The following is a 55941-nucleotide window of genomic DNA, read 5'->3' on the forward strand; positions in this document are numbered from 1 at the left end:
TCACCACCGGCGGCATCGAGGTCAAGTTCGGCGACGACGAAGCCCCGATGACGGCCTTCATCCGCAAGTCGGACCTGTCGCGCGACCGCGCCGACCAACGTCCGGAGCGCTTCGCCGTGGGTGACCGCGTCGACGCTCAAGTGGTCCAGATCGACAAGGCCGCCCGCCGCGTGTCGCTGTCGATCAAGTCGCTGGAAATGGCCGAAGAAAAGGAAGCCATCGAGCAGTTCGGCTCGTCGGACTCCGGCGCTTCGCTGGGCGACATCCTCGGCGCGGCCCTTCGCGAGAAGGCCGGCAAGGAATAAGCCTCACAGCCGCATAGCGGTTTGAAGCTGGCGGCGGATCGGGAAACCGGTCCGCCGCTTTCTTTTTGGGGCCGGAGATCGGGAAGCCGGTCCGCCGTTTCCTTTTCCGGTTAGGCCGGTATCGTGCGCGCCCTCAGTTCCCCGTGGAGGCGCGCCGCCTTGTATCGTACGACCTTGGTGGCGATCGCCGCCGCCGCCTGGTTCTCGCCCGCGCTGGCCGCCGACCGGCCGAGCTTCGGCCCGCCGGCCGCCTGGGTGGCGGTGGCGGAGATCCCCCAGACCCCGCCCGAGGACGGCGGCGCGGCGGTGCAGGTGGTGCTGGACGACAACCAGACGCGGTTCTCGTCGGACGGGGATTCCTACTACAACCGCCGCATCTACCGGGTGACCCGGTCCGAGGGGCTGACCGGCTTCCAGTCGCGCAACGTGACCTGGGACCCGGCGGTCGAGCAGGTGGCCTGGCACACCCTGCGCATCGTCCGCGACGGCAAGACCATCGACCTCCTGAAGGGCGGCAAGGACCTGCTGGTCCTGCGCCGCGAGACCAACCTGGAGCGGGCGATGCTGGACGGGCGGCTGACCGCCAGCCGCCAGATCGAGGGCCTGCAAGTCGGCGACCTGGTCGACATGGCCTGGACGATCACCCGCCGCGACCCGATCGTCGAGGGCCATTCCTACGACTATGAGCGGATGCAGTTCCCCGGCGCGGCCGGGCGCTATCGCGTGCGGGTCTCCTGGCCGCAGGACAAGGCGGTGCGCTGGCAGGGCACCGAAGGTTTCGGCGAGCCGAAGGTCGCGAGCCAAGGCGGCTGGACGGTGCTGGAGCGCGACCAGGCGCTGGCCACGGCGCCCAAGCCGCCGCTGGGCGCGCCGCTGAGGTTCCAGCGGCTGGGCGACCTGGAAGTGTCGAGCTACGCGGCCTGGGGCGAGGTCTCGCGCATCATGCATCCCCACTTCGCCAAGGCCGCGACCCTGGGGCCGGGCTCCGACGTGAAGGCGCAGGCCGCGGCCATCGCCGCCGCGCACAAGGAGCCCAAAGACCGGGCCTTCGCGGCCCTGCAGCTGGTCGAGGACCAGACCCGCTACCTGTTCCTGGGCATGGGCGAGGGCGGCTATGTGCCGGCTACGGCCGACGAGACCTGGCAGCGGCGGTTCGGCGACTGCAAGGGCAAGACCGTGCTGCTGCTGGCGCTGCTCAAGGAGCTGGGGATCGAGGCCGAGCCGGCGCTGGTGTCGCTGGGCGGCGGCGACGGGATGGACGAGCGCTTGCCCTCGCTGTCGGCGTTCAACCACGTCCTGGTGCGCGCCGTCATCGGCGGCAAAACCTACTGGCTGGACGGCACGCGGACCGGCGACCGCGGCGGGATCGACACCCTGCCTGCGCCCGGCTGGCGCTGGGCGCTGCCGCTGCGCGCCGACGGCGCCGAGTTGGAGCGGGTGGTCGAGCCGCCGCCCAGCCGGCCGCAGATCGTCGCGGAGATCCACCTCGACGCCTCAAAGGGACTGTCGGAGGCCGCCCCGGCGCGGGTCGAACTGCGCATGCACGGCGACGCCGCCGCCGGCTTCCGCCAGGTCGCCGCGCGCGCCCCCAAGGCCGACCTGGAGCGCACCTTCCGCCAGGCTTTCTCCGCCAGCTACAGCTGGATCGCGCTGGACAGCGTCCGCTGGGACAGCCAGCCGGGCGACAACAGCTTCACGCTGGTGATGACCGGCACGGCCGAGGTCGACTGGCGCGAGAACCCCGACCTGGGCGTGCGCGAGTTCAGGCTGCCGGGAACCGGCGGCGGCGTGACCGCCTATCCGCGGCGCGAGCCGGGCCCCAACCGCGACGCCCCCTATGCGGTGGCCTATCCGACCTTCCGCGAGTCTGTGACCGAGGTGGTGCTGCCGGGCGGCGGGCGCGGCTTTACGATCCGCGGCCCGAACGGCGAGCAGACGATCGGCGGCTACGAAGTGCGGCAATCCTCGCTGATCGAGGGCGAGGTGGCCCGGTTCTCGACCCAGGTGCGCGCGATGGCGCCCGAGATTCCGGCGGCCGATATCGAGGCGGCGAATCGCGGCCTGCGGGCGCTGGCCGCGCAGGAATACTTCGTGCGGGCGCCCAAATGACGTCGCGTGACACTTACCTGACGTCACCTGACGGTTGAAAAACCGGCGAACGGGGCTGTGGGAGGGGGCGTCAACCTTCTTTGCGCCTTGAACATCCAATCGGACTCGACCATGGTCCCGCTCGCTTCCAGCGATTTCTTGCGAGGCGCGCCGTCTGGCGAAGTTGTTGCTCCTAGTTGAAAGCCTATGAGCCGTCTCCCCACGGCTCGGGGACCCGGAAATAGGCATGATCAAGTCGGAACTTATCGCCCGCTTGTCGGAGGAAAACCCGCACCTGACCCAACGCGACGTCGAGCGCGTGGTCGGGGTTATCCTCGAGCGGATGATCCAAGCTTTGGAAACTGACGGCCGCGTCGAGCTGCGCGGCTTCGGGGCGCTTTCGGTGCGGTCGCGCGACGCGCGGGCCGGCCGCAATCCGCGCACCGGCGAGTCCGTGGACGTGCGCGCCAAGCATGTTCCGTTCTTCAAGAGCGGCAAGGAACTGCGCGAGCGGCTCAACGCCGACTAGTCAACCGGCAGAGGTTTGCGGTTGACCTAAAGGAAGGGCTCAGTCGATCCTGACCCTTGGTTTGAGCGATCAACGGTGATCCATGGGCATCTTCTCTGAATTCCGCGAGTTCATCGCGCGTGGCAATGTCATCGACCTTGCGGTCGGCGTGATCATCGGCGCGTCGTTCAACAAGATCGTCGACAGCCTGGTCAATCAGGTGGTGATGCCGCCGATCGGCCTGCTCACCGGCGGCATGGACTTCTCGAAGCTGGAATGGGTGCTGCGGGCGGACGACCCGGCGACCAAGGCCAGCGAGCTGGTCGCCATCCAGTACGGCGCCTTCGTCAACACCCTCATCCAGTTCCTGATCGTCGCCTGGGTGATCTTCCTGCTGGTCAAGGGCGTGAACGCCCTGCGCCGTCAACAGGAGGAGGCGCCCGCCGCGCCCAGCCCCAGCGAGGCCCTGCTGACCGAAATCCGCGACCTTCTGAAGACCAAATCCTGATCCGGCTTGGCTTGGCGCGCCAGCGGGGCTAACTGCGGCCCATGACCGTGCGCGCCAAGATCTGCGGACTTTCGACGCCCGAGACCGTGCGTGCGGCCGCCGACGGCGGAGCCAGCCACATCGGCTTCAACTTTTTCCCCAAGAGCCCGCGCTATGTCGAGCTGGAGGCCGCCGCGATCCTGGCCCAGCCGGCGCGGGCGCGGGGCGTGAAGATCGTCGCCGTCACCGTCGATCCGGACGATGCGATGCTCGACCGGCTGATGGCGACCCTGAAGCCCGACCTCATCCAGCTGCACGGCAAGGAGACGCCGGCGCGCGCCCATCAGGCGGCCGAGCGCACGGGCGTCGGGATCATCAAGGCGCTGCCGGTGTCGGACGGCTCCGACGTCGCGGCGGCGGGCGGCTTCGAGCCGGTGGTCGAACATCTGATGTTCGACGCCAAGCCGCCGAAGGACTCCGAACTGCCGGGCGGAACCGGCGCGCGGTTCGACTGGACGATCATGGCCGGGCGGCGCTTCCAGCGGCCCTGGCTGCTGGCCGGGGGCCTCGATCCGTGGAACGTCGCCGAGGCGATCCGGCTGTCGGGCGCGCCGCTTGTGGACGTTTCTTCTGGCGTGGAACGCGGTCCCGGACTAAAGGACCCGGCCTTGATCAAGGCGTTTCTCGACGCCGTCCGCCGCGCTTGAAGTTGCAGATTCCTGTGAACGCCCCAGCGAAACCCAACGACTACACCGCCTATCCGGACGCATCCGGCCGCTTCGGCGACTATGGCGGGCGCTACGTTCCCGAGACGTTGATGCCGCTGGTCCATGAGCTGGACGCGGCGTACACGGCGGCGAAGAACGATCCGGCCTTCCAGGCCGAACTGCGCAGCTTCCTGACCCACTATGTCGGCCGTCCCAGCCCGCTCTACTACGCCGAGCGGCTGACGCAGCACTATGGCGGGCCGAAGATCTATCTGAAGCGCGAAGAGCTGAACCACACCGGCTCGCACAAGATCAACAACTGCATGGGGCAGATCCTGCTGGCCATGCGGATGGGCAAGACCCGGATCATCGCCGAGACCGGCGCCGGCCAGCACGGCGTGGCCACGGCCACCGTCTGCGCCCGCTTCGGCCTGCCCTGCGTGGTCTATATGGGCGCGGTCGACGTCGAGCGGCAGAAGCCGAACGTCTTCCGGATGAACCTGCTGGGCGCCCAGGTCGAGGCGGTCACCGCCGGCTCGGCGACCCTCAAGGACGCGATGAACGAGGCCCTGCGCGACTGGGTCACCAACGTCCACGACACCTATTACCTGATCGGCACGGCGGCGGGCATGCACCCCTATCCGGCCATGGTCCGCGACTTCCAGGCCGTGATCGGCCAGGAGGTGAAGCAGCAGATCCTGGAGTTGGAAGGCCGGCTGCCCGACGCGGTGGTCGCCTGCGTCGGCGGCGGCTCGAACGCCATCGGCCTGTTCCACCCGTTCCTCAACGACGAGGGCGTGCAGCTGTTCGGCGTCGAGGCGGCGGGCGAGGGCATGGGCACGGGCCGTCACGCCGCGGCGATCAACGGCGGCCGTCCGGGCGTCCTGCACGGCAACATGACCTATCTGCTGCAGGACGACGAAGGCCAGATCACCGAGGCGCACTCGATCTCGGCCGGCCTCGACTATCCGGGCATCGGGCCCGAGCACTCGTGGCTGCACGACGTCGGCCGGGCCAAGTACCTGACCTGCACCGACCAGGAGGCGCTGGACGCCTTCAAGCTGCTGGCCGAGCTGGAAGGCATCCTGCCGGCGATCGAATCCTCGCACGCCCTGGCCCGACTGCCGGAGATCTGCGCCGAGGTCGGCAAGGACGGGATTGTGGTGCTGAACCTCTCCGGGCGCGGCGACAAGGACGTGCAGACCGTCGCCGACCACCTGGGCCGCACGATTTGACCGCGTCGATGTCCAGGCTGAGATACGCCCTGCAGATCGTCGTCGCCGTAGCGCTGTTGCTGGCGGCTGGCTGGGCGACGGGCGTGATCAAGGTCGACGTCCGCGATTCGACCCCCACGGTGCACAGGGCGTCCCCATGAGCAAATCCCGTATCGAGGCCCGCTTCGCCCAGCTGAAGGCGGAGAACCGGGCGGCGTTCGTCGCCTATGTGATGGCCGGCGACCCCGACTACGCGACCGGCCTGGAGATCCTGCAGGGCCTGCCCGCCGCCGGCGCCGACCTGATCGAGGTCGGCTTTCCGTTCTCCGATCCGATGGCCGAGGGCCCGCCGATCCAGCGCGCCGCTCAGCGGGCGCTGGCGAACGGCCAGACACTGAAGAAGACCCTGGCGATGATCGCCGAGTTCCGGAAGTCCGACCAGGCGACGCCGATCATCATGATGGGCTACGCCAATCCGCTGGTGCACCACGGCTATGCGGCGTTCGCCCGCGACGCCGCGGCGGCCGGGGTCGACGGCGTGATCTGCGTCGACATCCCGCCGGAAGAGGCCGATCCGCTGGCCGACGCCCTGGACGCCAGCGATCTGTCGCTGATCCGGCTGGCGACGCCGACCAGCGACGAGAAGCGGCTGCCGGTGGTGATCCGCCGCACGTCCGGCTTCGTCTACTACGTGTCGGTCGCCGGTGTGACCGGCGTAAAGGAGGCCGACGCCGCGGCCGTGGCGCCGAACGTCGAGCGCATCCGCGCCGCCTCGGGGCTGCCGGTGGCGGTGGGCTTCGGAATCAAGACGCCCGAGCGGGCCGCCGAGATCGCCCGCGTGGCGGACGCGGCGGTGGTCGGTTCGGCCCTCGTCGAAGAGGTCGCAACAGGCTTGGCAATGAACGAATCTGTGACCGCCAGGGTTCTTTCCAAAGTGGAATCCTTGGCTAAGGCTGTGCGCTCCGCGCGAGTCGAAAGCCTCACGGTGTAGAACCCCATGGCGATGGCTGAACAGCGAAACGACAAACCGGGCAAAGGCCCTCAGGCGCCCCGCGAACGCCGCGGCTGGCTCTCCCGGATCGCGCCCGGCGTGCGCAATCTCGTCGCCAAGCGCGAGACTCCGGAGAACCTCTGGGTCAAGTGCCCGGACACCGGCGAGATGATCTACCGCTCGGACCTGGAGGCGGCCCTGTGGGTCACTCCGTCCGGCCACCACATGCGGATCGGCGCCGAGCAGCGCCTGCGCTACACCTTCGACGACGGCCAGTACGAAAAGCTGGAAGCGCCGAAGGGCGTGGTCGACGACCCGCTGAAGTTCCCCGACACCAAGCCCTACATGGACAAGCTCAAGGCCGCCCGTAAGGCGAGCGGCGCGCAGGACGCGATGAGCTCGGGCTATGGGACCATCGAGGGCGTGCCCTGCGTCGTCTCGGTGCAGGACTTCAGCTTCATGGGCGGCTCGCTCAGCGTCGGCGTCGGCGAGGCCTTCATCAAGGCCGCGCAGGAAGCCGTGAAGCGCGGCGTGCCCTATGTGATCTTCACCGCCGCCGGCGGCGCGCGCATGCAGGAGGGCACGCTCGCCCTGATGCAGATGGCCCGCACCACCCTGGCGCTGAACGAGGTCAAGGCCGCCGGCCTGCCCTACATCGTGGTGCTGACCGACCCGACCACGGGCGGGGTGTCGGCGTCCTATGCGATGCTGGGCGACATCCATCTGGCCGAACCGAACGCCATGGTCGCCTTCGCCGGCCGTCGGGTGATCGAGCAGACCATCCGCGAGACCCTGCCGCCCGGTTTCCAGCGCGCCGAGTTCCTGGTCGAGCGCGGCCAGATCGACCGCGTGGTGACCCGCGCCGAGATGCGGCCGGTGCTGGGTTCGATCCTCAAGACCCTGATGATGGGGCGCGAGCGTTCGAACGCCGCCTAGGCCTTCCGTTCCAATCTGACTGGAAACCGCGCGCGGCCTTCGCTGTGGCTCGCGAATGGGCTAGTGAGCGCGCGGTCTCCACCCTTAGTCCTGGCAGGCGCACCGCTCATGTATGATCCCATCCGTGCTTCGGACGAGGCGATCCTGCGGCTGCGGGCGCATCACCCGTCGCTGATCGACCTGACGACGGGGCGGGTCGAGCGGCTGCTGGCGGCGCTGGGCCATCCCGAGCGCAAGCTGCCGCCGGTGATCCATGTGGCCGGCACCAACGGCAAGGGCTCGACGGTCTCGTACCTGCGGGCGATCGCCGAGGCGGCGGGCATGAAGGTCCATGTCATCACCTCGCCGCACCTGGTGCGGTTCGCCGAGCGCATCCGCGTGGCCGGCGAACTGATCAGCGATGCGCGGATGAACGAGCTGATCGACAAGCTGGAGGCGGCCAACGCCGGTGAGCCGATCAGCTTCTTCGAGATCACCACGGTGCTGGCCATCCAGGCCTTCGCCGAGACCCCCGCCGACCTGTGCATCGTCGAGGTCGGCCTGGGCGGCCGGTTCGACGCCACCAACATCTTCGACGCCCCCGCCGTCAGCGTCATCACCCCGGTCGACTACGACCACCTTGAGATGCTGGGGCCCGAGCTCCCCAAGATCGCCTGGGAGAAGGCCGGCATCATCAAGCAGGGCCGCCCGGTGGTGGTCGCCCGGCAGATGGAGGAAGGCGAGGCGGTGATCCTGGAGGAGGCCGAAAAGCTCGCCGCGCCGGTCACGCTGATGGGCCGCGACTTCGACGCCTGGGAGGAGCGCGGGCGGTTGCTGGTGCAGATGGAAGACCAGCTCTACGACCTGCCGCCGCCCAGCCTGTTCGGCGGCTATCAGTTCGCCAACGCCGGGCTGGCGGTCGCCGCGGCCCTGGCGCTGGGCGACCCGCGCATCGACGAGGCGGCCCTGGCCAAGGGCGTCTCCAGCGCCGTTTGGCCGGGCCGCTTCCAGCGGCTGACCGAGGGCCCGATGGCGCGGCTGGCGGCCGAGCGCGGCAGCGACCTGTGGCTGGACGGCGGGCACAATCCGCATGCGGGCCGCGCCCTGGCCGAGGCGGCCGGGCGGCTGGTCGCGCGCGATCCGCGGCCCTTGGTGCTGGTGGCGGCGATGTTCGCCCGCAAGGACGCGCTGGGCTTCTTCCAGCCGTTCCAGGACCTCAAGCCGACAGTGTTCGCGACCACCTTCGACTCGCCCAACGCCGCCCCGGCCGACGAACTGGCCGAGGCCGCCGCTCAGGCGGGGCTTGCCGTGCAAGAGGCCGCCGATGTCACCGAGGGCGTTCGCCGCGCCCTGGCCATGCCCGGTCCGGCCCCGCACATCCTGATCTGCGGCGGGCTGCATTTCGCCGGCGAGGTGCTGGCCATGAGCCCGGAAACCTGGCCGACATGATCCCCTGGGTTCACCTCGCCACCGCTGTGGTGCCCGACGACGGCGGTGAGCTGCGGCTCATGCAGCGCGGGACCGAGTTCTCGATCATGGCCGGCGCCATCGAGCTGATGAGCAGCCGGCTCAGCGGCTCGGAGAAAGCGCTGGCCACCCTGGCCTGCGAGCGCCTGAAGGACCGTCCCAAGCCCCACATCCTGATCGGCGGCTACGGCATGGGCTTCACCCTGCGCGCGGCGCTGGAGAGCCTCGGGCCGTCGGCGCAGGTCACGGTCGGCGAACTGGTCCCGGAGATCGTCGATTGGGCGCGCGGGCCGATGGCCCACCTTTCGGGCGAGTGCCTGAAGGATCCGCGGCTCACGATCGCCGTTGGCGACGTCGGCGACCTGATCGGGTCGGGCCGCGAGAGCTACGACGCCATCCTGCTGGACGTCGACAACGGGCCCGAGGGCCTCAGCCGGGCCGGCAACGACAGGCTCTATAACGACAGCGGTCTGGCGGCGGCGCGGCGCGCCCTGCGGCCGGGTGGGATCCTGGCCGTCTGGTCGTCGGCTCGGGACGAGCGCTTCACCAAGCGCCTGCGCAAGGCCGGCTACGATGTGGAAGAGGTCGGGGTGCGCGCCACCGGCGGCAAGCGCGGCGCGCGGCACGTCATCTGGATGGCGACCGCGCCTGCGAAAGGCTGACGCAGCCGGGAGGCCCGGCTGCGTCGCAGAAGCTTAGATGCCGGCTTCGTTAAGCCACTCGACGATCTTCTGCTTGGGCATGGCGCCGACTTTCATCGAAGTCATCTGGCCGCCCTTGAACAGCATCATCGTCGGGATGCCGCGCACGCCGTAGCGCGACGGGGTCGTCGGGCTGTCCTCGATGTTCAGCTTGGCCACGGTGACCTGCTCGCCGAGTTCGGCGGCGATCTGTTCCAGGGCCGGAGCGATCTGCTTACAGGGGCCGCACCACTCGGCCCAAAAGTCCACCAGCACAGGCTTGGAAGCCTGCAGGACGTCCTTGTCGAAGGATTCGTCGGTGACCGTCACGGTGCTCATGAAAAGCTCCTTTTAGCCCGGCCGGAAGAACGTTTGGCCGCGGCTCTCGATCCGCCGATGTAGGCGGGCATGGCTCCGGTATCAACCTTCACGATGGAGCTCGGCAAGGGTCTGACGCCACAGGTTTTCTGGAACCGCCATCAGCTTCGGGCCGTCGGTCCAGACCAGGGCCGCCTCGATGCGCCGGCCCTCGAAGATGTCCTCCAGCACCGCGGCGTAGATCGCCATCTGCCGCAGATAGGCGCGGTCGGCGTCCTCGATGCGGTCGGGGGAGGGACGGTTGGTCTTGAAATCCGCCACTAGGACACGGTCTTGCAGCACCACCAGCCGGTCGATGCGGCCGGAAATGGCCAGGCCCGGCGGCAGGCCGCGGGCGGTCCCGGCGACCGAAACCTCGGCCCGGCTGCCGGGCCCGAACACCTCGGAGAAGCGGGCGTCGGTGAGCACGCCCAGGGCTGCGGCGGTCATCTCCGCGCGCTGCTCGCCGGTCAGATCACGTTCGCGCGAGAGGATGCGGACGGCGGCCGATTCGCGTTCTGCGGGCGGAAGGTCGGGCAGGATCTGCAGCAGGCGGTGAATCAGGTCGCCGCGCCGGAACCGGCCCAGGCCCTCTGTGCGGATGAGCGGCGAGGTGGCGGGCGTGGCCACGTCCTCGCCGAGCTGCGAGGGCGAGGCGTAGCGGGCGAAGGCCTCGGCCGGGGGGGCGACCTGGGCCCAGGCGGGCAGGGACGCCGCGGTCTTGGCCTGCGCCTGGGCCGCGCCCAGGGCGACCGGATCGGGGCCGAAGCGCACGAACTCGCGGCCGCCGCCGACGATGGACCGCTTCTCGCCGCCGACATGAGCGTGGTCGAAGGCGGCGACCACCGCGCCCCACCAGCCCTTGATGTTCTCTTCCTTGGCGGTGGCGGAGACCCGGCCGCACAGCACCAGCCGGTCGCGGGCGCGTGTCAGGGCGACATAGAGCAGGCGCGCAGCCTCGTCCTCGTCCTTTTTGACCCGCCACTCGCGCGCCTCCAGCGAGGCGGCGCAGTCGGTCCCCTTCGACGTGCTCCAGAGGAAGCCGCCGGCGGGCGTCGGCATCAGCGGCGAGCCGCGGGCGGTGCGGCCCAGCGTCGTCTCCGGCAGGAAGACGATCGGCGCCTCCAGGCCCTTGGCGCCGTGCGCGGTCATCACCCGGACCTCGTCGCGGCCGGCCTCCATCTCGCGTTTGACGGTGATGTCGAGGCTGGCGAGCGCGGCGGCCAGGCTTTCGAGATCCTCGAGCCCGCGGCTCTCGGCGGCCAGCACCTGGGCCAGGAACTCATCTAGCGCGTCTTCGGCTTCGGCCCCCAGCCGCTCCATCAGGCGGCGGCGCATCGAGCGGCCGCCCTCGTCGCGCAGGGCCAGCAGGCGCGAATAGAACTCGAAGGGCCGCAAGGCGCGGCTGGCGACCAGCCATTCGACCATATCGGCGGCGGCCGACCACTCGGGCGCCTCGTCGCGGCGGCGGCGCAGTACTGCGGCGAGGTTCTCGCGGCCGCGGCCGTGGGCCAGGGCATAGAGGCTGTCGTCGGAGAGGTCGCAGAACGGGCTGCGCAGCAGGGCGGCCAGGGTCAGTTCGTCGGCCGGGTACTGGGCGAACCGGGCCAGGGCCAGCAGGTCGTCGAAGACGATGTGCTCGGAGAGCGCCAGCCGGTCGGCGCCGGCCACCGGGATCTTGCGGTGCTTGAGCGCGCGCAGGATCTCCTCGAAAAGCGCTTTGCGGCGGCGGACCAGGATCAGCACGTCGCCGGCGGTGGCCGGGCGCGGTTGGCGGGTCTCCTTGTCCAGCACCGCGTCGCCGCGTTCGATCAGGGCGCCGATCTCGGCGGCGATCTTCTCGGCCAGCCGCTTGTTGGCGCTGGCCTGGCCCTCCTCGTCGAGCGGCGCGTCCCAGGCGTCGCGGACGTCGCCCTTCTCCTCGCGCTCCAGCGGCCAGAGGTCGACGCAGCCGGCGTCGGAGCGCACCGCCTGGTGGACGATGGCCTCGGCCTCGAGGCGCGGCAGGACAGCGGCGGCGAGCTCGGGCGGGGCGAAGGCCGCGTCGACGAAGGCCAGCACCTGGGGCGTCGAGCGCCAGGAGGTCAGCAGGTCGACCCGCTCGAAGCGGAAGCCGGCGCCGGTGGCGCGCTCGCGGTGGAACTCGAACTCCTGGATCAGCAGCTCGGGCCGCGCGCCCTGGAAGGAGTAGATCGACTGCTTCTCGTCGCCGACCACGAACATGTTGCGCTCGAGCAGGCGTTGGGTGGACTGGCCGGATCCGGCGAAGAACTCCTCGGTCAGGGCGCGGACGATCTCCCATTGCTCGGGGGCGGTGTCCTGCGCCTCATCGACCAGGATGTGGTCGACGCCGCCGTCGAGCTTGTAGAGCACCCAGGCGGCCATCGGTCTCGAGGCGACGAGATCGCGTGTTTTTTCAATAAGATCGGTGAAGTCCAGCGCGCCGGAGGCGGTCTTTTCGATGCCGTAGGCGGCGAGGTAGGCGCTGGCGAGGATCAGCGCGCCGTGGGTGTCGTGGGCGACGCGGGCGGCGCGGCGTCGTTCGCGGGCGATCTCCAGGCGGTCCTGTTCGGCCAGCAGGAAGAACCGCAGGTCCTCGCGGACCTTGAGGCCGGAGGTCTTCTGCACCCAGGCGACCGGCGTGCTCTCGCCCTTTTCGGTGAAGAGGGCCGCTAGCGCCTCGTCGAGACCCGCGCCGGGGACCAGGGCGGCGGCCAGCTTGGCGGAGTTGGTGGTGTCGGCCTTGCCGCCCTGGGCCAGCACCTCGACGCAGTCCTGCCAGGCCGAGCGGTTCATCTGCGCCAGCGCTTCGGCCTCGACCTCGTCGGGGTCGGTGGGGGCGTCGAAGCCGCAGACGCGCCAGACGTCCTCGACCGCGCCCTCAAGGCCGCCCTGAGCGCCCAGATAGGCGGCGAGCGGGCCGCGCTGGAACTCGAAGGTCGCGAACATGCCCTGGAAGCTCTGGAAATCGAGCGCCACCGAGAAGCGGGCATAGGCCTCCGCCACCGCCCCCTCGCCGCGCAGGGCGTGGCGGGCGACGGCCTTGCGCGCGGCGTCGGCGACCGCGGCGCTGGCGCTGTCGTCCATGACCCGGAAGCCGGGCGAGACCCCGGCCTCCAGCGGGAAGCGCCGCAGGAGCTTTTCGCAGAAGGCGTGGATGGTCTGGATCTTCAGGCCGCCGGGCGTCTCCAGGGCGCTGGCGAACAGGGCGCGGGCCTTCGACAGGCTGCGCGCGTCGTAGGCGTCCGGCGTGCGGCCTTCGAGCTTGGCCAGTTCGGCGCTGAGGCTGGCGTCGTCATAGACCGACCAGCCGCCGAGCAGGTCGTAGAGCCGCCGCTGCATCTCGGCGGCGGCGGCCTTGGTGTAGGTGACGCAGAGGATGGTCTCGGGTTTCGCCCCGGCGAGGAGCAGGCGGGCGACCCGGTCGATCAGGGTCTTGGTCTTGCCAGAGCCGGCGTTGGCGGTGACGAAGGCCGAGATGGCCGGATCGGCGGCCAGGCGCTGCGGATCGCCGGCGGTCGCAATCGCGTTCATTCGCCGTCCTCCTCGCCGCTGGTCGACCACTCGAAGACCCGGGCCAGGTGGTCGTAGTCGCTCATGTGCAGCTTCACGAACTGCGGGGCGACGCGTGAGGCGTAGGGGCGGCCATGGTCGAACTGGGCGACCAGCCTGGCCAGGCCCTCATAGGCGTTGGCGGCCGCCAGGGCGCTCTCGTCGCCCGGCAGGGCGCGGACTTCCTCGCGTCCGGCGGGCTTGCGGCCGGTGATCTCCAGATAGGTCAGCTCCCCCGGCTCAGGATGGCCGAGCGTCGGGAAGCCGCCGGATTGAAGGATCGCCGCCGTCAGGGTGAGCTGCGGCGAGAAGCCGGTCTCCACGACTTTTTTCGACGGCGCCTTGCCGGTCTTGTAGTCGAGGATGTGGCCATAGCCCTGCGGGTCGATCTCGATGCGGTCGGCGCGGGCGTTGACGGTGAACGGCCCGGCCGGAGCCTCGATGGTCAGTTCGCCCTTCAGCTCGACGTGGATGGTGCGGCCGTCGGCGCGGCGGCGGCGCTCCAGGTCGGCGACCCAGGCGGCGGCTTCCTTGGCCAGGGCGGTCTCGCGGGCCAGGGCTTCGTGCGGCATGCCGGCGGCTTCCAGTTCGGCGACATAGAAGCCTTCGAAGATCGCCGCGGCGTCGGGCGGCAACTGGTCGGGGTGATCCTCGGCGAGCCGCTCGAAGGCCTTGTGGATGGCGGTGCCGCGGGCGCGGGCCTCGACGGCCTCATCGGGCCGTTCCAGGGGAAACAGTTTGAGGATGTCGCGCGCCCAGACCGCGTAGGGATCGCGGGTCAGGGCCTCGATGCGGGTGACGGCCATTTCGCGCGGGCGGTCGGCGATAGGCGGCGAAGGGGCCGGGCGCTTGGCGGGCCTGTAGTCCTGGGCGGCGTCGAGCGCGCGGGCCCAGTCGAGGACGTCGGGCCGGCCGGGCAGCAGCACGCCGGCGCCGCGAGCCAGGGTCTCCAGCCGCCATAGCCAGCGCGATTTCACCGCCGGAGCGCCCTCGCGACGCTCGGAGTGCAGCAAGATCACCTCGGGCGCGCAGGCGGCCTGGGCGAAGTCGTGGGCGGCGAGGCCGACGCGGCGCTCGGGCGGCGGGAGGCCCAGGCGCTCGCGCATCGGCCGTGACAGGAACGGGTCGAGCGGCGCGCCCTGCGGCCAGACGCCTTCCTCCAGGCCGGCGACTACCAGGCGGTCGGCGCGGGTGAGGCGCGCCTCGATGGCGCCCAGGATGCGCAGGCGTGGATGGGTCGAACCGCCGGTGCGCACGCTCTCGCCGGCCATCAGTCGCGAGAGCAGGTCGGCGAAGCCGCGCGGCGTGACATGGGGCAGACCTTCGGACTCGTCGATCAGCCCGGCCAACAGCCGGGCGAGCGCCTCGCCGCCATGATCGGCCCAGAGGCCGCCGGTGTCGCCGAGCGGATCGACCGCGAGCGCCTCCAGGGTCTCAGTCAGGCGCTGGGCGGCTTCGGCCGGCGGTTGATCGGGCGTGTCGATCATCAGGCGCGCAAGGCCAGCCTGCAGCGTACGCGCCAGGGTCAGCGCGATGTCGGACTTGCCGAGCCGCGCCTCGAGGGCTGGCCAGGTCGTGCAGCGCGGGCCCCGCAGGCCTTCCCGCTCCAGCGCCGCGCGCGCCTCGATCAGGTGCTCGGGATCGAGGCCCAGGCGCACCAGCGGATGCTTGAGAATGGCCAGCAGGGTCACAGGATCAAGCGGATCGACCGCGGCCTTGGCGACCAGGCCGGCCAGCACCCCGCCGGCGCAGCCGGAGAGCGAGAGGCCGGCGGAGGAGTCGGCGGCGACGCCCCAGCGGGCCAGCTTGGCGGCGACGCGGCGGGCCAGGGCCTGATCGGGCGCGACCAGCGCGGCGGTGCGGCCGGGGGTCTCCAGCGCCTCGCGCAGCAGCAGGGCGGCGGCGGTGGCGGCCTCTTCCTCGGCGCGGGCGGTGACGACGGAGAGGCCCGACAGGCCTTCGGCGATGGCGTCGACGCCGTCCTTGTCGCCCTCGCGGCGCAGGCTCTCGATCACCGACAGCCAGTCGGCGGTGCGTTCGGCCGGGCGCAGGGCCTCGTTGATCACCCGGCGGCGCCAGCGGCCGCGCGAATCGAGGGTGAAGGAGGCGGGCCACTCCATGACGTCGCGGCGCTCGACCCCGGCGCGGTGCAGCAGGCGGCGCATGGCCCCCTGCGGGTGCTGCTCGCCGACCTCGATCCAGGCGCTCTCGGCCAGGCTGTCGTCGAGGCCGGGCAGGACCACGGCCCCCTGCGGGGCTGCGGCGACCACGGCCAGCAGGTCGGCGGTGGCGGGCGCGGTGCCCGTGGAGCCGGCGGCGATCAGCACGCCCTGGGGCGGACGGTCGGTCCAGGCCTGGGCGAGCTTGCGCAGCAGGGCCACGCGCCGCTGGGAGACGTCGACCAGGCCAAGCTCGGCCAGGCGCGCGGGCCAGGCGACCTGGGCCATCTCCAGGAACTCGCGGCTGATGCGCCAGTGTTCGGCGAGGTCCGCGCCGACGAGGTCGGCCAGGCCGGCGCCGCTGACCTCCTCGATCTGCAGGCTGTCGAGGAAGCCGCCGAGCGCGTCGGCCAGTTCCAGGGCCGCGGAGGCGTCGAGCTCACGGCCCAGCTGCTTCTCGTGCGCCTTGACCAGCCGGGTCAGCTCGAAGCGGCGGCGCAGGGAGCCGATGGCGGCGGGCAGCTCGACGGCCAGGTCGCCGGGCTCGAACGGCGGCTCGCCCTCGTCGAGATCGCCCAGCGGGCGGATCTGCGGCGGCAGCACGGCCTTGCCGCCGGCCGCGGCGATGAAGGCGTCGGCCAGGGCCCGCGCGCCGCGCCGGGTCGGGGTGAGGATGATCGCCTGCGACAGCGCGTCGGGGCCGAGCGGGGTCAGGGCGTCATAGAGCCCGGCGGCCAGGTCCTGCACGAACGGCCGGTGGGCAGGGATGTTGAACCAGCGCGGACCGGGGCGGGCGAAGAGGGTCATGGGGTCTTCGAGCCCCAGATGTCATCCCGGCTGAACCAGGGCGGAAGGCCGGGACCCATTCGCTCCGCAAGGGCCAGGTGGAAGAGAGGCCGCGCAGCTGCTTGCGCGATCAGGTGTCCATGGGCCCCGGTCTTCGGCCTGCGGCCGAAACCGGGATGACACCCTTGGCGGGGGGCGCCCGTCACCGGAGCTTCGCCTCGGCCGCCTCCCGGGCGGCGGGGTCTCCGACGTGCATCCAGAAGCCGTCCATGACGGCGCCGTAGAGGCGGCCCTGTTCAGACAGCCGCCACCAGACGGGCACGATCGAGAACGCGCCGTCCGGCTCGCCGTCGAGGATTTGGGGCTTGAGGATCTGGAAGCCGACATTGGCGTAGGGCGTCGGCGGCTCGGGCTTGGCCGAGTGGGTCAGTCGGCCGGCTTCGTCCATGAAGAAGCCCTGCGGCCCCTCAAAGCCGATGCCGTGACCGCGGCGGACCAGCAGCAGGCAGAGGTCCATGGCGTCCGGGTTCCAGGTCGCCTTGAGGGTTTCCAGGGCCGGGGTCTCCCCCTCGATCCACAGCGAGTCGATGTTGGCGATCAGGATCGGGTCGTCGCCCAGCAAATGGCGCGCGTGCTTGATGCCGCCGCCCGAGTCGAGCAGGGCGGCCCGCTCGTCGGAGATGAGAATCTTCATGTCGCGCCGACCGGCGAGATGGGCCTCCATCTGGTCGGCGAAATGGTGGACGTTGACCACGGCGGTTTCGATCCCGGCCGCGACCAGCCGGTCGAGGACGTGGTCGATCAGCGGCCTGCCGGCGACGGTGACCAGGGCCTTGGGGCGCTCGTCGGTCAGCGGCCGCATGCGGGTGCCCAGGCCCGCGGCCAGGACCATGGCGGTCTTGATCTGGCTCATCGGCGGGCCTCGGTCGGGACGTGGCGGTCGAACCAGGCCCGCAGGCCGGCCATCGACGGGTCGGTCAGGTTGCGTTCCAGGTAGCGCCAGGTGCGGGGCATGAAGGCCTCGTACTGGCGGCGGCCCAGCAGGGCCTGGCGGGCGAAGACGCGGCCGAGGATGCGCGCGGCGTTGGAGGCGGCCAGCGCGCGGTAGTCGTGGATGAAAGCTTCGCGATCGAGGGCCGGGCGTGCGGCCAGGAAGCGGTCCAGCATCGCCGCTTCCAGTTCGGGCGAGACATCGCGGCGGGCGTCCTGCAACAGATGGGTGAGGTCCCAGGCCGGGTGGGCGCGCAGGGCGTCCTGGAAGTCGAGCAGGCCCACGCGGGCGACGCCGGCGCGCTGCGGCAGCCAGAGCAGGTTCTGAGCGTGGAAGTCGCGATGGGTGAAGACGCTGGCGCCGGCCGCGCCGCGCGCGAACACCGGCCCCCAGAGGGCGTCCCACTCGGCGACCGCGTCGGGCGAAAAGGCCGCGATCTGCGCGAACTGCGGCCACCATTCGAGGAAGGTGTCGGTCCCGACCTTCAGGGCCAGGGCGTCGTAGGTCAGCAGCGGCCAGGATGCGCCGTCGGCGACGAGCACGTCGGGCGGGGTGGTTTCCTGCAGCTGAATCTGGACGTCGACGGCGGCCTCGTAGAGCGGGGCTTCGGGCTCGCCGTCGGCGATCAGGGTCGCGAACAGTCCATCGCCGAGGTCTTCCAGCACGGCCAGGCCGGCGTCGATGTCGTGGGCGAGGATCTTCGGGGCCGAGAGGCCATGGTCGCGCAACCAGGCGGCGGTGGTGACGAAGGCGGCGACCGAGCCGGCGGCCAGGCGCGCGGCGGCGTTGTAGCCCATGGCCAGGCGTTCGGCCTCGCTGGCGCCGGGCGGGCAGACCGCGCTCTCGGCGGCCGGCGGCTGGTCCATGAATATGACGGTCGAGCCGTCGGCGCGATGCAGGCGTTCGTAGGCGCGCGTCGAGGCGTCGCCGGCCAGCAGCTCGCGACGGGCGTCAGCCAGGCCCGCCGCCTTCAGGAACTCGGCCTTGCGGCCGTCACGATCGGAATTCAAGTCCACGTCCTTCCCAGGCGCCCGCCGGCGTCAGCCGGGCGCGCCGCGCCTCCCCGCCGTCCGGCGACTCATCGACGACGATCTCTACATCAAGTCGGTCGGGGGGAAGATGGCCCTCCAGGCGCTCGGGCCATTCGATCACCGCCGCGCCGTCCTCGAGCGCCTCGTCCAGGCCGATCTCATAGGCCTCGTCGGCCGAGGTCAGACGGTAGAGATCGAAGTGCGCGACCTTCAGCCGCGCGCCTTCGTAGAACTGTACGATGGTGAAGGTCGGGCTGGGCACGTCCTCGGTCGCGGTGGTCAGGGCGCGGACCAGGGCGCGGGCCAGTGTCGACTTGCCGGCCCCCAGCGGCCCGGTCAGGCAGATCGCCTCGCCCGGCTTCAGCTCGGCGGCGATGGCCGCGCCCAGCCGCCCGGTGGCGGCCTCGTCATCGAGCCGGAAGTCGCCTTCGGCCTGGGTGATCATGCGAACGGCCTTTCGGGATGCTGCGGCAGGGTGCGGACATAGGCCTTCAGCGCCTCGGTGGCGGCGACCGCGTCGACGACGAGCGCGTCGGGCGGCACCGGCGGACCGAGGATCAGCGAGAACTTCCGGCCGCGCTTGTTCAGCAGTTCGTGGAACAGGGTGATGTCGCGCAGCTCGTTCGAGAAGCGGTTGAAGAAGTGGAACAGGGTCGAGGAGGGGCCGCTGAGGTGCATCGGGATCACCGGCGCCTCGTACTTGCGGGCCAGCGAGATGGCGCTGGGCATCCATTCGGGATCGCTGAGCACGCCGCCTGGGCCGCGCCTAGCCAAGCGGCCGGCAGGGAAGATCATCAGGGCGCGCTCGTCCTCCATGGCCTGGCGGGTCAGCTGCAGGGTCAGGCGGGTGCGTTCGCGGGTGCGCTTGGCCTCGACCCACTCGACGGGGATCAGCACCTCGTCGAAATGCGGCGCGACGCGGTGGGCGTCGGAATTGGCGTAGAAGCAGATGTCGGGCCGAAGGCGCTTGAGCGCGTCGAACACTGCGATGCCGTCGGCGATGCCGGTCGGGTGGTTGCAGATGAAGATCGCGCGCCCTTTCGACGGGACATGCTGCAGGCCGCGGGCCTCGACCTGCACGCTGAGCAGGTCGGAGACGTAGTCGAGGGCGGCGCGGCCGGGCAGCGGGGCGATGGCGTCGGCCATGGCCCGGGCCTTGCGATAGTCCAGGATCTTGTAGAGCGCCGGCCGGACCAGCGGCCACAGCGCGCCGCCCGACAGCCGCGGCGCGCGCTCGGCGATCAGCGTATCGACGATGTGGTCGTGATAGGCGCCGGCGGCAGGCAGGGCGGAGGCGGTGGGCGAAAGGCTCGTCATCGGACGCGCAGAATGCGACGGCCCGCCGCGCCGGAGCAAGCCGAGGGCGAAAACACCGCCGTGCTCACGTTGGGTGACGTCTACCCAGGCCTCTTCGGAGGGCCTACAACGCCGGTATGCGCGACATCCAACACTTCATTTCCGGTGCGGCTCAGCCTGGCGTGTCCGGGCGGTTCGGCGAAGTTTTCGACCCCAACACCGGTGAGGTGCAGGCAAAAGTCGCCCTGGCGACGCCGGCCGAGCTCGACGCCGCGGTGCAGGCCGCGCTGAAAGCGCAACCGGCCTGGGCGGCGACCAACCCGCAGCGCCGCGCGCGGGTGATGTTCGAGTTCAAGCGCCTGGTCGAGGCGCGCATGGACGAGCTGGCGGCGCTGCTGTCGTCCGAGCACGGCAAGGTGATCGCCGACTCCAAGGGCGACATCCAGCGCGGGCTGGAGGTGATCGAGTTCGCCTGCGGAATCCCGCATGCGCTGAAGGGCGAGTACACAGAGGGCGCCGGCCCCGGCATCGACGTCTATTCGATGCGCCAGCCGCTGGGCGTGGCGGCGGGGATCACCCCGTTCAACTTCCCGGCCATGATCCCGATGTGGATGTTCGGGATCGCCATCGCGGTCGGCAACACCTTCATCCTGAAACCGTCGGAAAAGGACCCGAGCGTTCCGGTGCGGCTGGCGCAGCTGTTCATGGAGGCCGGGGCGAACCTGGGCATGGACCTGGCCGGCGTGCTCAACGTGGTGCACGGCGACAAGGTCGCGGTCGACGCGATCCTGACCCATCCGGACATCGCGGCGGTCAGCTTCGTCGGCTCGTCCGACATCGCCCACTACGTCTATTCGACCGGCGCGGCGCACGGAAAGCGCGTCCAGGCGATGGGCGGGGCCAAGAACCACGGCATCGTCATGCCGGACGCCGACCTCGACCAGACGGTCAAGGACCTGGTCGGCGCGGCCTATGGCTCGGCCGGCGAGCGCTGCATGGCGCTGCCGGTGGTCGTGCCGGTGGGCGTCAAGACCGCCGAGGCGATCCGCGAGCGGGTGGTCGCCGAGTTGGAGACGCTGAAGGTCGGGGTCTCGACCGACGCCGCGGCCCAGTACGGCCCGGTGGTCAGCGCCGCGCACCGCAACAAGATCGCCGACTACATCCAGATCGGGGTCGACGAGGGCGCCGAGCTGGTGGTCGACGGCCGCGGCTTTGCGCTGCAGGGCTTCGAGAAGGGCTTCTTCATCGGCCCGAGCCTGTTCGACAAGGTCAAGCCGACGATGAAGACCTATCAGGAGGAGATCTTCGGCCCGGTGCTGCAGATCGTCCGCGCCGAGAGCTTCGAGGAGGCGCTGGCCCTGCCGAGCGCCCACCAGTACGGCAACGGGGTGGCGATCTTCACCCGCAACGGCCGCGCCGCGCGCGAGTTCGCCGCCCGGGTCAATGTCGGCATGGTCGGGATCAATGTGCCGATCCCGGTGCCGGTCGCCTACCATACCTTCGGCGGCTGGAAGCGCAGCGCCTTCGGCGACGTGAACCAGCACGGCATGGAGGGCGTGAAGTTCTACACCAAGGTCAAGACGATCACGGCGCGCTGGCCCGAGGGCATGACCGACGACAGCGCCTTCGTGATTCCCACCATGCGGTGATCGAACTACGCTGCCGCAGGTTCGCGGCGGAGGTTCGATGAAGCGGTTCCAGCTCTGGGCGATCCTCGCCCTGGTCGTGGCCCTGGCGGGGGCCGGCGGTTTCGCATGGTGGAACTACGACCTGCGCTGGCGGCCGCACACGATCACCAAGCATCAGGACGAGATCGCCAGAATCCTTGAGACTTCGGGTTGGGTGTCGCCGGGCAAGACCGGGCCGAAAGTCTACATGGTCTCGTTCCGCACCTGCCCCGACTGCGTGCGCTTCAAGGCCGAGGAGTTTCCGCTGCTGCAGGCCGCGGACGTCGATACCCGGGTGATCGAGATCGCCCGCCGCGACCTCAATGGCGTGGCCAAGTCCACCCCGGCCGAGCGGGCCACGGTGGCCGAGCTGTGGCTGACCCGCTCCTGGCCGCTGATGGAGCAATGGGACGACGCCCCGGCCGCGGCCTGGACCGCGCCGGGCCTCCCGCCGGCCGACGGCGACATGGCGCGCACGGCGGTGGTCGAGGCCGGCCGCAAGATGGTCGACGACCTGACGCCGCTGCTGAGGGCCAACGGGGTCAGGTTCGCCTATCCGACCCTGGTCTGGTGGAGCAAGGACGGCAAGATGCGGGCCTGCGCCTGCGACCGGCGCGAGACCTACAAGCACGTTCGCAGGGAACTGGGCCTGGCCAGTTAGGTGGCGTAGGGGCGGCCGCTGACGATCTGCTTGCTGCGGGTGCGGGTCTTCATGCCGTGTTCGCGGTCGGCGGGATGGCCGCTGGCGCGTCGTCCGAAGCTTTGGCGGCTGGCCTCGTCTTCCAAGGCGTCGTCCGGGGCGAGTTCGAGTTCGGGGTCGGTCTCGCCATCGATGACGGGGTCGGGCGCGGCGTCGCGGTTCTTTCCGGCCATGGCAGGCTCCTCATCTGGGGTGCAACTAGGTCAACCGCCGAAGCGGCGCCCTGTTCCGTGCTTGAGGCGGGGGCGCTGAGGGGCTAGGCGAAGTCCATGCCGTCGCAGTTGCAAGCCGCCTATGACGCCCGCCTGGCGCAGGGCGAGATCCGTCCCGACGCGGCCCAGGCCGCCGCGCTAGCGGCGTTGGTGCGCCTGGAGGGCGACCTGACGCGGGCCGAGCCGAACGGCTTCGCTTCGTTCTTCAAGAAGCCTGAAAGCCAGCGCGGCGTCTATCTGATCGGGCCGGTGGGGCGCGGCAAGTCCATGCTGATGGACCTGTTCTTCGCCTGCGCGCCGGTCGAGAAGAAGCGGCGCATCCACTTCCACGTCTTCATGGGCGAGATCCATCGGCTGATCGACGCCTGGCGCAAGGGCGATCCGGCGGCGCGGAAGGCGAAGTTTGGGCAGCATAAGGGCGACGATCCGATCCCGCCGGTCGCCGACGTGGTCGCCGGCCAGGCGCGGCTGCTGTGCTTCGACGAGTTCCAGGTCACCGACATCGCCGACGCGATGATCCTGGGGCGACTGTTCGAGGCGCTGTTCGCCCGCGGCGTGACCCTGGTGGCGACCTCCAACCGTCTGCCGGACCAGCTCTACAAGGACGGCATCAACCGCCAGCTGTTCCTGCCGTTCATTGCGCTGCTGAAGAGCAAGGTCGAGGTGGTCAGCGTGGCCGGGCCGCACGACTATCGGCTGGATCGCCTGCGCGCCGCCGGCACCTGGTTCAGCCCCAACGATCCCGACAATGCGCGCAGTTTCGACGCGCTCTGGAAGGACATGCTGGGCGGCGAGGAGGAGGTCGGCGAGATCCTGGAGGTGCTGGGTCGCAAGGTGCACCTGCCGCACGCCCAGGGCGGCATGGCGCGAGCGACCTTCGCCAGCCTGTGCTCGGTGGCGCTGGGACCGAACGACTACATCGCCATCGCCGAGCGGTTCCACACCCTGTTCCTGGAAGACGTGCCGATGCTGACGCCGAACCGGCGCGAGGAGGCGCGGCGGTTCGTGATCCTGATCGACGCGCTCTACGAGGCGCACGCCAAGCTGATCGTGCTGGCGCAGGCCGAGCCGACCAAGCTCTATCCGGAGGGCGACGGCGCCTTCGAGTTCGAGCGCACGGCCTCGCGGCTGCAGGAAATGCGCTCGGCCGACTGGCTGGCCGAGGACGCGGACTAGCCGGACCGCAGGCTCTCCACCAGGTCGCGGGCGTAGGGGGCCAGGCCCGCCAGGCTGCGCACGCAGATGGTGAGCTCGCGCTGCGCCCAGTCGTCGGTCAGGTCGACAATGCCCAGCGACATGGTGCGGGCCGCGCGGCGGGCGGTGGTTTCCGGCACGATGCCGACCCCGACCCCGCACTCCACCAGCCGGCAGACCGCATCGAAGCTGCGCAGCTGCACGCGCAGCCGCAGCGGGCGGCCCTCGCGTACGGCCTTGGCCGACAGGAACCGCTGCAGCGAGGAGGCGCGGTCCAGGCCGACCAGGTCGCAGCCGAGCACGTCGGCGAAGGTCATCGACTTGCGCTGGGCCAGCGGGTGGATGGCGCTGGTCACCACCACGAAGCGGTCCGAGCGGAACGGGAAGGTCTCCAGGCTGCCCATGTCGACGGTGCCGGCGACGATGCCGATGTCGCCGACGCCCTCGGCCACCAGCCCGACGATCTCGTCGGAGAGCCGCTCCTCGAGGTTGATGCTGACGTGCGGATGGTCGGCCAGGAAGCGGCTCAGCGCCTCGGGGATGAATTCGGTCAGGGCGTTGGTGTTGGCCAGCAGCCGCACTTCGCCCGACAGGCCGCCGGCATAGGCGCCGAGGTCCTCGCGCAGGCGGGCGGTCTGCGAGAGGATGGTGCGGGCGTGCTTGAGCAGGGTGCGGCCGGCCGGCGTCGGGGTGACCCCTTGCCGCGACCGTTCCAGCAACGGCGCGCCCAGCGCGTCCTCCATATTGCGGATCCGCGTCGAGGCCGCGGCCAGGGCCAGGGCGCAGTGTTCGGCCCCGCGGGTGATGGATCCGGCGTCCGCCACCTCGCAGAACAGCCGCAAATCAACCAGGTCGAACCGCATCCTTCGTCTCCCGCGAAGGATGCATACGGGAAAGACGCATTGCATCAAAAGAAAAAGGTCGAAAACTTCGGCTTTGGCGAAGGGGAGGTCGCTGCTCTGTAGAGAGCGGGACTGCGCCTTCGTTGACACTCGAAGGCCGCGGCTTAAAAGCGGAGCCGCCTCCTACTCAGGAAATACGCTCGTCATGTCCGACGCACCTCGCCCACGCCCGCTCTCACCGCACCTGATGACCGGGGGCATCGGTTCGCCGCTGCTCTGGCGCTGGCACATCACCATGGCGACCTCGATCTTCCATCGGGCGAGCATCTTCGGGCTCTACCTGTCGGCTTTGCTGCTGGCGGGCTGGCTGCTGGCGCTGGCCGGCGGACCGCAGAGCTACGGCGCCTACACCGCCGCGCTCGGCTCGCCGCTGGGGCTGCTGGTGCTGTTCGCCCTGACCTTCATGCTGTTCTTCAACCTGGCCTACAATGTCCGCCAGGCCTTCTGGGACATGGGCAAGGGCTTCAAGATTGCGGAGGCCAACGCCGGCTCGATCGCGATCATCGCCTTCGCCGTGGCGACCACCCTGGCCTTCTGGGCCGCCCTCTTCATCCTGGGAGTGCTGTGATGACCACGGGTCCGACCCTTCGCACCCCCCGTTCGCGCGCGCTCGGCCTCGGCTCGGCGCATCACGGCGTGGGCCATTTCATCGTCGAACACGTCACCGCGGTGATGCTCGTCCCGCTCGGCCTCTGGGGCGCCTGGGTGGCGATTCAGCTCGCCGGCCAGGGCTATGACGCCGCCGCCTACTGGATTTCCAAGCCGGTGAACGCCGTGCTGCTGGCGGTGCTGCTGGTCTGCGCCCTGGTGCATGTGAAGAACGCCATGCAGGTGGTCATCGAGGACTATATCGGCCGCTTCTTCTCCAAGGCCGTCCTGCTGCTGCTCAATTATTCTATCTGCGTCCTCGCCGGCGCCCTGGGCGTCTTCGCGATCCTCAAGGCCGCCTTCTCCGGAGCCTTCTGATGGCCGAGTATAATTTCATCGACCACAAGTTCGACGTCGTCGTCGTCGGCGCCGGCGGCTCCGGCCTGCGCGCCGCCCTGGGCTGCGCCCAGGCCGGCCTGAAGACGGCCTGCATCACCAAGGTGTTCCCGACCCGCTCGCACACCGTGGCGGCGCAGGGCGGCATCTCGGCCAGCCTCGGCAACATGGGCCAGGACGACTGGCGCTGGCACATGTACGACACCGTCAAGGGGTCGGACTGGCTGGGTGACCAGGACGCCATCGAATACCTGTGCCGCAACGCGCCGGCCGCGGTGTACGAGCTGGAGCACTGGGGCGTGCCGTTCTCGCGCACGGCCGAGGGCAAGATCTATCAGCGCGCCTTCGGCGGCATGACCAAGAACTTCGGCGAGGCTCCGATCCAGCGCACCTGCGCGGCGGCCGACCGCACCGGTCACGCCATGCTGCACACGATGTACGGCCAGAGCCTGGCCCACGACACCGAGTTCTTCATCGAGTACTTCGCCCTTGACCTGATCATGGACGAAGGCGTCTGCCGCGGCGTGACCGCGTGGAAGCTCGACGACGGCACCCTGCACCGCTTCCAGGCCCAGCAGGTGATCCTGGCCACCGGCGGCTATGGCCGCGCCTACTTCTCGGCCACCAGCGCCCACACCTGCACCGGCGATGGCGGCGGGATGGCCCTGCGCGCCGGCCTGCCGCTGCAGGACATGGAGTTCGTGCAGTTCCACCCGACCGGCATCTACGGCGCCGGCTGCCTGATCACCGAGGGCGCCCGCGGCGAAGGCGGCTACCTGACCAATTCCGAGGGCGAGCGCTTCATGGAGCGCTATGCGCCGTCCGTGAAGGACCTGGCTCCGCGCGACATGGTCAGCCGCGCCATGACCATCGAGATCCGCGAAGGCCGCGGGGTGGGTCCGAAGAAGGACCACATCTTCCTGCACCTCGATCACCTGGATCCGAAGATGCTGGCCGAGCGCCTGCCGGGCATTTCGGAAAGCGCCAAGATCTTCGCCGGCGTCGACGTGACCAAGGAGCCGATCCCGGTCCTGCCGACCGTGCACTACAACATGGGCGGCATCCCCACGAACTTCTTCTCGGAAGTCGTGACCCGCGAGGGCGACAACCCCGACAAGGTGGTTCCGGGCCTGATGGCGGTGGGCGAAGCGGCCTGCGTGTCGGTGCACGGCGCCAACCGCCTGGGCTCCAACTCGCTGATCGACCTGGTGGTGTTCGGCCGCTCGGCGGCGCTGCGCTGCGCCGATACGATCAAGGCCGGGGCGACCCAGCCGGAGCTCAAGGCCTCGATGACCGACGGTCACCTGGCCCGCTTCGACAAGCTGCGCAACGCCAACGGCGGCACCTCGACGGCGCACCTGCGCCTGGAGATGCAGCAAGCCATGCAGGAGGACGCCGCGGTGTTCCGCACCACCGAGGCCCTGGCCTCGGGCGTCAAGCGCCTGGAAGCCGTGCACGCCAAGCGTCCGGACCTGAAGGTCACCGACCGCGGCCTGATCTGGAACACCGACCTGCTCGAGACCCTCGAGCTGGACAACCTGATCGGCCAGGCGACCGTCACCGTGGTCGGCGCGCATAACCGCACCGAAAGCCGCGGCGCCCACGCGCACGAGGACTATCCGGACCGCAACGACCAGGACTGGATGAAGCACACCCTGACCTGGTTCGACGACGTCACCGGCAAGGTGCGCATCGATGACCGGCCGGTGCACAGCTACACCATGACCAACGACATCGCCTACATCCCGCCGAAGGCGCGGGTTTACTAGGTCCTGTCGATGTCCCGTCACCTCACTCTGCTCAACGCGTCCGCCGTCAAGGAAAGCGTCTGATGGTCCAGCTCGCCCTGCCCAAGAACTCCCGCGTCCAGAAGGGCCGCCACCATCCGGCCCCGGCCGGGGCCAAGAACGTCAAAACGTTCCGGATCTACCGCTACGACCCGGAAGGGAACGAGAATCCGCGCTGGGACACCTATGACGTCGACGTCGACGCCTGTGGTCCGATGGTCCTGGACGTTCTGATCCACATCAAGAACGAGATCGACCCGACCCTGGCCTTCCGCCGGTCGTGCCGGGAAGGCGTCTGCGGCTCCTGCGCGATGAACATCGGCGGCCGCAACACCCTGGCCTGCACCCACGGCCACGAGGAAACACCCGGTTCGGCCTGCCAGATCAGCCCGCTGCCGCACATGCCGGTGGTCAAGGACCTGATCCCGGACCTGACGATGTTCTACGCGCAGTACGCCTCGATCGAGCCGTGGCTGCACACCGAGACCCCGGAACCGCAGAAGGAATGGCGTCAGACGCCGGAGGACCGCGAGAAGCTCGACGGTCTCTACGAGTGCATCCTCTGCGCCTGCTGCTCGACCTCGTGCCCGAGCTACTGGTGGAACGGCGACAAGTATCTCGGCCCGGCCGCGCTGCTGCACGCCTATCGCTGGCTGATCGACAGCCGCGACGAGGCCACGGGCGATCGCCTGGACGAGCTGGAGGACCCCTTCAAGCTCTACCGCTGCCACACGATCATGAACTGCGCCCAGGTCTGCCCGAAGGGGCTGAACCCCGCCAAGGCGATCGCGGAGATCAAGAAAATGCTGGTGGATCGCGTCGTCTGACGCTTCTCCGGAGCGCTTTGGCTTCGGGCGGCTGGCCTAAAGCGTGAAAAAGGGCTCCAAATTCAGAGTTCGAGCGTGATCGCCGCCGCAACCGGTCCACTATCGGCTATCACGTTCGGGAGAGGCGAACGATCCGAACTGTGTTTGGAAAGTTGACGCCGCCGTCACTTTTCTGCATGGGGCTTATATGAGCCAGTCGGACGCGCATGTTGTGATCCTGGGAGCGGGCCACGCCGGTGGCACCGCCGCCGCGTTGCTTCGCCAATACGGGCATGCGGGCCCTATCACCATGGTCGGCGACGAGCCGATTCCGCCCTACCAGCGCCCGCCGCTGAGCAAGGCCTGGCTGAAGGGCGAGGCCGACGCCGACTCCCTGGCGCTCAAGCCGCTGGAGTTCTACGCCGAGCAGAACATCGACTTCCGGCCGAACCTGCAGGCGGTGAAGCTCGCGCGGTCCGACAAGGTCGTGACCCTGTCCGACGGTTCGACCGTGTCCTACGACATCCTGATCATCGCCACGGGCATGCGGGCCATCCGCCTGCCGATCGAGGGCGTAGACCTGCAAGGGGTGCTGACCCTGCGCACGGCGGCCGACGCCGAGGCCATCAAGGCCGCGCTTGGCCCGGGCAAGCGCCTGGCGATCGTCGGCGGCGGCTATATCGGGCTGGAGGTCGCCGCGTCGGCCCGCGCCCTGGGCGCCGAGGCGGTGGTCATCGAGCGCGAGGCCCGCATCCTGGCCCGCAGCGCCTGCGAGCCGCTGTCCAACTTCTTCCACGGCTATCACGTCGACCGCGGCGTCCAGTTCCTGCTCGGGGCCAGCGTCGCCGGCTTCGTCGGCGAGAACGGCAAGGTGACCGGCGTGCGGCTGGCCGACGGTCGGGTCGAACCCTGCGACCTGGTGCTGCTGGGCGTCGGCGCCATCCCCAACGACGACATCGCCCGCGACGCCGGGCTGGAGTGCGCCCGCGGCATCGTGGTCGACCTGGAGGCCCGCACGGCCGATCCCAGCGTCTTTGCGATCGGCGACGTCACCCACCGCCCGATGCCGCACTATGGCCGGATGTTCGGCCCCGAGAGCGTGCCCAGCGCCCTGGAGCAGGCCAAGCAGGCGGCCAGCGCCATCACTGGTCGTCCGGCCCCGACGCCGGAAGTGCCGTGGAACTGGTCGGACCAGTATGACCTGAAGCTGCAGATCGCCGGCCTGCCGTTTGACGCCGACCGCGTACTGCTGCGCGGGGATCCGGCCAGCGGCAAGTTCGCAGTGTTTCACCTGAAGGGAGATCAGGTGCAGTCCGTGGAGGCGATCAACTCGCCCCCGGAATTCATGATGGGCAAGCAGCTCATCGCCAACCGCAAGCCGATCAATGCCGAGAAGCTTGCTGATCCAACGGTTTCCATGAAAGAGGTCGCCGCTTAACAGGCGACGAAGGGGAGTAAATGGCCAAGATCACCTACATCGAGCATGACGGCACCGAACACGTCGTCGACGTGAAAAATGGCCTGACGGTCATGGAAGGCGCGGTGAAGAACAACATCCCGGGCATCGACGCCGACTGCGGCGGCGCCTGCGCCTGCGCCACCTGCCACGTCTATGTCGACGAAGCCTGGCAGGACAAGACCGGCTCCACTTCGGCCATGGAAGACTCGATGCTCGACTTCGCCGAGAACGTTGAGCCGAACAGCCGTCTGTCCTGCCAGATCAAGGTCAGCGACGCTCTGGACGGCCTGGTCGTGCGGATGCCGGAAAGCCAGCACTAGGCGTTTTCCGCGCGCTTATAGCCCGGTCCGGACGCGCGTGCGCGCCGGACCGGAGGCGCGTCCCCAGCGGACGCGATGCGCCTGATCCTTCGTTCGATCGGGCCGATCCAGCCCGTCACCGAAGGCGGCCTGCGGAATCCAGTCCTTGATCTCAGCGTGTCTGCACGACGATGGGGGCGCCCCGGTCGTCTCGGAGCCTAGCGCCGAGACGACTCCTTCCAAAGAGGGCGCTAGGCGACCCGACGCAGGCCGTCGAGCTCGGCGATGATGGTGGCCATGGCGCTGGAGGGCAGGATGTCGTCCTGGCCGTAGGAGCCGTCCTCGATGATCGTCGACAGCCGGTCGCGGGCGCGGCTGACCCGGCTCTTGATGGTGCCGATGGCGCAGCCGCAGATTTCCGAAACTTCCTCGTAGGAGAGGCCGCCGGCCCCGATCAGGATCAGCGCCTCGCGCTGGTCGTCGGGCAGGCAGGCCAGGGCGCGGCGCACTTCGTCGAGCTCGAGGCTGGCGATGGGGTTGGAGGCGGCCTCCAGCGTGCGCTCGGCGACTTCCGGGTCCAGCTGGCTGGAGCGCCACGAGCGGCGCTTGTCCGAGTAGAACTGGTTGCGCAGGATCATGAAGGTCCAGGCCTTCATGTTGGTGCCGGGTTCGAAGCTGGCCCGGTTGTTCCAGGCCTTGAGGAGTGCGTCTTGCGCCAGGTCGTCGGCGGCGGTCGCATCCCGGCAGAGCGAGCGGGCGAAAGCGCGCATCTGGGGGATCAAAGCCGTGAGCTCGGTCTTGAACTCGTGGTCCGCTTGAGCCTGTTCGGTCATGTGGTCACCTCCGTTCAGTCGGGACCGTAGACGCCCCTTAAGGCGTAAACGCGGCGCCGCTCCAAAAGGCTCCGCTTGGCGTGGCTGTTCCGATCACAAATCCTTGTACGGCAAGGTGCGGCGGCGTTTCGAACGCAGCGCAGCAATATGGCGTGATTGCGACGAACCTGGGCGACGAAGGCGGGTTAGAAACTCAGCTCCGGGTGACCGGCTGCGCCCTGTGCGGCCTCGGGCAGGTGGCAGGTGAAGGTCGCCCCGGCGCCGGGCTCGCTCTCCAGCGCCACCCAGCCGCCGTGCAGTTCGACGAGCGCCTTGACCAGGGCAAGGCCCAGGCCCGGACCGCCGCGCTCGCGGCCGATGAAGCGGTCGAAGATGTGCGCCTGGACGTGGAAGGGGATGCCGCGGCCGGTGTCGGTGACCTGCAACTGCACCTCGCCGAGGCCGCGGCGGGCGGCGATGGTCACCACCCCGCCGGGCGGGGTCTGGCGCACCGCGTTCTCGGCCAGGTGGTCCAGGGTCTGGGCCAGGCGGCGCACGTCGCCGCGCAGCAGGCCGATGTCGGCCGGATGCTCGACCTTGATGGTGACCTGGGCGGCCTCGGCTTCCTTTTGCCAGCGGGCGGCGGCCTCGCCGAGCAGGTCGGCGACGCGGACGTCCTCGAGGTCCAGCGCCATCTCGTCGGCGTCGATCTGGGCCATGTCCAGCACGTCGTCGATCGAGCGGGCCAGTTGGGTGGCGGCGGTGCGCACGGCGGCGGCATGGCCGCGGCCGCGTTCCGAGAGGTTCTCGCCCGAGCGTTCCAGCAGTTCGGAGTAGCCGATGATGGTGGTGAGCGGGGTGCGCAGCTCGTAGGAGACGTTGCCGACGAAGTCGCGCTTCAGGCGCTCGGCCTCGGCCAGGGCGGCCGAGCGGTCGGCGAGCGCGCTCTCCAGCTTGCGGGCGTCGGTGACGTCGGCGAAGGCGATCAGGGTGGCGCCGTCCGGCAGCGGGCGGCTCTGGTAGACGACGATGCGCGAGTCCGAGGTCTTCACCTCGCCCGAGATCGGGGCGCGGGCCTGCGGATCGGGGTCGGCGACGCGGCCCTTCAGCTCGCGCCAGAAGTTCATGTCGTGCAGCCGGCGCACGCAGAGCTCGACCACGCCCTCGAAGTCGTGGGCCACCTTCAGCTGGTCGCCGGTGACGTTCCAGAACAGCTCGAACGCCTCGTTGTGCAGTCGCAGGCGGCCGTCGGAGCCGAACACGGCCACGGCGTCGTTGAGCTTGTCGAGAGTGGCCTGCTGGACCTGGATCTGGCCGTTGTACTGGGCCTTGAGGCGCAGCTCGCCGGTGATGTCGGAGAAGAGTAGCACCACCCCGCCCATCGGGTGCGGCTGGCGGCCGACCTTGAGGGTGCGGCCGTCCGGCAGACTCCAGAGGTCGTCGGGGCCGGTGGCGGTGTCTTCATAGCGGTCGAGCTCGGCGGCCTTCCACTTGGCGTAGTCGATGGTCTCCGGCAGCCGGCGACGCTGGCGCAGGCGGTCGAGCACCTCGCCGTGGCTCGGGCGGTCGGCGAGCCAGGCCGGCTCCAGGCCCCACAACTCGGCGAAGGCGGTGTTGTGGAAGATCAGCCGCTTGCCCTCGCCGAAGATGGCGACGGCGTCGGCGATGTGGTTCAGCGTCTCGTCATGGGCCTCGACATGGCGCTTGAGCGCCTCGCGCAGTTCCTCGGTCTCGGTGACGTCGTCGGTCCAGACGCCGACCCCGCCGCCTTCGAGCGGCTGGGCGGTCACCTGGAAGGCGCGGCGGCGTCCGCCCAGGGTGGTCCAGCGCAGGGCCTGGCGCTTGGAGCCGAGGTTGGCCGCCTCGCTGGCCAGGCTTTCGGCGCCCTTGTCGAACGAGGCGCCGCGCTCGGCGGCTTCGTCCAGGCTGGAGACGCCGGCCGCAGCGAGCCAGGCGGCGTTGACCCAGACCGGCGCGCCGTCGGCGGCGGCGATCCAGGCGGGCGCGGCGCGGGCGGCGAGGAAGGCGGCGAAGCGCGGGGCGGTCGGCAGGCCGGCGTCCTCGCCGATCACCGCCGACAGCCGCAGCCAGGCGAGAGCCCCGGCGGCGCGGCCCTCGACGGCGACGACGCCGGCTGGGCCCTGCACCTCGAAGGCGCAGGCTTCGCCGCGCTCGAACAGGGCGCGCAGGCGGCGGGCGTGATCGGGATCGGCGCGCATCAGGGCGGCGACCACGGCCTGCGGGTCGGGGCTGGCCGTGCCGAGCGCCTCGGCGCAGACCGCCAGGCTTTCTTCGCCGGAGGTCAGGCGGGCGTGGCCGTCCTCAACAGAAAGCAGAGCCGAATCGAAGGCGTCGACCGAGGCCTGGGCGGCCTCGGCCCCGGCTTCCAGGTCGGCGATGCGGGCGTGCAGCAACCGGAGCCGCGCGTCGTTGCGGCGGCGCTGGTCCACCAGCCAGAACATGGCGCAGAGGGCGAGCAGCACCGCGCCGGCGGCGGCCCCCAGGATCAGATCTTGCTCGCTCATCGGCGCTCCGTCGCCGCAGGTCGTCGAAGACGGCGAATCATCTCAAGCGACCATAGTTTGGTCCGCGCATTTCGGCGATGATCGGGAGGTCATGACCGCCATCCTCTATCCCGTGGCCGCCGATGCGGCGCAGGCCTTCGCCGCGCCCAAGGGGCGCGCGGCCCGCGAGCGCGACGCCGCGACGCTGGCGGGTGAGGCCGTCGCCTTCCTGACCGAGCCGCTAGGGCCGGTCTATGCGACCCGCGAGGCGGCGCTGGACGCCCTGGCCGGCCGGATCGAGGATGACCGGGCGGGCCGGATCACCACCCTGGCGGCCGAGGATCGCTTCATCCAGCTGACCGAGATGGCCGCGCCGCGCGGCGGCAAGCGGACGCGCGCGCCGGCGCCGGTCGCCCCGACCTTCGAGGACGGTCATCGCTGGCCGGCGCCCGCCCCGCCGCCGCCGACCGTCTGGCGGGCGATGATCTCCTATTGGCGGATCGGCGGCGCGCCGCTGCGCCACGCCGGCGACGCCCAGGCGCGGCAGGCCCGGCGCAAGGGCGGGGAGGACATGGACCGCGACACCCTGCGCGCCCTCACCCGCCAGCCGCTGATGGCGGTGAAGCCGCAGCAGCCGCTCGACATCGGACTTTTCGAGACGCGCCTGCCTGAGGCTCCCCATATAGTCGTGCCTGATGAGTGATCCCTATGCGGGCCGCGCGCCCTCCCTCGACGACCTCGCCGCCCTGGCGCAGGCCGCCTTCGCCGCCCTGCCGGCCGAGTTCCGCAAGCTGACCGGGGACGTGGTCTTCCGGGTGGACGATTTCGCCAGCGACGAGGTGCTGGACGAGCTTGGCATCGAAAACCCGTTCGAGCTGTCGGGGCTCTATAGCGGCGTGCACATCGGCCACCGCTCGGTGCTCGACCCGACGCCGGGGCCGAGCCGGATCTTCCTCTATCGGCGCGCCATCCTCGACGAATGGGCCGAGCGCGGCGACGTCACCCTGGCCGAACTGGTCAGCCACGTGCTGGTCCACGAGATCGGCCACCACTTCGGCCTGAGTGACGACGACATCCACGCCATCGAGGATGCGGCGGACTAAGGCGCCGGGCGCGGCCAGAGCGCCGAGCCGTACTGGGCCTTGAGCGCGGCAAGCGAAGCGGGCTGTTCGAGCAGGTCGCAGGAGGCCAGGGTCGCGACCACGCCGTGGCTGGGCCGGGCGACCGGCGGCGGCGCATAGCGCCCGGTCTGCGGATCGCCGAAGCGCTTCAGCCATTCGTCCGGTCGGCCGTAGGCCCCGCCGCCGAACCAGCGGACGGCGTTGTAGGCGATGGTGGCGGTCGGGGCCGAGACGCCCTGCTCGCGCATGGCGAAGCGGAAGACTTGGTCGGCCTCCAGTCGCCGGTCGGGCTCGCCGACGGCGTAGAGCCAGTCATGCACGATCGCCGCCTCGGCCTGGTCGCCGAATTCGCTGATGACCGAGCGCGCGGCCGCCGGCACCGAGGCGAAGTCGGTGACATAGCCGGTCGGCACGACGATCAGGGCCTTGGTCGGCGGATAGCAGTAGAACAGGTCGGCGGTGACGATCAGCGCGCGCCGGCCCTCGATCCGGGTCTCGCGCATCAGCCGCAGGCTGGCCCCGGCGGGATCGACCTGCTGGCCGGCGACAGGCGTTGCGGAGAGCCCAGCCAACAGCAGCGCGGCCAATGTCCTCGCAAGACGTCGCATGAGGGCCACCTTCGATGGAACATTGAAAGCACTACACCAAAGGTGTGTCGAGTCGCCGGGGGCTGACCGCGTGGGCAAGCCCCGCGAGCTGACAGCGGCTCCTAAAAGTGACGCTGCCGTCATTTTCCTTGACGGATCGCTGTTCTCGGGGGAGGCTTTTTCAACGAGGAAACAGTGGGCGCCGATGCGCGCCTTGTCAGGAGGAAGAGCCGATGGCCGCCGACGGCAACATCACCAAGGACATCATCTACGACGCCGTCGCGCCCGACGACTTCGAGTCGATGCTGGAGCTGGACCGCTACAACGCGCGCTCCACCGCCTTCGACAAGATCATCTCGGCCACCCACGATCACTTCTGGGATCCGCTCGACAAGAAGTACATCGACTTCGACGAGCCGTTCGACATGGAGAACGAGCCCCTCCTGCCGGAGGACATGATCATCTCGCTGTCGACCGACTACGTGTCGAACCACCTGTCGGACCCGAAGACCCGCACCCGGTTCATCAACCAGTCGACCCTGCGCTCGTTCTCGTCGATCCTGCACGGCGAGCAGGGCGCGCTGAACCTGTCGGCCAGCCTCTGCCACGTCCTGAAGGACCAGGGCGCGCAGGAATACGCCGCCAACCAGACCCGCGAAGAAGCCCGGCACGTCACGGCCTTCGCCAAGTACATCAAGGCCCGCTGGGGCCGTCCGGTCGAGTGCGGCCCCACCCTGAAGACCCTGCTGGTCGACATCATCGGCAGCCCTGAGGTCTACAAGAAGATCATCGGCATGCAGATGCTGGTCGAAGGCCTGGCCATGGGCGCCTTCGCCACCTTCTTCAACAACATCCGCGACCCGATGGGGAAGAAGCTTCTCCAGCTGGTGATGACCGACGAGGCCTTCCACCACAAGTTCGGGAAGATCTGGGCCGACCGCACCATCCCGCACCTGACCGAGGCCGAGCACGAGATCATCGAGACCTGGGCGGCGCATTGCTTCCAGACCCTGCTGTTCAACCTGGTCTCGCCCAGCCAGCAGCGCGACCTCTATGAGGAGTTCGGCCTCGATCCGGACCGCGTGATCGCCGAAATGGCCGAAATGGTCACCGACGAGACCCGCCGCGAGAACATGAAGGAGCAGACCAACATCTTCCGGGTGCTCGTGAAGACCCTGCTCAACGCCGGCATCATCACCGACCGCACCAAGGCCTTCTATGCGATGTACGTCGACATCGAGGAACTGAAGGGCGAGGGCGACCGGATGGTCGGCGACGACATCGCCGAGGAGGGCATCAAGTACCTCCAGGAGATCAACTTCAAGGACCGCCTGGCGGGCACGATCTCGATCGCGGCGGAATAACAAGCGACCCGCACAGTCGCGTGTATGAGCGGCGCTCCGGCTTCGGCTGGAGCGCCGTTTTCGTTTTGGGACGACGACATTCGGTTCCTCATGTCCTGGGGGAGGTTAGTCGTCCTCTCAGTCAGCCGTCGGCTGACAGCTCCCCAGCGGGGGAGCATCTCTCCAGTGTCATCCCGGTTTGCGAAGCAAGACCGGGACCTATTCGCGCCTGAGCTCACCTAGATGGCGCAGCCGAGCCGCATCCTGCGCCATCCGGTGTTCATGGGTCCCGGTCTTCGGCTGCGCCGAAACCGGGAGGACACCGGTTGTGCTTGGCGAGGCGATGCGGCCATCTCCCCCCATGACCGCGCTCATCTACATCGCCGCCGCCGCCGCCGAAATCGCCGGGTGCTTTTCGTTCTGGATGTGGCTGCGCGAGGGCAAGCCGGTCTGGTGGATCGCGCCCGGTATCGCCAGCCTGATCGCCTTCGCCTGGCTGCTGACCCTGGTGGACGCGGCGGCGGCAGGGCGGGCCTATGCGGCCTATGGCGGGATCTATGTCGCCGCCTCGCTGGTCTGGCTGCTGGCGGTGGAGGGCGTGCGGCCCGACCGTTGGGATCTGATCGGGGCGGCGGTATGCATCGTCGGGGCCGGGATCATCCTGCTGGGGCCCCGCACCGCTTAGGTTCGCGGCCTAGCTGATCAGCGATCATTACAAATTTGACGGGTGCGTCATTTTCCTTTGACGCTCCGAACCATCGGTGTTGGAGTTTCGTCCAAAGCTCGGGATCAGAGCCAAGGGAGAGACGTCATGGCCGCTGACGGCAACATCACCAAGGACATCCTCTACGACGCCGTCGCGCCCGACGACTTCGAGTCGATGCTCGACCTCGACCGCTACAACAACCGCTCGAGCGCCTTCGACAAGATCATCTCGGCCACCCACGACCATTTCTGGGACCCGCTGGACCCCAAGTACATCGACTTCTCCGCGCCGTGGGACATGCAGAGCCAGCCGCTGGTCAGCGAGGACCTGAACGTCGCGCTGCACACCGACTATGTGAAGGCCAAGCTGAACACGCCCGAACTGCGGGCGCAGTTCGTCAACAAGTCGCTGCTCTATTCGTTCTCGTCGATCCTGCACGGCGAGCAGGGGGCGCTGAACCTGTCGGCCAGCCTGTGCCACGTGCTGCTGGACCAGGGCGCGCAGGAGTACGCCGCCAACCAGACCCGCGAGGAGGCGCGCCACGTCACCGCCTTCGCCAAGTACATCAAGGCCCGCTGGGGCCGGCCGATCCAGTGCAGCAAGGTGCTGCAGGACCTGCTGGTCGACATCATCGCCAGCCCGGAGGTCTATAAGAAGATCATCGGCATGCAGATGCTGGTCGAAGGGCTCGCGATGGGCGCCTTCGCCACCTTCTATCAGAAGCTCAACGACCCGCTTGGCCGCCAGCTGATGCAGCTGGTGATGACCGACGAGGCCTTCCACCACAAATTCGGGAAGATCTGGGCCGATCGGACGATCCCGAAGCTGTCGGAAGCCGAGCACGCCATCGTCGAGGACTGGGCCGCGCACTGCTTCCAGATCCTGCTGTTCAACCTGGTCTCGCCCAGCGAGCAGACCGCGCTCTACGAGGAGTTCGGGCTCGATCCGGCCAAGGTGCTGGAGGAGATCCAGGCGATCGCCACCGACGAGGTGCGGCGCGAGGACATGAAGGAAAGCACCAACATCTTCCGGGTGCTGATCAAGACACTGCTGAACGCCGGAATCATCACCGACCGCACGCGCGCCTTCTACGGCATGTATGTCGACATGGAGGAGCTGAAGGCCGAGGGCGACCGCATGGTCGGCGACGACATCGCCGAGGAGGGGATCAAGTACCTCCAGAAGATCAACTTCAAGGACCGCATCGCCGCCAACGTGACCTTGGCGGCGGAGTAGACGCAGCGCCCCGGAAGCGCCAAATTCTGCGTTGATACTACATGAAGGCCCGCGGGAGATTCCGCGGGCCTTACCAATTCAACCGAGCCCCACCTCTGCTATGCGCGCACTCGCCACCCTGGTCCTCGCCTTCGCCCTCGTCGGAGGCTCCGCCCTGGCGGCGCCGGCCCCGCCGACCCAGAAGATCGAGCTGACCAAGATGATGGGCCGCTGGTACGAGGTCGCGCGGCTGCCCAACAAGATCCAGACCGGTTGCCAGGGCGGCACTTCCGACTGGCAGCGGGTCTCCGACGGATTTGCGGTGGTGCAGGCCTGTCACAAGGGCTCGCTGTCGGCCCCGGTCACCGAATGGAAGGCCAAGGCCAAGGTCCTCGACACCCGCACCAACGCCAAGCTGCAGATGACCTTCTTCAACGGCCTGGTGCGGCAGGAATACTGGGTGCTCGACCACCGCGCCGACCAGGGCTGGCTGATCCTCGGCACGCCGGGCGGCCGTTCGGTGTGGCTGATGTCGCAGCGCCCGACCCTGCCGCCGGGCGTGAAGAGCCAGGCGGTCGGCCGCCTCAAGCAGCTTGGCTACGACGTCGGGCGGCTGGAGTTCCCGCAGCCGGCCCGCAACTGACGAGCCTTGCGCCCCGAACGAAACCGGAACATGGTTTCGGCATGGACGTCGCCATCGTCACCATCACGCGGCCGGAGATCACCGCCAACGTCACCCGCGGGGCCGTGCGGCTGCTGGTCGATCTCGGCTATGCGCCGCTGGCGGAGGTCACCCTGCCCAACGGCCGGCGCGCCGACCTGATGGCGCTGTCGCCCAAGGGCGAACTGGCGATCATCGAGGTGAAGTCGGGGATCGAGGACTATCGCGTCGATCGCAAGTGGCATGAGTACCTGCCCTTTTGCGACCGCTTCGCCTTCGCCGTGGCGCCGGAGTTTCCACAGCACATCCTGCCGGAGGAGCCGGGGCTGATCGTCTGCGACGGCTTCGGCGGGGCGGTGCTGCGCGAGGCGCCGGCCACGCCGCTGGCACCGGCCCGGCGCAAGGCCCTGACCATCGCCTTCGCACGGCTGGCGGCGATGCGGGCGATGGGGGTGGCGGCGACCGAGCTCGGCGCGTGACGGGCGCGGCCCCTAGCGCGGCGCGCGCTTGGCCAGGATCCGCTGCAGGGTGCGGCGGTGCATGTTCAGCCGCCGGGCGGTTTCCGAGACGTTGTGGCCGCAGAGCTCGTAGACCCGCTGAATGTGCTCCCAACGGACGCGGTCGGCGCTCATCGGGTTTTCCGGCGGGGCCGGGGCTTCGTCCTTGCGGGCCAGCAGGGCGCGGGCGACGTCGTCGGCGTCGGCCGGCTTGGAGAGGTAGTCGATGGCGCCCGACTTCACCGCGGCGACCGCGGTGGCGATGTTGCCGTAGCCGGTCAGCATGACGACCTTGGCGTCGGGGCGCGCCTCGCGCACCGCCTCCACCACCTTCAGCCCGGTGCCGTCCTCCAGCCGCATGTCGAGCACGGCGTAGGCGGGGGGACTGGCCTTCACCGCGGCCAGGGCCTCGGCGACGCTGCCGACTAGAACGATCTCGAATCCGCGTTGCTCGAGCGCCCGGCCGAGCCGTGTGCGCAGCGGCGCATCGTCATCCAGGACAAGCAGGCTCCTGTCGGGCAGGGCGGCGATATCGGCGGAGAGATCGGTCATGCGCAACCTCCGATAGGGGCGTTCTGATCACCCGCCTCCTGCGGCATCATGTCGCTGCTTGTCGCAGCTTCGCAAGTGTCTTCACGCGGGCGGCGGCCTCACTTCGATACGCGCGCGAGGCCACTTGGCCGCAACGACGGCTCCGCGCGGCCTGCCGTTCTGAAAAGTCACTGTGGCCCCGGTTCGTTCCAGCAGGGTCTTGGCGATGAAGAAGCCGAGTCCCATGCCGACATGGCCGGTGCGGCCGCCGGCGACGCCGGGGCGGCTGGTGACATAGGGCTCGCCGAGCTTGGCGAGCACCTCCGGGGCGAAGCCCGGGCCGTCGTCGCGGACCTGGACGCTGATGGTGTCGGCGTCAAAGCGGACGGTGACCAGCACCTCCGAGGCGGCGAAGTCGACGGCGTTCTCGACGAACGAGGTCATGGCGTGCAGCACCTCGGGCATGCGCCAGATGTCCGGGGCGGCGACGCCGGGCGCGCCGGAGACGATGGCCTCGACCCGCACGCCCTTCACCTCGGCCTGGGGCTCGATCACCTCGTGGACCAGCTGCAGCAGGCTCATCCGCTCGTGCACCTCGTCGGAGGCGGCGGCGGGGGCGTCGGTCAGCCGCTTGAGGATTTCGCCGCAACGCTCGGCCTGGGCGATCAGCAGGTCGGCGTCTTCCTTGACGCTGGGGGTCGGGGCCTCACGGGCCAGCTCCTTGGAAACGATGGAGATGGTCGCCAGCGGCGTGCCCAGTTCGTGGGCGGCGGCCGCCGCCAGGGCGCCGAGGGCCGAGAGCCGCTGCTCGCGGGCCAGCACCGCCTGGGTGACGTCGAGCGCCAGGGCCATGCGCGATGACTCCTCGGCCGCCTGGCGCACGGTGCCGGCGATGACCACGATCCCGGCGACGTTGGCCATGGCCGCCCCGATCATGAAAGCGGTGGGCAGTTCGGTGAAGGAGCCGTTCAGCGACGGCAGCGGCCCGTGCACGAAGGCCAGCAGCAGCGAGGCGGCGATGGCCAGCCCGGCCAGCAGATTCACCCAGCGCGGGGCCAGGGTCGCCGCGCCGAGGGTCACCGGGGCCAGCACCATCAGGATGAAGGGATTGGCGGCGCCGCCGGTCAAGTACAGCAGCAGCGAGATCTGGCCGATGTCGAAGCCGAGCTGGGCGACCGCCTCCCAGCCGCCGATCAGCCGCTGGCCGGGCCAGGCGACGCCGGTCAGCAGATTGACCCAGGCCGCCGCGCCGATGACGGTGAAGCAGAGCGTGTAGGGGGCCTCGAAGCCGAGCACGAGCCCGACCAGGGCGAAGATCAGCAGCTCGCCTGCGATGATCATCCAGCGCAGGGTGACCAGGGTGCGCATCCGCAGCCGCCCGCCATGTGCGCCGGCCAGACTCCAGTCCTCGGCCCCCCAACCGGCCGCGCCGAGGTCGGCGACGCCTTGCGCAGGGTCGGCGGTTTGCCTATCGAGACCGGGCGACGGCTGCGACGGCGACGGGTTCCGTATGGACGCCATCATGCTGCGAGCATCGCCCCTAACGCCGCGCCTGACGAGCCCCAAAGGTCAACCATGTCCCGCCGCAATCTCATCCTTGTCGCCGCCTGTGTGGTCGGTCTGATCCTGATGGGCGCGCTCGCCTGGCGGGCGGGCGTCTTCGACGGACAGCGCGCAGGCGGGTCGAGCTCCGGAACGGCTCTGGTCGGCGGCCCGTTCCAGCTGGTCGACCAGAACGGCAAGCCGGTGGACGAGAAAATCCTCAAGGGCAAGTGGTCGGCGGTGTTCTTCGGCTTCACCTACTGCCCCGACGTCTGCCCGACGACCATGCAGGTGCTGGGCGCGGCCCAGCAGCAGCTGGGCCCCAAGGCCGACAAGTTCCAGGTGGTGTTCATCTCGGTCGACCCGGAGCGCGACACCCCCGAGCAGATCAAGACCTACCTCTCCAACGAGGTGTTCCCGAAGGGGACCATCGGGCTGACCGGCACGCCCGAGCAGGTGGCCGCCGCGGCCAAGGCCTATCGGGTCTATTACAAGAAGAACGGCGAAGGTTCGGACTACCTGATCGACCACTCGACCCCGGCCTATCTGATGAACCCCAAGGGCCAGTTCGACCGCGTGCTGCCCTATGGCATCTCGCCTGAGGAGACGACCCGCCAGATCGCCGACGCGATGCGCTAGGGACTGGCCGCCGCCTCGTCGGCGCGGCGGCGCAGCAGGTCGCGTTCGCGGCGGTTTTCGGCCAGGGCGAGGGCGGCCTCGAAAGCCGCACGGGCCTCGTCCCGCCGGCCGAGCTTGAGCAACAGGTCGCCGCGGACGCTGGGCAGCAGATGGTAGGCCGCCAGCGCCGGCTCGCCCGCCAGGCGCTCGACCAGGGCCAGCCCCGCAGCCGGGCCCTGGGCCATGCCGACGGCGATGGCGCGGTTCAGCTCGACGACCGGCGAGGGGGCGACGGCGGCCAGCCGCCCATAGAGGGCGGCGATCTGCGGCCAGTCGGTCTCGGTCGCCTCTGCCGCTCGGGCGTGGCAGGCGACGATGGAGGCCTGCAGGACGTAGGGCCCGTCGGCGGCGCCCAGCGCCAGGGCGCGGGCCAGGGCGACGAGCCCGCGGCGGATCTGCAGCTGGTCCCAGCGGCGGCGATCCTGGTCAAGCAACAGGATCGGATCGCCGTCCGGACCGATGCGCGCGGCCGCCCGCGAAGCGTTGAGCTCCATGAGCGCCAGCAGACCATGGGCCTCCGGCTCCTGCGGGGCCACGGCGATCAGCACCCGGGCCAGGCGCAGCGCCTCGTTGCAGAGCTGTGGGCGCAGCCAGTCCTCGCCACGGGCGGCGGTGTAGCCCTCGTTGAAGATCAGGTAGACGACCTCCAGCACCGAGCCGAGCCGCTGTGACAGCTCCTCGCCGCGGGGCGTCTCGTAGGCGAGGCCCGACTCCGACAGCGTCCGCTTGGCTCGCACGATCCGCTGGCCGATGGTCGCCTCCGGCAGCAGGAAGGCGCGGGCGATCTCGGCGGTGGTCAGGCCGCAGACCATCCGCAGCGCCAGGGCGGCGCGGGCCTCGCGGGGCAGCCGCGGGTGGCAGGCGGTGAACACCAGCCGCAGCATCTCGTCGCCGATGTCGTCATCGAGGGGGGCGTCGAGGTCGGGCATGGCCTGCTGCTCGCTCTCCAGCTCGTGGGCGACCATGGCGTGCTTGCGGGCCAGCATCGTCCGGCGGCGCAGGTGGTCGAGCGCGCGGCGCTTGGCGCTCGCCATCAGCCAGGCGCCGGGACGTTCGGGCACGCCGGTCTGCGGCCAGCGTTCGAGCGCGGCGACCAGGGCTTCCTGGGTCAGTTCCTCGGCCAGAGGCACATCGCGCAGCATCCTCGCCAACCCGGTGATCAGGCGTGGCTGTTCGACCCGCCAGGCGGCGAGGATCGCGCGATGGGTGTCGACCTCGCGCGTCAAGCGCGGGCCGGCGCCTGGATCTGGCAGGCGGCTTCGAAGTCTTCCGTCGCCATGGGACGGATCTCGCAAGTTCCCTCCCAGCCGGGCATGTAGTCGATGTGCATCTGCATGAAGTTCATGGCCGAGGCGACCGCCTCTTCCTTGTTCTGCATGTCGAAGATCGCGTAGCCGCCGATCATTTCCTTGGCCTCGACAAATGGCCCGTCGATCAGGTTGAGCTTGCCGGCTTTCAGCGCGACGCGGGCGCCCATCTGCATCGGCATCAGTCCGCCTGTGTCGATCATGCGCCCGGCCTTGATCTCCTCGTTGGCCAGCTTGTCCATCGCTTCCATGAACTCAGGCGACGGGGGGCTCGTATCGGCGGACGTGATGATGAACATGAAACGCATGGGAATCCTCCTCTGCGGGCCGGGGCGAGGAACGCCCGCGAGTCCACCCGCTACATGGGATCGACGAACCGGGCGCCGCCAGATCGACAGGCGAGCTCGAAAAAGTCGCAAAAATCGTCCGATCAGGCGAGCTTGAGCGTGATTTCCCTGGCTGGCTGCGGCATCAACGCTGGACTCGCTTAACCACCGCCGTGTTATGCTGCGCCGCAGCAAAGAGGACTCGGCGATGCTCTACACGCTCTATGAGGCCGGCTACTACGCCACCACCCCGCTGCGCTGGGCCGCGCGGGCCACGAGGGATTTCTGGTCCTCGCCGCTGAATCCGGCAAAGGACAGCGAGCTCGGCCGGCGGCTGTTCGCCGGGTCGGACCTGTTCGCCAACCTGACGCGCCGCTACGGCCGACCGGCCTGGAACATCGATTCCGTCCAGATCGAGGGCGAGACCGTGCGCGTGCGTCCGACCGAGGTCTGGTCGACCCCGTGGGTGAAACTCGTCCACTTCAACCGCGACATGGCCGACATGCGCCGGGCCGGTCGCCGCGAACTGGAGCCGGCGGTGCTGATCGTCGCGCCGCTGTCGGGCCACTACGCGACCCTGCTGCGCGGCACGGCTGAGGCCTTCCTGCAGGACCACGAAGTGTTCATCACCGACTGGTCCAACGCCCGCGACGTGCCGGTGATGGAGGGCCGCTTCGACTTCCACGACTATGTCGACCATGTCCGCGACATGCTGCGCCAGCTGGGCCCGCGCCCGCACGTGGTCGCCGTCTGCCAGCCGGGCCCCGCGGTGCTGGCCGCCGCCGCGCTGATGGCCGAGGACGGCGAGGAGTGCCGCCCCGGGACCATGACCATCATGGGTTCGCCGATCGATGCGCGGTTGTCGCCGACGGTGACCAACAAGCTGGCCGAGGAAAAGCCGTTCGCCTGGTTCAAGTCGACGATGATCGACACCGTGCCGGCCCCCTATCCGGGCATGGGGCGGCGGGTCTATCCGGGCTTCGTGCAGCTCTACTCGTTCATGTCGATGAACGCCGAAAAGCACCAGGATGCGCATCTGCGCTACCTGGAGGACCTGATGAAGGGCGACGGCGACGCGGCCGAGAAGCACCTGGAGTTCTACGATGAGTACCTGTCGGTCCTCGACCTGACCGAGGAGTTCTATCTCCAGACCATCGACTACGTGTTCCAGCAGTACCTGCTGCCGAAGGGCGAGCTGGTGCATCGCGGCCGGCCGGTCCAGCCGGGCTCGATCAACGACATCGGCCTGCTGACCGTCGAGGGCGAGAACGACGACATCTCCGGTATCGGCCAGACCCAGGCGGCGCATGCGCTGTGCACCGGGCTCTCGGACGATTTCAAGGAGGACTACGTGCAGCCGCATGTGGGCCACTACGGCGTGTTCAACGGCCGCCGGTTCCGCGAGGAGATCTATCCGCGGGTGCGGGCGTTCATCCGCCGCATGGAAGGCGCTCTCGAAAAGGCCCGCGACGCAGCTTAAGTTGGCGTCATGAGTATCTTCGGCCGTTCGCTTGCGGACGGCGACCGGCTGGATGTCGCCGGCGCCACGGTTCGCCTGAAGGTTCACGCCCGTGCGCGGCGTATTTCCCTGCGGCTCGATCGCACCAAGCGCGAGATCATCGCCACCGCGCCCAGTCAGCGCCGCTTGCCCGAGGCGGCCGCCTTTGCGCGCGACCGCGCCTCGTGGATCGCCGAGCGACTGGCCGAACTGCCGCAGAGCCAGGCCATCGCGCCGGGGATGACGATCAGCCTGTTCGGCCAGCCCTGCCGGCTCGAGGCCAGCGACAAGCCGGCGCGGTTGCATCCCGCCGAGGGCGATGCGCCGCTGCGGATCAGCGCCCGCGGCGAGGGCGAGGTTTACGCCAACGCGGTGATCCGGATCATCAAGCGCCAGGCGCTGGCGGTGTTCACCGAGCGCACGGCGTTCCACTGCGCGCGACTGGGGGCCAAGCTGCCCAGCGTCACCATGATGGACGCGCGCGCCCGCTGGGGCTCGTGCCGGCCGGGTCTGCCGGGCAAGCCGGCGGCGATCCGCTATTCCTGGCGGCTAGCGCTCGCCCCCTACGACGTGGCCGACTATGTCGCCGCGCACGAGTGCGCGCATCTGCTGGAGCTGAACCACGGTCCGAAGTTCTGGGCCCATGTCAGCGCCCTGGTCGGCGACGAGCGGCCGCATCGCGCCTGGCTGCGGGCCGAGGGCGCGCGGCTGCACGCGTTCGGACGGTAGGGCGCCCGCCGAATGGCGACGCCTCGCTGCTAGCCCGCCCCAGGCGAGGCTGCTTACCCGGCGCATAACGTTCCACCGCGCGCCGTTCTGACAGTTCTGAGGTGTTTTCCAGCGGGACATGAGGGCGCGGGGGGATGGTCCCGCGGCGGCGGTGGCCGAAGGTGGCGGCGATGTCGCACGAGTCCAAACGCCGCTTCCGCCTGGGCAGCCTCGTCAAGCTGCTGCTGCTGCTGGCGGCCGGAGCTGTCGCGCTGCTAGTCGCGGCGGCGGTCGCCGCCTATGTCTGGAAGGGCTCGCACCCCTCGTTCCTGGCCCAGCAGCCGCGCGCGGCGCATGCGAAGTTCATGGCGGCGGGTCTGAAGTTGCACGCTCCGCCCGGTCGAGGCCCGTTCCCGACGGTGCTGCTGATCCCTGGCTGCGGCGGCATCCGCGGCGCCCGCGGCCCCAATCCGATCATGGACGAATATGCGCAGTCGGCGCTGCAGGCCGGCTGGGCGGCGGCGATCCTCGACAGCTACGGCCCTCGCGGCTGGGACCCGGACTGGGCGCGCCGTCGGGTCTGCGCCGGGGCGCGGCTGCAGGGACTGTTCCGCACCGCCGACATCCTGGCCGGCCTGGACCTGCTGGCCAAGGACCCGCGTGTCGACCACGGCCACGTGCGCGTCGCCGGCTGGAGCCATGGCGGCTGGGCGCTCGGCGACCTGGTCACCCTTCATGGCGACGCGGACTTCCAGCGGACCATGGCCGGGGTCGAGGCGATCCGCCTGACCTATCCATTTTGCGCGCCGCCGGCCCGCGGCGGTCGCCGCGACTGGACCTGGAGCGGCGGCGTCGACCTGGTGTTGGCCGAGGGCGACGTCGTCCAGCCCCCGGCCGGCTGCACGCCGCTGATCGAGCGCGCCGAGGCCGCTGGGGGCAAGGTCAGCGTCACCATGGTTCCCGGCGTCACGCACGCCTTTGACGAGCGGGTCCAGACCCCGCAATCGGCCTTCCGCTTCGACCCCGCCGCCACCGCCCAGATCCATCGGCAGTTCATCGACTGGCTGCGGACCCCGGCCCCGCCACGCTAGGGCGGGCGCCGCCTATTGCGCGTAGACCGCCCGCTCAAGCGCCTCGAACGCCGCCAGCATGCCGGGATCGCCGAAGGGCAGGAACTGGCCGCAAAGCACGCCGGCCACGCCGCTGGCCGGGTCGGCCCAGTAGTAGCAGTTGGCGAGGCCGCCCCAGGCCAGGCTGCCGGCCCGGCGCATGCCGGGGACGTCGGCCTCGTTGCGCAGGAAGCCCAGCGTCCAGGTCTTGGGCGTGCCGGGCAGGGGACGGAAGTCGTGGCTGATCGGCGCCATGGCGGTGTCCAGGTCGCCTGCCGGCATGGCGCTGTCGGCGTCGCGCAGCCAGCGGAGGGTCCTTGGTCCCAGCACGCCGCCGCCGTCCTCGGCGATCACCGCGCGCAGGAACTTCAGGTAGTCGGGCGCCGTGGAGCGCAGGCCGCCGCCGCCGTAGTAGACCGGCGACGCCGGCAGGTGCGGCGCAGGGACGAAGGCGCCGTCAGGCGTTCGATGGTGCATCCCGGCTGCGCGGGCCTCCAACTCGGGCGTGGCGACGAAGGCGGTGTCGGTCATGCCGAGCGGACCGGTGACGTGCTCGGCGACATAGGCGTCGAGACCCTGGCCGGCGGCCTGCTCGACCAGCCAGCCTACCGCGTCGATGCCGATGCCGTACTGCCAGCCGTCGCCAGGATCGAAGGCCAGCACCGGCGCGCTGGGCGCGCTTTCCATCAGGCTGGCGCCCGCTGAGGCGTAGTAGCGGGCGAGGTCGGCGTGGAAGAAATCGTAGGCCAGGCCCGAGGTGTGGGTCAGCAGGCGGCGAAGCGTCAGCGGCGTGCTGGCCGGGCGCAGGCGGGGCGCGCCGTCGGCATCGAAGCCCTCCAGCACCTGCGGGGAGGCCAGGTTCGGCAACCGTTCGCCGACCGGCGCGTCCAGGTCGAGCACTCCGCGCTCGACCAATTGCAGCGCCGCCGCCGAGGTGATCGCCTTGGTGCAGGAGGCGATCCAGAAGGTGTCGTCCGGTCTCATCGCTGACGGGTCCGCCGCGCCGCGGACGCCCGCGGCATGGAAGCTGTCGGTCCCGTCGGGGTGAGCGATGGCGGCGGTAAGCCCCGGGGCTGCGCCATTGGCGACCGCCTCATCAAGCAGCGCCTGTATCGTCTGCGAACCCATGCTTCTCCCCTGGCGTGCCGGGCCCCTTCCGAGGCTCTCGTCGCCTGCCAGCGACACCCATGAACGCGAGGCTGTCAACATGACGAGCAAGGACAAGATTACCGCGAATTATCTTGGAACCGCCGCAATGGCGCGGGACAAGGCGGCAGCGGCCGCCGATCGCCAGCCGTTCCCCGGAGCTCCTGAACCTTGCTTGCCCTCGCCGCCGCCGCGTCGCTGTCGCTGACCGCGCCCGAACTGCCGCCCCTGCCGCCGATCAAGCGCGAGGCGCAGGTGGTTTATGTCGACCGCGCCGGCGCGGTGCTGGGCGTGCGCGGCGGCCGCTATGGTCCGCCGGTCGACATCGCCAAGCTGCCGCCCCACGTGTCGGCCGCCTTCATCGCCATCGAGGACCGCCGCTTCTACGAACACACCGGGTTCGATGCGATCGGCATCGCCCGGGCCATCGTCGCCAACGCCGAGCAGGGCCGCGCCGCGCAGGGCGCCTCGACCATCACCCAGCAGCTGGCCCGCAACCTCTTCCTCAGCGCCGACCAGACCATGGAGCGCAAGGCCAAGGAGGTGATGTACGCCGTCCAGCTGGAGCGGACCTATTCCAAAAAGCAGATTCTCGGCCTCTATCTGAGCCGGGTCTATTTCGGCTCGGGCGCCTACGGGATCGAGCAGGCCTCGCGCCGCTATTTCGGCAAGAGCGCCGCCAAGCTGAGTGTGCGGGAAGCTGCGACCCTGGCCGGGGTGCTGAAGTCGCCGACCAAGTACAATCCGATCGAGCAGCCGGCCAACGCCGCGGCCCGCGCCGATCTGGTGCTGGCGGCCATGGTCGAGACCGGCGCGATCACGCCGGCCCAGCGCAAGCAGGCCATGGCCCAGCCGCTGAAGCTGGCCGGCGGCGCCTACAGCGCTTCGGCCAACTACTTCATCGATTGGCTGGACGGTCAGCGCCGCCGTCTGGTTGGCGCGCCCAAGCAAGACGTCATCGTCGAGACCACCCTGGACGCCGGGCTGGAGGCCGCCGCCGCCGCCCAGACCCGCGCCGTGGTCGAGCGCTACAAGGCCCAGGGGGTCAGCCAGGCCGCGCTGGTGGCGCTGGACGGGCAGGGGCGGGTGCGGGCGATGGTCGGCGGCGTCGACTACGCCGCTGCGCCCTACAACCGCGCGGTCACCGCCAAGCGGCAGGCAGGCTCGGCCTGGAAGCCGTTCGTCTACCTCACCGCGCTGGAGGCGGGGCGGACGCCGGACATGGCGGTGATAGACGAGCCGATCACCATCGGGACCTGGTCGCCGCAGAACTACAGCAACACCTACGCCGGGGCCCTGACCCTGGAGCAGGCGGTGGCGCAGTCGACCAACACCGTGGCCGTGCGGCTGGCCGACGAGGTCGGGCGCGGCAATGTGGCGGCGACCGCCAAGCGGCTGGGCGTGGCCTCGGCCGTGAACACCGACCCGGCCATGGCGCTGGGCACCAGCCTCGTCTCGCCGCTGGAGATGGCCCAGGCCTATGGCGCGTTCTCGAACGGTGGCAATCGAGTGCAGGCCTATGGCATCGAGCGCATCCGCACGGTCGGTGGCCAGGTGCTCTATCAGCGCAAGGCGGCCTCGGCGGCGAACGTAATCGGCAATCCGGCGCTCAGCGACCTCAACCGCATGCTGCGCGGCGTGGTCGCCGCCGGCACCGGGACCCGCGCCAAGATCCCGGGTTACGACATCGCCGGCAAGACCGGCACGACCAGCGACTACAAGGACGCCTGGTTCGCCGGCTACAGCGGCGGCTTCACGACCGTCGTCTGGATGGGCAACGACAGCGGCGCGCCGATGAAGCGGGTGACCGGCGGCGGGGCCCCGGCCGAGCTGTGGCGCGGCTTCATGGTCACGGCGCTGAAGCGCGGCCCCTCCCAGGCGATCCCCTACGGCCCGCCGGCGGCCGCGCCGCCGCCGCTTCCGGAGACGATCGAAACCCTGCTGGAGGATGCGCCCGAACCGGCGCCGGCCACGACCACGGCCGAAGTGATCGATGAGCCGCCGATCTAGCTAGAACGGAGGGTCGTCGGTCGGGGCCTTCGGCTGCGGGGCCTGCGGCTGGGGCGCCGGCTGGCCGCCGACCCCGATGGCGTCGGCGATGCCGTCGACCAGGTCGCCGATCGGATCGCTGGGGGCGGGCGGCTCGTAGGTGCCGCCGGGAATGGCCTGGACCTTCAGGCGCGGCAGGGCCTGGCCCATGAACTCGCGCCAGATGACTGCCGGGGCTCCGCCGCCGGTCACCCGCTTCATCGGCTTGTTGTCGTCCTTGCCGACCCAGACCGCGGCGACGAAGCCGCCGGTGTAGCCGACGAACCAGGCGTCGCGGTAATCGCTGGTGGTGCCGGTCTTGCCGGCCAGATCGTAGCCGGGGACCTTGGCGCGGGTTCCGGTGCCGCTGGCCACCACCTGGCGCATCATCTGGTTCATGTACTGAAGGGCCGGCGTGCCGATGACCTGGGTGCGCTCGGTCCTCTCGACGCTGTGGTCGTAGAGGATCTTGCCGCTGGCGGTGCGTATGCGCTGGATTCCGTAGCCCTTGGCCAGGAACCCGCCGTTGGCGAACGGGGCGTAGGCCTGGGCCATTTCCATCGGGCTGACCTCGACCGCGCCGAGCGCCATCGAGGGATCGAGCTGGATGTGCGAATTGATGCCGAGCCGGCGGGCGGCGGCGGCGACGTTGCCGGTGCCGACCTCGTTGGCCAGCCGCGCGGCGACGGTGTTGATCGACTGGGCCAGCGCCGTCTGCAGCGTCATCGGCCCGCGAAAGTCGCCCGTGTAGTTGCGCGGCTCCCAATTGCCGATCTTGATCGGCTCGTCGACGACCATGTCGGCCGGGGTGCGCCCGGCCTCCATCGCCGCCAGATAGACGAACGGCTTGAACGCCGAGCCCGCCTGGCGGCGGGCCGTGGTGGCGCGGTCGAACTGGCTGTCGTTGTAGTTGGCCCCGCCGACATAGGCCCGGATGCGGCCCTCGCCGTCGATGGCGACCAGCGCGCCCTGGCCGATGCCCTGGCTCTTGCCGGCCTCGACGCCCTTGCGCAGCGCCTGCTCGGCGGCGGTTTGGATCGGCAGGTCCAGGGTGGTCTCGACCACCAGGTCCTCGGTCGGCTCGCCGACCAGGCTGCGGACCTGGTCGTCGACCCAATCGGTGAAGTACTGCGCTCGCTGGTTGGCGAGCGTCGGGTTGACCCGCACCGGGGTCTTGAAGGCCGCGTCGCGCTCGGCCTCGGTGATGGCGCCGGTGCGGACCATCTCATCGAGCACGATGGTGGCGCGGCGCTCGGCGCGGTCGGTGGCCGAGACCGGCGAATAGCGGCTGGGACCCTTCATCATGCCGGCCAGCAGGGCGCTTTCGCCGAGGGTCAGCTGCGAGGCCGGCTTGCCGAAATAGCGTTGCGAGGCGGCCTCGATCCCATAGGCGCCGCCGCCGAAATAGACCCGGTTCAGATAGAGAGAAAGAATCTCCTTCTTGGAGAACTTGGCCTCCAGCCACATGGCCAGGATCAGCTCCTGGGCCTTGCGCCGATAGTTCTGGCTGGGCGTCAGGAACAGGTTGCGCGCCAGCTGCTGGGTGATGGTCGAGCCGCCGCGCAGCGGCCCGCCCTTGTTCTGCATGTTGTAGATCTGCGAGCGCAGGATGCCCCACGGGTTGAAGCCCGGGTGCCAGTAGAACCAGCGGTCCTCGATGGCGATGAACGCCTTCGGCACGTAGGGCGGCAGGGAATCGAGGTCGACCGGCGGGGTGTTCTGGCTGCCGCGCACGGCGACGAGCGCGCCGGACTGGTCGAGATAGGAGACCGACGGCGCGCGGGTGACGTCGTTGAGCTTGGAGGTGTCGGGCAGGTCGACCGCGAACACGGCGAAGAAGGCGACCACGAAGATCAGCCCCCACACGCCCAGGACAGCCGTCCAGTAGAGGAGCGCCTGCAACGGGGTACGCTGGGCCGGCCGGCGAGGGCCCGGTCCTGACTTGGCCATGTGTCGTCCTAAAGAGTTCGCCGATTGCCCGCCCCGGGGCGGCTAGATAGCTGATGCGCACCAAACGCGCGACATGATTGACGAGCGATGAACAAGCTTGGCTGTAGTGCGCGCTTGACCCGGCCCCTGGGGCCGCTCCCCTCAATGCGTCGGTCAGCAGCGCAGCGAGGTGATTCGTGACCGGTCAGTTTCTCAATCCGTCGGAGGCCGCGCGGCGGCTGGGGGTGTCGGCCAAGGCGTTGCGGCTTTACGAGGCGCGAGGCCTGATCATGCCGGTGCGGACTGCGCTGGGGTGGCGGGCTTACGGCTCCGAACAGATGGCGCGGGGCGGGGAGATCGCGACCCTGCGGGCGCTGGGGCTCAGTCTCGCCCAGGTCGGCCAGGTGCTCGGCGGCGACGTGCAGGCGCTGGAGCCGGCCCTGGCCGCGCATCAGGCGGCGCTGGAGGCGCAGGGCCGCCATCTGGAGCAGACGCTCGAACGGGTGCGAGCGATGCGCGCGCAGCTGGCGGCCGGCGCGGCGCCGAGCGTCGCGGACCTGGCGAGCCTGCTGGCGGCGCCGGCGGTCGCCTTCGACCTGCCCTGGCCGTGGGGCGGCGAGCGGTTCGAGCTGGGCGAGCTTGCGCCGCTGACCTATCTGGTCGGACCGCTGGGCAGCGGCAAGACGCGGCTGGCCATGCGGCTCGCGCAAGAAATGCCGGGCGGGCGCTTCGTCGGGCTCGAGCGGCTGGAGAGGGAGCCTGAACCGACGCCGGGAGCCGAGGCCGCGGCGGCCTGGCTGGTCGAGGACGGCGCGACCCGCAGTCCGGCGCTGCTGTCGCTGCTGGCCGAACTGGAGGCGGACGCGGCGGGCCCCCTGGTGGTCGACATGGTCGAAGAGGGGCTGGACGAAGCGACGCAGGCGGCGCTGATCGCCCGTCTGCGGCGGCGCGGTCCGCGGGCGCGGCCGTTGATCCTGATGACCCGCTCCAACGCGATCCTCGACCTGGCCGCCGCCGGTCCCGGCGAGGCGGCGATCTACTGCCCGGCCAATCACAGCCCGCCTATCCGGGTGGCGCTGCATCCGGGCGCGGCCGGCTACGAGTCGTTGGCCCTGTGCCTCGCCCCGCCGCAGGTGCGCGCCCGCACCCACGGCATGATCGCCTGGCGGCCGCCCGCAGCGCATGAGGGCGTGGTGAGCTCAGCTCACGGAGCATCCGGCGAAAGCATCGTTTGATCGGGGCGGCGGCGCGTGGCGCAATCGGGGCGAAAGGGGGACGTGCAACGCGACCCCGGCGCCCGCGGAAGGCGAGTTCGCCTACATGGGGACGCCGCTATCGCTTCGCAATCCCAACATTTTCGCATAACCGCGTTGCGAAAAAAGCGGTTGCCGCTGATCTTAACACCGTTATCTTAGCGATGCTTAGTTCAACTCGCGCAGCTGGTGGGGATACCGGCTGCAAATTCCCGGATTGGCCCGAGCCGTGTCCTGCCGGACTCGCACATTCTCCCCGAACGCTGGAGGGCTTTCGATGAAGCTCCGTACCCTCGCGGCCGCCTGCGCCGCCATGATGTCCGTCTCCTTCGCCGCTGGCGCGGCCCTGGCTGACGATCCGATCACCGCCAAGCTGCAGACCCCGGTCGCGGAAAAGACCAAGTTCATCGCCGGCGGCGCGGTGTTCCAATGCGAAGGCGACACCTGCCTGGCGGCGGCGCCGTCCTCGCGCACCTACGGCGCCTCGACCTGCAAGGAAGTGGCCAAGACCGTTGGCGCGGTCGTCTCGTTCGGCGGCGCGCGCAAGCAGCTGGAAGCGGCCAAGCTGGAGCAGTGCAACACCGCCGCTCTGCCGGCCCAGCAAGTGGCCAACCGCTAAAGGCTGAAGGATCCAGGTTCGCGCATATCTAGGCGCGCCTCCCAGCCGCTAGTCTAGTCGAGCCTGTAACTCTCGGGCGCCGGGCCCTCCGGCGCCCTCTTTTCTATGTGCGGGGCGGTCCGCCGGCTTGGCCGAGGCGCCGGCGCCGCTTATGAACCCGCCGCGATGAGCCAAGACCCAGTAACCCGACAGACACTATTCCCCACAGGCCCGGCCCCGGCGGCCGGCCTGCTCGAGCCCGCCCTGGCGCAGGTCGCCGGCGAGGGCGCCGAGCCCGTCTCCCTGACCATCGACTACGGAATCGCCGCCGCGCCCGGCGCGCCGGTGAATGTCGAGGCGAGCGTCGAGCGCGCCACCCGCACCCTGGTGTTCGCCTATGGCCGCGTGCTGGCGCAGGACGGGGCGGTGCTGGCCACGGGGGCTGCGGTTTTCCGTAGGGTGAACGCCAGATAATACAAGGTGTCGCGGCCGGTTTGGTTGCGACGCCGAAAATCGCGTGCTATCAGGCGCGCGGCTTCGGGCCAGGGGCTTTTCCAGTCTCGATGGCCAATGTGCTTTTCCAAGCGCTTTCAAGCCTTTAGGGTCGCAGTGGAGATTTCTTCGCCGCGGCCTTTTGCGCGCACCGGGCGGACAAAATAAGTGGCGGACGATTCCAAGGTTTCGAATGTGGGCGGCAGATATGCCCAAGCCCTGTTTGATCTCGCGAACGATGAGAAGAAATTGTCGGCCGTCGAGGCCGACCTCAAGGCGCTGAAAAAGATGAGCGCCGACAGCAAGGATCTGCGGTCCTTGCTAGCTTCGCCGGCGTTCAGCGCCGACGACAAGGGCAAGGCCTTGGCCGCCCTTGGCGCGAAGGCGAAGCTCAATCCCACCACCAGGAAGTTCCTGGGGCTGCTGGCCGCCAACGGCCGGGCCTCGGCGCTTCCGGCGGTGATCACGGCCTTCGAGGCCCTGGCGGCGGACGCGCGCGGCGCGATCTCGGCCCAGGTGACCACGGCCGTGCCGCTGACCCAGGCCCAATCGAAGGGTGTCGCCGCCGCGTTGCGAACCGCGCTCGGCAAAGACCCCGAAATCGAGACCCGCGTCGATCCTGCCCTTCTGGGCGGCATCAAGGTGCAGGTCGGTTCCCGTCTGTTCGATGCTTCGCTGCGTTCGAAGCTCGACTCCCTCAAGTTCGCCCTGAAGAGAGCGTAAGCCCATGGACATCCGCGCCGCCGAGATTTCGGCCATCCTCAAGTCGCAGATCGCCAATTTCGGCGAAGAAGCCGACGTCTCGGACGTCGGTTCGGTGCTGTCCGTCGGTGACGGCATCGCCCGCGTGTTCGGCCTCGACAACGTCCAGTCGGGCGAAATGGTCGAGTTCCCCAAGGCCGGCGTGAAGGGCATGGCCCTGAACCTGGAAAAGGACAACGTCGGCGTCGTTATCTTCGGTGAAGACCGCGCCATCTCGGAAGGCGACGAAGTCCGCCGCCTGTCGGAAATCGTGGACGTGCCGGTCGGCAAGGGCCTGCTGGGCCGGGTCGTCAACCCGCTGGGCGAGCCGATCGACGGCAAGGGCCCGATCCAGAACGTGGCCGAGCGCCGCCGCGTGGACGTCAAGGCTCCGGGCATCATCCCGCGGAAGTCGGTGCACGAGCCCGTGCAGACCGGCCTGAAGGCCATCGACTCGCTGATCCCGGTCGGCCGCGGCCAGCGCGAACTGATCATCGGCGACCGTCAGACCGGCAAGACCGCCGTGGCCGTCGACACCATCCTGAACCAGAAGTCGGTCAACGCCGGCGACGACGAGAGCGCCAAGCTCTTCTGCATCTACGTCGCCATCGGTCAGAAGCGTTCGACCGTCGCCCAGATCGTCAAGACGCTCGAAGAGCGCGGCGCCCTGGACTACACCATCGTCGTTTCGGCGACCGCCTCGGAACCGGCCCCGCTGCAGTTCCTGGCTCCGTTCGCGGGCTGCGCCATGGGCGAGTGGTTCCGTGACAACGGCATGCACGCCGTCATCATCTATGACGACCTTTCCAAGCAGGCCGTCGCCTACCGCCAGATGTCGCTGCTGCTGCGCCGTCCGCCGGGCCGCGAAGCCTATCCGGGCGACGTCTTCTATCTGCATAGCCGCCTGCTGGAGCGCGCCGCGAAGCTGAACGAAGACAACGGTTCGGGCTCGCTGACCGCTCTGCCGGTCATCGAAACCCAGGCCAACGACGTGTCGGCCTACATCCCGACCAACGTGATCTCGATCACCGACGGCCAGATCTTCCTGGAAACCGACCTGTTCTT

55 protein-coding genes (2 of these 55 only partly in view) are annotated in these 55941 nt (G+C 69.7%); 37 read left to right on the top strand and 18 right to left on the bottom strand.

The genetic code is table 11. The features are described 5' to 3' along the window. From rpsA to O4N75_RS02290, 11 genes are all read left to right on the top strand, one after another. Positions 1–305 carry the 3' portion of a 30S ribosomal protein S1 gene (gene rpsA / locus O4N75_RS02240; protein ID WP_269627770.1) on the top strand. 1405 nt of this gene lie to the left of the window's left edge, so the window shows 305 of its 1710 coding nt (coding positions 1406–1710); its start codon lies beyond the left edge, outside the window; the stop codon is at positions 303–305. 159 nt (positions 306–464) lie between these two features. After that, the gene (locus tag O4N75_RS02245; RefSeq protein WP_269627772.1) at positions 465–2414 is read left to right on the top strand and encodes a DUF3857 domain-containing protein; all 1950 of its coding nucleotides are present in this window, start codon (positions 465–467) and stop codon (positions 2412–2414) included. A gap of 226 nt (positions 2415–2640) precedes the next feature. Next, positions 2641–2922, top strand: coding sequence for an integration host factor subunit beta (gene ihfB / locus O4N75_RS02250; protein ID WP_267230876.1), 282 nt, complete (start codon positions 2641–2643; stop codon positions 2920–2922). 82 nt (positions 2923–3004) lie between these two features. Beyond that, complete coding sequence (gene mscL / locus O4N75_RS02255; RefSeq protein ID WP_269627774.1) at positions 3005–3409, top strand: large-conductance mechanosensitive channel protein MscL; 405 nt, start codon at positions 3005–3007, stop codon at positions 3407–3409. Positions 3410–3450: 41 nt separating this feature from the next. After that, complete coding sequence (locus O4N75_RS02260) at positions 3451–4095, top strand: phosphoribosylanthranilate isomerase (RefSeq protein WP_269627775.1); 645 nt, start codon at positions 3451–3453, stop codon at positions 4093–4095. A 14-nt stretch (positions 4096–4109) separates the two neighbouring features. Continuing rightward, positions 4110–5330, top strand: a complete 1221-nt coding sequence (gene trpB, locus O4N75_RS02265) for a tryptophan synthase subunit beta (protein WP_269627776.1) — start codon at positions 4110–4112, stop codon at positions 5328–5330. Between the two features lie 8 nt (positions 5331–5338). Beyond that, a complete protein-coding gene (locus O4N75_RS02270) occupies positions 5339–5470 on the top strand; it encodes a hypothetical protein (RefSeq protein WP_269627777.1) in 132 nt (43 codons plus the stop codon). Then, positions 5467–6300: a tryptophan synthase subunit alpha gene (gene trpA, locus O4N75_RS02275; RefSeq protein WP_269627778.1), complete on the top strand. Its 834-nt coding sequence runs from the start codon at positions 5467–5469 to the stop codon at positions 6298–6300. Before O4N75_RS02270 ends, trpA begins: the two co-directional genes overlap by 4 nt. A gap of 6 nt (positions 6301–6306) precedes the next feature. Continuing rightward, the gene (gene accD, locus O4N75_RS02280; protein ID WP_267230870.1) at positions 6307–7236 is read left to right on the top strand and encodes an acetyl-CoA carboxylase, carboxyltransferase subunit beta; all 930 of its coding nucleotides are present in this window, start codon (positions 6307–6309) and stop codon (positions 7234–7236) included. Positions 7237–7344: 108 nt separating this feature from the next. Continuing rightward, entirely contained in the window at positions 7345–8664 is a 1320-nt protein-coding gene (locus tag O4N75_RS02285; RefSeq protein WP_269627779.1) for a folylpolyglutamate synthase/dihydrofolate synthase family protein, read from the top strand. Then, complete coding sequence (locus tag O4N75_RS02290; RefSeq protein ID WP_269627781.1) at positions 8661–9344, top strand: MnmC family methyltransferase; 684 nt, start codon at positions 8661–8663, stop codon at positions 9342–9344. Before O4N75_RS02285 ends, O4N75_RS02290 begins: the two co-directional genes overlap by 4 nt. 33 nt (positions 9345–9377) lie before the next feature. On the opposite strand, the gene trxA is transcribed toward O4N75_RS02290, so the two are convergent. The 7 genes from trxA to O4N75_RS02325 all read right to left on the bottom strand — a co-directional run bounded on the left by trxA (position 9378) and on the right by O4N75_RS02325 (position 19555). Then, complete coding sequence (gene trxA, locus O4N75_RS02295; protein WP_267230867.1) at positions 9378–9701, bottom strand: thioredoxin; 324 nt, start codon at positions 9699–9701, stop codon at positions 9378–9380. A gap of 81 nt (positions 9702–9782) precedes the next feature. Further along, positions 9783–13253, bottom strand: coding sequence for a double-strand break repair helicase AddA (gene addA / locus O4N75_RS02300; RefSeq protein WP_269627782.1), 3471 nt, complete (start codon positions 13251–13253; stop codon positions 9783–9785). Then, positions 13250–16237, bottom strand: coding sequence for a double-strand break repair protein AddB (gene addB / locus O4N75_RS02305; RefSeq protein ID WP_269627783.1), 2988 nt, complete (start codon positions 16235–16237; stop codon positions 13250–13252). The genes addA and addB overlap by 4 nt, the downstream gene beginning before the upstream one ends. A gap of 181 nt (positions 16238–16418) precedes the next feature. Next, positions 16419–17129, bottom strand: coding sequence for a nucleotidyltransferase family protein (locus O4N75_RS02310; protein ID WP_269627784.1), 711 nt, complete (start codon positions 17127–17129; stop codon positions 16419–16421). Further along, a complete protein-coding gene (gene amgK, locus O4N75_RS02315) occupies positions 17126–18217 on the bottom strand; it encodes an N-acetylmuramate/N-acetylglucosamine kinase AmgK (RefSeq protein WP_269627785.1) in 1092 nt (363 codons plus the stop codon). The genes O4N75_RS02310 and amgK overlap by 4 nt, the downstream gene beginning before the upstream one ends. Then, the gene (gene tsaE, locus O4N75_RS02320; RefSeq protein ID WP_267230862.1) at positions 18201–18683 is read right to left on the bottom strand and encodes a tRNA (adenosine(37)-N6)-threonylcarbamoyltransferase complex ATPase subunit type 1 TsaE; all 483 of its coding nucleotides are present in this window, start codon (positions 18681–18683) and stop codon (positions 18201–18203) included. The genes amgK and tsaE overlap by 17 nt, the downstream gene beginning before the upstream one ends. Next, a complete protein-coding gene (locus O4N75_RS02325) occupies positions 18680–19555 on the bottom strand; it encodes a 1-acyl-sn-glycerol-3-phosphate acyltransferase (protein WP_269627787.1) in 876 nt (291 codons plus the stop codon). Before O4N75_RS02325 ends, tsaE begins: the two co-directional genes overlap by 4 nt. A gap of 116 nt (positions 19556–19671) precedes the next feature. On the opposite strand from O4N75_RS02325, the gene O4N75_RS02330 reads away from it, so the two are divergent. Then, positions 19672–21183, top strand: coding sequence for a CoA-acylating methylmalonate-semialdehyde dehydrogenase (locus O4N75_RS02330; protein ID WP_269627788.1), 1512 nt, complete (start codon positions 19672–19674; stop codon positions 21181–21183). A gap of 37 nt (positions 21184–21220) precedes the next feature. Then, positions 21221–21862, top strand: coding sequence for a hypothetical protein (locus O4N75_RS02335; RefSeq protein WP_269627789.1), 642 nt, complete (start codon positions 21221–21223; stop codon positions 21860–21862). Here O4N75_RS02335 and O4N75_RS02340 read toward each other — a convergent pair. Next, on the bottom strand, positions 21859–22074 hold the full coding sequence (locus O4N75_RS02340) for a hypothetical protein (RefSeq protein ID WP_269627790.1): 216 nt from the start codon (positions 22072–22074) through the stop codon (positions 21859–21861). The two genes, O4N75_RS02335 and O4N75_RS02340, sit on opposite strands and share 4 nt — an antisense overlap. A gap of 96 nt (positions 22075–22170) precedes the next feature. Here O4N75_RS02340 and zapE point away from each other — a divergent pair, with 96 nt between their 5' ends. Continuing rightward, the gene (gene zapE, locus O4N75_RS02345; protein WP_269627791.1) at positions 22171–23289 is read left to right on the top strand and encodes a cell division protein ZapE; all 1119 of its coding nucleotides are present in this window, start codon (positions 22171–22173) and stop codon (positions 23287–23289) included. Here the strand turns inward: zapE and O4N75_RS02350 are convergent. Continuing rightward, complete coding sequence (locus O4N75_RS02350) at positions 23286–24170, bottom strand: LysR substrate-binding domain-containing protein (RefSeq protein WP_269627793.1); 885 nt, start codon at positions 24168–24170, stop codon at positions 23286–23288. The two genes, zapE and O4N75_RS02350, sit on opposite strands and share 4 nt — an antisense overlap. A 184-nt stretch (positions 24171–24354) precedes the next feature. Here O4N75_RS02350 and sdhC point away from each other — a divergent pair, with 184 nt between their 5' ends. The 6 genes from sdhC (at position 24355) to O4N75_RS02380 (ending at position 29565) form a co-directional block, all read left to right on the top strand. Next, positions 24355–24777, top strand: a complete 423-nt coding sequence (sdhC, locus tag O4N75_RS02355; RefSeq protein ID WP_269627794.1) for a succinate dehydrogenase, cytochrome b556 subunit — start codon at positions 24355–24357, stop codon at positions 24775–24777. Then, positions 24777–25175 (top strand): succinate dehydrogenase, hydrophobic membrane anchor protein, encoded by a 399-nt coding sequence (gene sdhD, locus O4N75_RS02360; RefSeq protein WP_267230853.1) that lies wholly within the window; start codon positions 24777–24779, stop codon positions 25173–25175. Before sdhC ends, sdhD begins: the two co-directional genes overlap by 1 nt. Continuing rightward, positions 25175–26962, top strand: a complete 1788-nt coding sequence (gene sdhA, locus O4N75_RS02365) for a succinate dehydrogenase flavoprotein subunit (protein WP_269627795.1) — start codon at positions 25175–25177, stop codon at positions 26960–26962. Before sdhD ends, sdhA begins: the two co-directional genes overlap by 1 nt. Before the next feature lie 62 nt (positions 26963–27024). Then, positions 27025–27807 carry a succinate dehydrogenase iron-sulfur subunit gene (locus O4N75_RS02370; protein WP_267230851.1) on the top strand — a complete coding sequence of 261 codons (783 nt, stop codon included), beginning with the start codon at positions 27025–27027 and terminating at the stop codon, positions 27805–27807. Between the two features lie 187 nt (positions 27808–27994). Continuing rightward, positions 27995–29224: an FAD-dependent oxidoreductase gene (locus O4N75_RS02375; RefSeq protein ID WP_267230850.1), complete on the top strand. Its 1230-nt coding sequence runs from the start codon at positions 27995–27997 to the stop codon at positions 29222–29224. A 20-nt stretch (positions 29225–29244) separates the two neighbouring features. After that, entirely contained in the window at positions 29245–29565 is a 321-nt protein-coding gene (locus O4N75_RS02380; protein ID WP_267230849.1) for a 2Fe-2S iron-sulfur cluster-binding protein, read from the top strand. Positions 29566–29795: 230 nt separating this feature from the next. Here O4N75_RS02380 and O4N75_RS02385 read toward each other — a convergent pair whose 3' ends face one another. Both O4N75_RS02385 and O4N75_RS02390 read right to left on the bottom strand, forming a co-directional pair. Next, positions 29796–30377: a sigma-70 family RNA polymerase sigma factor gene (locus O4N75_RS02385; RefSeq protein WP_269627796.1), complete on the bottom strand. Its 582-nt coding sequence runs from the start codon at positions 30375–30377 to the stop codon at positions 29796–29798. 185 nt (positions 30378–30562) lie between these two features. After that, a complete protein-coding gene (locus O4N75_RS02390) occupies positions 30563–32881 on the bottom strand; it encodes a PAS domain-containing sensor histidine kinase (protein ID WP_269627797.1) in 2319 nt (772 codons plus the stop codon). 91 nt (positions 32882–32972) lie between these two features. On the opposite strand from O4N75_RS02390, the gene O4N75_RS02395 reads away from it, so the two are divergent. Further along, positions 32973–33563, top strand: coding sequence for a hypothetical protein (locus tag O4N75_RS02395; RefSeq protein ID WP_269627798.1), 591 nt, complete (start codon positions 32973–32975; stop codon positions 33561–33563). Beyond that, a complete protein-coding gene (locus O4N75_RS02400; RefSeq protein ID WP_269627799.1) occupies positions 33556–33963 on the top strand; it encodes a metallopeptidase family protein in 408 nt (135 codons plus the stop codon). Before O4N75_RS02395 ends, O4N75_RS02400 begins: the two co-directional genes overlap by 8 nt. On the opposite strand, the gene O4N75_RS02405 is transcribed toward O4N75_RS02400, so the two are convergent. Beyond that, complete coding sequence (locus O4N75_RS02405; RefSeq protein WP_269627800.1) at positions 33960–34589, bottom strand: DUF1353 domain-containing protein; 630 nt, start codon at positions 34587–34589, stop codon at positions 33960–33962. The two genes, O4N75_RS02400 and O4N75_RS02405, sit on opposite strands and share 4 nt — an antisense overlap. A 212-nt stretch (positions 34590–34801) precedes the next feature. Here O4N75_RS02405 and O4N75_RS02410 point away from each other — a divergent pair, with 212 nt between their 5' ends. The 5 genes from O4N75_RS02410 (at position 34802) to mmcB (ending at position 38972) form a co-directional block, all read left to right on the top strand. Beyond that, positions 34802–35932 (top strand): ferritin-like domain-containing protein, encoded by a 1131-nt coding sequence (locus tag O4N75_RS02410; RefSeq protein ID WP_269627802.1) that lies wholly within the window; start codon positions 34802–34804, stop codon positions 35930–35932. 340 nt (positions 35933–36272) lie between these two features. Further along, positions 36273–36596 carry a YnfA family protein gene (locus O4N75_RS02415; RefSeq protein ID WP_269627803.1) on the top strand — a complete coding sequence of 108 codons (324 nt, stop codon included), beginning with the start codon at positions 36273–36275 and terminating at the stop codon, positions 36594–36596. 126 nt (positions 36597–36722) lie between these two features. Beyond that, positions 36723–37853 (top strand): ferritin-like domain-containing protein, encoded by a 1131-nt coding sequence (locus O4N75_RS02420; protein WP_269627804.1) that lies wholly within the window; start codon positions 36723–36725, stop codon positions 37851–37853. A 100-nt stretch (positions 37854–37953) separates the two neighbouring features. Further along, a complete protein-coding gene (locus tag O4N75_RS02425) occupies positions 37954–38475 on the top strand; it encodes a lipocalin family protein (protein ID WP_269627805.1) in 522 nt (173 codons plus the stop codon). Positions 38476–38516: 41 nt separating this feature from the next. Beyond that, positions 38517–38972, top strand: a complete 456-nt coding sequence (gene mmcB / locus O4N75_RS02430) for a DNA repair putative endonuclease MmcB (protein WP_269627806.1) — start codon at positions 38517–38519, stop codon at positions 38970–38972. A 12-nt stretch (positions 38973–38984) separates the two neighbouring features. Here mmcB and O4N75_RS02435 read toward each other — a convergent pair whose 3' ends face one another. Continuing rightward, positions 38985–39542 (bottom strand): ActR/PrrA/RegA family redox response regulator transcription factor, encoded by a 558-nt coding sequence (locus O4N75_RS02435; protein ID WP_267234263.1) that lies wholly within the window; start codon positions 39540–39542, stop codon positions 38985–38987. 81 nt (positions 39543–39623) lie between these two features. Beyond that, a complete protein-coding gene (locus tag O4N75_RS02440) occupies positions 39624–41045 on the bottom strand; it encodes an ActS/PrrB/RegB family redox-sensitive histidine kinase (RefSeq protein WP_348649517.1) in 1422 nt (473 codons plus the stop codon). Positions 41046–41096: 51 nt separating this feature from the next. Between O4N75_RS02440 and O4N75_RS02445 the strand changes: the two genes are divergently transcribed. Further along, a complete protein-coding gene (locus tag O4N75_RS02445; protein WP_269627807.1) occupies positions 41097–41702 on the top strand; it encodes an SCO family protein in 606 nt (201 codons plus the stop codon). On the opposite strand, the gene O4N75_RS02450 is transcribed toward O4N75_RS02445, so the two are convergent. Next, a complete protein-coding gene (locus tag O4N75_RS02450) occupies positions 41699–42967 on the bottom strand; it encodes an RNA polymerase sigma factor (RefSeq protein ID WP_269627808.1) in 1269 nt (422 codons plus the stop codon). The genes O4N75_RS02445 and O4N75_RS02450 overlap by 4 nt on opposite strands. Then, positions 42964–43356 carry a YciI family protein gene (locus O4N75_RS02455; protein WP_267234435.1) on the bottom strand — a complete coding sequence of 131 codons (393 nt, stop codon included), beginning with the start codon at positions 43354–43356 and terminating at the stop codon, positions 42964–42966. The genes O4N75_RS02450 and O4N75_RS02455 overlap by 4 nt, the downstream gene beginning before the upstream one ends. Positions 43357–43582: 226 nt before the next feature. Here O4N75_RS02455 and phaZ point away from each other — a divergent pair, with 226 nt between their 5' ends. The 3 genes from phaZ to O4N75_RS02470 all read left to right on the top strand — a co-directional run bounded on the left by phaZ (position 43583) and on the right by O4N75_RS02470 (position 46671). Beyond that, on the top strand, positions 43583–44854 hold the full coding sequence (gene phaZ, locus O4N75_RS02460; protein WP_269627809.1) for a polyhydroxyalkanoate depolymerase: 1272 nt from the start codon (positions 43583–43585) through the stop codon (positions 44852–44854). A gap of 9 nt (positions 44855–44863) precedes the next feature. Further along, positions 44864–45601, top strand: a complete 738-nt coding sequence (locus O4N75_RS02465; protein ID WP_269627810.1) for a SprT family zinc-dependent metalloprotease — start codon at positions 44864–44866, stop codon at positions 45599–45601. Between the two features lie 170 nt (positions 45602–45771). Then, positions 45772–46671 (top strand): dienelactone hydrolase family protein, encoded by a 900-nt coding sequence (locus tag O4N75_RS02470; RefSeq protein WP_269627811.1) that lies wholly within the window; start codon positions 45772–45774, stop codon positions 46669–46671. Positions 46672–46683: 12 nt separating this feature from the next. On the opposite strand, the gene O4N75_RS02475 is transcribed toward O4N75_RS02470, so the two are convergent. Continuing rightward, on the bottom strand, positions 46684–47817 hold the full coding sequence (locus O4N75_RS02475) for a serine hydrolase domain-containing protein (RefSeq protein WP_269627812.1): 1134 nt from the start codon (positions 47815–47817) through the stop codon (positions 46684–46686). Positions 47818–48006: 189 nt separating this feature from the next. Between O4N75_RS02475 and O4N75_RS02480 the strand changes: the two genes are divergently transcribed. Beyond that, complete coding sequence (locus O4N75_RS02480) at positions 48007–49845, top strand: PBP1A family penicillin-binding protein (RefSeq protein WP_269627813.1); 1839 nt, start codon at positions 48007–48009, stop codon at positions 49843–49845. On the opposite strand, the gene O4N75_RS02485 is transcribed toward O4N75_RS02480, so the two are convergent. Next, on the bottom strand, positions 49846–51813 hold the full coding sequence (locus O4N75_RS02485) for a penicillin-binding protein 1A (protein WP_269627814.1): 1968 nt from the start codon (positions 51811–51813) through the stop codon (positions 49846–49848). A 176-nt stretch (positions 51814–51989) separates the two neighbouring features. On the opposite strand from O4N75_RS02485, the gene O4N75_RS02490 reads away from it, so the two are divergent. The 5 genes from O4N75_RS02490 to atpA all read left to right on the top strand — a co-directional run. Continuing rightward, positions 51990–53027 carry a MerR family transcriptional regulator gene (locus O4N75_RS02490; RefSeq protein WP_269627815.1) on the top strand — a complete coding sequence of 346 codons (1038 nt, stop codon included), beginning with the start codon at positions 51990–51992 and terminating at the stop codon, positions 53025–53027. 295 nt (positions 53028–53322) lie between these two features. After that, positions 53323–53664: a hypothetical protein gene (locus O4N75_RS02495; protein ID WP_267234143.1), complete on the top strand. Its 342-nt coding sequence runs from the start codon at positions 53323–53325 to the stop codon at positions 53662–53664. Positions 53665–53829: 165 nt separating this feature from the next. After that, on the top strand, positions 53830–54117 hold the full coding sequence (locus O4N75_RS02500; RefSeq protein ID WP_269627816.1) for an acyl-CoA thioesterase domain-containing protein: 288 nt from the start codon (positions 53830–53832) through the stop codon (positions 54115–54117). A 186-nt stretch (positions 54118–54303) separates the two neighbouring features. Beyond that, positions 54304–54858, top strand: a complete 555-nt coding sequence (locus O4N75_RS02505) for a F0F1 ATP synthase subunit delta (RefSeq protein ID WP_269627817.1) — start codon at positions 54304–54306, stop codon at positions 54856–54858. A 4-nt stretch (positions 54859–54862) separates the two neighbouring features. Then, positions 54863–55941: the 5' portion of a F0F1 ATP synthase subunit alpha gene (atpA, locus tag O4N75_RS02510; protein ID WP_267234139.1), read on the top strand. Its footprint extends 457 nt past the window's final position; 1079 of the gene's 1536 nt are visible here — the first part of the coding sequence; the start codon lies at positions 54863–54865; the stop codon falls past the right edge of the window.

The organism is Phenylobacterium sp. NIBR 498073, assembly GCF_027286305.1.
Classification (GTDB): Bacteria; Pseudomonadota; Alphaproteobacteria; order Caulobacterales; family Caulobacteraceae; genus Phenylobacterium.

Coding starts and splice junctions, on each gene's coding strand:
- O4N75_RS02340 (WP_269627790.1), bottom strand. CDS start 22,074: ATGGCCGGAAAGAACCGCGACGCCGCGCCCGACCCCGTCATCGATGGC.
- O4N75_RS02385 (WP_269627796.1), bottom strand. CDS start 30,377: ATGACCGAACAGGCTCAAGCGGACCACGAGTTCAAGACCGAGCTCACG.
- O4N75_RS02455 (WP_267234435.1), bottom strand. CDS start 43,356: ATGCGTTTCATGTTCATCATCACGTCCGCCGATACGAGCCCCCCGTCG.
- O4N75_RS02400 (WP_269627799.1), top strand. CDS start 33,556: ATGAGTGATCCCTATGCGGGCCGCGCGCCCTCCCTCGACGACCTCGCC.
- sdhC (WP_269627794.1), top strand. CDS start 24,355: ATGTCCGACGCACCTCGCCCACGCCCGCTCTCACCGCACCTGATGACC.
- O4N75_RS02500 (WP_269627816.1), top strand. CDS start 53,830: ATGAGCCAAGACCCAGTAACCCGACAGACACTATTCCCCACAGGCCCG.
- O4N75_RS02420 (WP_269627804.1), top strand. CDS start 36,723: ATGGCCGCTGACGGCAACATCACCAAGGACATCCTCTACGACGCCGTC.
- accD (WP_267230870.1), top strand. CDS start 6,307: ATGGCGATGGCTGAACAGCGAAACGACAAACCGGGCAAAGGCCCTCAG.
- O4N75_RS02470 (WP_269627811.1), top strand. CDS start 45,772: ATGTCGCACGAGTCCAAACGCCGCTTCCGCCTGGGCAGCCTCGTCAAG.
- mscL (WP_269627774.1), top strand. CDS start 3,005: ATGGGCATCTTCTCTGAATTCCGCGAGTTCATCGCGCGTGGCAATGTC.
- O4N75_RS02415 (WP_269627803.1), top strand. CDS start 36,273: ATGACCGCGCTCATCTACATCGCCGCCGCCGCCGCCGAAATCGCCGGG.
- phaZ (WP_269627809.1), top strand. CDS start 43,583: ATGCTCTACACGCTCTATGAGGCCGGCTACTACGCCACCACCCCGCTG.
- sdhA (WP_269627795.1), top strand. CDS start 25,175: ATGGCCGAGTATAATTTCATCGACCACAAGTTCGACGTCGTCGTCGTC.
- O4N75_RS02440 (WP_348649517.1), bottom strand. CDS start 41,045: ATGATGGCGTCCATACGGAACCCGTCGCCGTCGCAGCCGTCGCCCGGT.
- O4N75_RS02445 (WP_269627807.1), top strand. CDS start 41,097: ATGTCCCGCCGCAATCTCATCCTTGTCGCCGCCTGTGTGGTCGGTCTG.
- O4N75_RS02435 (WP_267234263.1), bottom strand. CDS start 39,542: ATGACCGATCTCTCCGCCGATATCGCCGCCCTGCCCGACAGGAGCCTG.
- O4N75_RS02370 (WP_267230851.1), top strand. CDS start 27,025: ATGGTCCAGCTCGCCCTGCCCAAGAACTCCCGCGTCCAGAAGGGCCGC.
- O4N75_RS02405 (WP_269627800.1), bottom strand. CDS start 34,589: ATGCGACGTCTTGCGAGGACATTGGCCGCGCTGCTGTTGGCTGGGCTC.
- O4N75_RS02335 (WP_269627789.1), top strand. CDS start 21,221: ATGAAGCGGTTCCAGCTCTGGGCGATCCTCGCCCTGGTCGTGGCCCTG.
- O4N75_RS02290 (WP_269627781.1), top strand. CDS start 8,661: ATGATCCCCTGGGTTCACCTCGCCACCGCTGTGGTGCCCGACGACGGC.
- O4N75_RS02270 (WP_269627777.1), top strand. CDS start 5,339: ATGTCCAGGCTGAGATACGCCCTGCAGATCGTCGTCGCCGTAGCGCTG.
- ihfB (WP_267230876.1), top strand. CDS start 2,641: ATGATCAAGTCGGAACTTATCGCCCGCTTGTCGGAGGAAAACCCGCAC.
- O4N75_RS02380 (WP_267230849.1), top strand. CDS start 29,245: ATGGCCAAGATCACCTACATCGAGCATGACGGCACCGAACACGTCGTC.
- zapE (WP_269627791.1), top strand. CDS start 22,171: ATGCCGTCGCAGTTGCAAGCCGCCTATGACGCCCGCCTGGCGCAGGGC.
- O4N75_RS02495 (WP_267234143.1), top strand. CDS start 53,323: ATGAAGCTCCGTACCCTCGCGGCCGCCTGCGCCGCCATGATGTCCGTC.
- O4N75_RS02425 (WP_269627805.1), top strand. CDS start 37,954: ATGCGCGCACTCGCCACCCTGGTCCTCGCCTTCGCCCTCGTCGGAGGC.
- O4N75_RS02390 (WP_269627797.1), bottom strand. CDS start 32,881: ATGAGCGAGCAAGATCTGATCCTGGGGGCCGCCGCCGGCGCGGTGCTG.
- addB (WP_269627783.1), bottom strand. CDS start 16,237: ATGACCCTCTTCGCCCGCCCCGGTCCGCGCTGGTTCAACATCCCTGCC.
- trxA (WP_267230867.1), bottom strand. CDS start 9,701: ATGAGCACCGTGACGGTCACCGACGAATCCTTCGACAAGGACGTCCTG.
- trpA (WP_269627778.1), top strand. CDS start 5,467: ATGAGCAAATCCCGTATCGAGGCCCGCTTCGCCCAGCTGAAGGCGGAG.
- O4N75_RS02330 (WP_269627788.1), top strand. CDS start 19,672: ATGCGCGACATCCAACACTTCATTTCCGGTGCGGCTCAGCCTGGCGTG.
- O4N75_RS02395 (WP_269627798.1), top strand. CDS start 32,973: ATGACCGCCATCCTCTATCCCGTGGCCGCCGATGCGGCGCAGGCCTTC.
- tsaE (WP_267230862.1), bottom strand. CDS start 18,683: ATGATCACCCAGGCCGAAGGCGACTTCCGGCTCGATGACGAGGCCGCC.
- sdhD (WP_267230853.1), top strand. CDS start 24,777: ATGACCACGGGTCCGACCCTTCGCACCCCCCGTTCGCGCGCGCTCGGC.
- O4N75_RS02260 (WP_269627775.1), top strand. CDS start 3,451: ATGACCGTGCGCGCCAAGATCTGCGGACTTTCGACGCCCGAGACCGTG.
- O4N75_RS02310 (WP_269627784.1), bottom strand. CDS start 17,129: ATGAGCCAGATCAAGACCGCCATGGTCCTGGCCGCGGGCCTGGGCACC.
- O4N75_RS02475 (WP_269627812.1), bottom strand. CDS start 47,817: ATGGGTTCGCAGACGATACAGGCGCTGCTTGATGAGGCGGTCGCCAAT.
- O4N75_RS02465 (WP_269627810.1), top strand. CDS start 44,864: ATGAGTATCTTCGGCCGTTCGCTTGCGGACGGCGACCGGCTGGATGTC.
- addA (WP_269627782.1), bottom strand. CDS start 13,253: ATGAACGCGATTGCGACCGCCGGCGATCCGCAGCGCCTGGCCGCCGAT.
- O4N75_RS02485 (WP_269627814.1), bottom strand. CDS start 51,813: ATGGCCAAGTCAGGACCGGGCCCTCGCCGGCCGGCCCAGCGTACCCCG.
- mmcB (WP_269627806.1), top strand. CDS start 38,517: ATGGACGTCGCCATCGTCACCATCACGCGGCCGGAGATCACCGCCAAC.
- O4N75_RS02375 (WP_267230850.1), top strand. CDS start 27,995: ATGAGCCAGTCGGACGCGCATGTTGTGATCCTGGGAGCGGGCCACGCC.
- O4N75_RS02325 (WP_269627787.1), bottom strand. CDS start 19,555: ATGACGAGCCTTTCGCCCACCGCCTCCGCCCTGCCTGCCGCCGGCGCC.
- O4N75_RS02285 (WP_269627779.1), top strand. CDS start 7,345: ATGTATGATCCCATCCGTGCTTCGGACGAGGCGATCCTGCGGCTGCGG.
- O4N75_RS02410 (WP_269627802.1), top strand. CDS start 34,802: ATGGCCGCCGACGGCAACATCACCAAGGACATCATCTACGACGCCGTC.
- O4N75_RS02350 (WP_269627793.1), bottom strand. CDS start 24,170: ATGCGGTTCGACCTGGTTGATTTGCGGCTGTTCTGCGAGGTGGCGGAC.